Raw genomic sequence first — 57,671 nt, forward strand, 5'->3', positions numbered from 1 at the left:
CCCGGACGCGTGCAAGGGGTTCTCCCCGGGTTCTCCCCGCATCGGGGCGCGGGCCTGAGTATTGCTCGGGCCGCCCGAGGGGGCGGAGGCCGCGATACCGACGGTCGACCCCTCGCGCCGGGCGCTCTCACGCAAGCAATAGCCGGGCCAGCCAAGCGCCCCGCAGGGTATCGCGACCTTCGGCCAGCCGCCGGCCGCCGGAAGCCGGTCGGGTCTCCGTTTTTCGGCAGCCAGCCTCCTCCAACCGGTCGCCTCCAACGGAACGCCAGCGGCACGCCTGCGCTCAGAGCGGATCGCCTTGGAGGAAGACGAAGACCCGCGCGCGGACGCTCCGCTGGCTCTGCGTCGAGCTCGAGAGCGTCAGCTCGTTGCGCCCCGAGCGCAGCGTGGGAAGCGTGCCCTTTCGCGGGACGTTGTAGATTAGATCGCCCTTGAGGCCGTAAACGGGGCATGCGGAGGCCGACTCGAGCTCGAGGTAGGTGCTCGAGCCTATCTCCGTCAGAAAGGTCAAGGGCTCGCCGTTTACCGTGATCGACGGGTCAGTGATCTTCCCGGCTACCATCGCCAGCGCGCGGATCGGGCTCAGATACACGCGCACGGTCTTGCTCGGCGGTAGGTTGTTGAGCCAGAGGCTGAGCGTGGCGATCTGGTCGACGTGCACCGCCTCGCGGAAGACGTTGTAGGAGGCCCACCCCTCGGGCCATTGATAGTCGCTGTGGGCTGCCGATGCGGTCTCGATCAGCTCGACGTAGCGCCAGGCGACAAAGTCGCCGACCGCCTCGCCGAGGCGGGCCTCGGGACTCGGTCGGCACCGTCGGCGACTCCTACGACAACGCCCTCGCCGAGTCGGTCATCGGCCCGTACAAGACCGAGCTCCTCCGCAAGCACAGCCCTTGGCGTCACGCCGAGGCCGTCGAGCTTGCCACCCTCGCCTGGTTCCACTGGTTCAACAACCGGCGCCTGCTCGAGCCTCTTGGCTGGGTGCCGCCGGCAGAGTACGAGCAAGCGTTCTACGAGGCTCAGGCTGCCCAAGGCAGGGCAGCCTGACTCAAGCAACCAAGTCTCCGGCGAACCCGGGGCGGTTCAGGGGCTGCAGCACACGGTCAACCTCCCGTGTGCTGCTGTGCGCCTCGTGGACAGCAAGGCACGCCTGGCGAGGGGCAGCTCGGGCCAAGCCTGACCGTCCTACCTCCACCTCATTCAGGCCGCGCGCGGGGGGCGATCCGTGCTACCCAGGTAGCGCCGGTGCGGGCGGGTCGGCGGGCGAGCGCCTTGACGGGGGCTCTGGCCGATGACGCCGATGACGCCGATGACGCCGATGACGCCGATGACGCCGATGACGCCGATGACGCCGATGACTCTGGCGGCCCTGACGATCGCCGAGCGCTTCTGTGGTCCGCCGGGAAGCGCCAACGGCGGGTACGTCTGCGGGCTGCTCGCAGAAGCGCTCGCCGGGCCGCAGGCCGGCCCGGTGCAGGTGCGGCTGCGGCGGCCGACGCCGCTGGCCGTCGAGCTGCGGGTCGAGCGGGACGAGCAGGGCGCCCGGTTGCTGCTTGGGACGGAGCTGCTGGTCGAGGCGCGCGCCGCAGACGAGGCCGCGCTGGCGGCCGTGGCGCCAGCCGACCTCCCCGACGGCGCGGCCCTGGTCGTCGCGGCTCGGCGCGCCAGCGGCCGTTTCAGCGGGCTGGACGCGCATCCCTATCCGAGCTGTTTCGTCTGTGGACCGCGGCGCCGGGTCGGCGACGGCCTGCGCATCTTCGCCGGACCAGGTCCGACGGGCGCTTGGGTGGCCGCGCCCTTCACCCCCGGAGCCGAGCTCGCTCTCGCCGACGGGGCTCTGCCGGTCCCGCTCCTCTGGGCGGCGCTCGACTGCCCCGGCTACTTCGCCGTCGCCGGCGCGGGAGAGGCGGCGCTGCTGGCCACGATGACGGCGGAGGTGCGCGCTGGCGCGGTGCGCGCGCTGGACGAGTGCGTCGTGGTGGGCTGGGCGCTCGGTGTGGAGGGGCGCAAGCGCCACGCGGCGACGGTGCTCTACGGCGCGGACGGCGCCCTCTGCGGTCGCTCGCGCCAGCTCTGGATCACCGTTTAGCGCGCGCACGAGCGCGTGCCGTCAGCGCTCAGATGTCGTCGCCTCCGCCGACCTGCGGGCGGGCGCGCGGGCCGCGGCTCTGGCGCTGCGCGGGTGCGCTGGCCGCTGGCGCGGGCGCCGGCGCGGGGGGGGCTGCGCGCGGTGCTGCTGCTGCTGGTGGCGGTGCTGGTGCTGCTGCCGGTGCTGCTGCCGGTGCCGCCCGGGCGGGTTCTGTCGTGCCGGCGCTCGCGCCAACTTCGCCACCGGCTTCGGCGCCGCCCGCCGCACCCTCATCGGCAGCCTCGTCCTCGGCGGCCTGCAGGGCCGGATCGCTGACGGTCTGCTTGAGCTCCGGCCAGACCTCTTGCAGCAGGCCCTCGGAGACGTAGTAGAGCCCCTGGCGCTCGCCCGGCGTCGCAAAGAGCGTGACGTCGACGTTCTTGTTCAGCGCCCCATGCAGCGCACGGCAGTAGGCCTGCCACATGACGATGCTCTGACGCTTGCGGCCCCGGCCCGTGACCAAGGTCTGCTCCGGGCGTCCGAGCGCTTGCTCCATCCGGGCCTCGGGGCCAGGTGGCGCGAACGCGGCCTCGCCGAGGTGAAAGCCGACCCAATCGAGCTGATCCTGGTTGACGGCGTAGACCACCTTCGAAACCGCCGCCTGCTCGGCAGCCGTGGCCGCGTGGTACTCGAGGCTCTGGTCGCGCGCCCGAATCATCCGCGGCTTCGGCTCCGCGGGCAGCGCGCGAATGCTGTCGAGGGTCGCGTCGAGTCGTCGGCAGGTGGCGTCGTCGAGCGGTCGCAGCTTGACCACCCCCTCACCCTCGAGCCGGGTCAGGGTCGCGCTGGAATCGGTCGTCGCACCTTGCAGCCGGTGAAAGCTGCCGGCCAGCGCGCCCCGCGCCTTGAAGCGCTCCCCGCCGGTGCGGATCAGGCGCGCGACCTGTGCTACCGCTTCGGGACCCCTGAGGACCGCCAACCGCTCGTCATCGAGGAGCTTCCATTTGCCGGAGAGCAAGGGATCGGTCGCGCCAGTGCAGCTGACGTTGAGATAGGCGCGGAAGGTGTGGTCGGGCAGAAACTCGTGGCAGTGGACCGGCTTGCCGTCGTCGTCGACGAAGGCCCAGCGCCCGATCATCCACTCGGGCTTGCGGCAGCCGATAGCCGCCAGCAGCAGCGTGGCGACCAGCGCCCATCCGCATGCTCGAGCGCCTCGCGGCGCGCAACCCGTGCTTTGCTGCGTCATGGCCCCCTCCCGATCCTCGTCAATCCCGGCAGCATACGCGAGGGCCCTGGGGCGCGTCGATTCTCTGGAGCTTGCCGTGGCCTCGGCGGTCGTGTCCTCGGCGTTGACAGCGGCGAGTTGAGCAAATGTAGGATAATTAACTACCAAGACGTACTCATCCTACAATTACCGCCACAACCGAGGTGGAGGTGAGCCATGCTGGATCCCAGAGTCGACCGGCGCCGGCACGTGACCTACGTGACGCAGCATACCGAGTACCATTGCCGCGGCCGCGAATGCGTCGGCGTGCGCAACCGACGCACGGGCGAGTGGGTTCGCGACCATGGGGCGCTGCGTGGGCGGCTGGCCGGAGCGACCGACGGTGGGAGCCCCGCGCTCGACGGCCCGCCCCTCGGCCTGCGCTTGCTCTTCGTCGGCCGCGAAGGCGTCCTGACCTCAAGGGTCGAGGCGATGCTGCGCCCGCCCAAGGAGGTGCTGGCGCGCTACGCCAGCCGCGCCGCCGCGGGTTCCATTCGCGGACCGAGCACAGCGGCCGGCGCCTAGCGGCCCGCCTTCGCCCCCGGGCGCTTCGGGGCTGAGCCACGAAGACGCGGCTCCGATCTTCTGCGCGAACTACACCGTCCATAGTGGCTTGCGCAACGCCGAGCCGCGGCCGGGTGAGCGCGTCGAGGCGGGCAGGCTGCGCGCTAGGGCCGTGCTGCAGCACGCGCCCTAGCGCCCCCGCAGCGACGGGGTCCTCAGCTCGCGCCCCCATCCCGCGCCCCCATCCCGCGACCGGCGGGAGCCGCCGCGCGCACGCACTGGCGCTGAGACGCGCCGATCGTCGGCGCATGCCCGTGGCTGGCGGACGTCGACTCAGCCTTGCCGTCCTCCAAGGCCCTGTTCTCAAATGCTGTTTTCAGAATGCACTCGACGAAGAACCTTTTTGCTTGAGTGAAACATGATTTCCCGCGTACAAATAGTGCACGGCCTATAACGCAGGAGGTGCCTCATGTCAGCGCGTCACTTCGGCTCGGTAGGGAAAGGGCGTGGCCGGTTCGGGGTGGGGCGGCTGGGGGCATTTGGAGCGCTGGGGGTGCTGGGGGCGTTGGTGGCGTTGGTGGGGCTGGCGGGGCTGGCGGGGTGCGAGACGCTGGCGGATGACAGCAGCCTGACGCCGCCGCCGGCGGTGCGGTCGCAGGCGGCGAGCAGCAACGCGATGAACGCGATGAACGCGATGAACGCGATGAACGCGATGAACGCGATGAACGCGATGAACGCGATGAACGCGATGAACGCGATGAACGCGATGAACGCGATGAACGCGATGAACGCGATGAACGCGATGAACGCGATGAACGCGATGAACGCGATGAACGCGATGAACGCGATGAACGCGATGAACGCGATGAACGCGATGAACGCGATGAACGTCGGCGACCTGCGCATCCCCTCGACGACGCTGACGGACCTCTCGAAGTACACCTTCAACCAGGCCGAGGTGCTCTGCCCGGCGACGCGGCTGGGGCCGCTGACGGTGGCGGGGCAGAGCGCCAACGTGGTGCTGCCGCGCTGGTTGGTGCTCAAGAGCCAGTTCGAGCGCGTGCGCGAGGCCTGCTGCGCGAGCCCGCCCTGCGGCACGAGCTGCGCGCCGCTGACGGTGGCGATCGACGAGGACCTGGACGCCAACGGCAGCTTCAACCCGGCGGGGGGCGTGGACCAGACGGTGACCTACGAGGTCTTCAGCGCCATCGCGCTGGCGTGCGCGGACAAGGCCTACCGGCCCTTCCTGCTCCATCCGATCAGCGGCCCCGAGGTGCAGGCGCTGGACGCGGCGGGCAAGATCCCGACCTTCACGACCTACTTCCGCTATATGTGCATCCAGAGCTGGGATGAGACGCAGCACAAGGCCGTCTACCGCTGCGGCAAGGGCCGGGTGGCCGATGGCATCAGCGGCTACGCGGTGAAGGCGGGCACCAACTCCCCGCGACCGGTCTACCTGTCGAGCCTGACCTGGGGCGGCAACGTCTGGGATAAGCACTTCCAGTTCCTCAACGCGCACCTGGCCTCGATCGTCGAGAGCAAGCAGGGCACGGTGCCGGTTTCGGGCTACGCGCTCGACTACGCCTGGAACCTCAACCCGCGCGATGTCCACGCGGGCACCTCGACCAAGAAGGAGGCCGACTACCTGGCCGCCGTGGCGCTGAAGACGGCGACGAGCCGCAGCGGCGTGGCCGTCAGCCCCTACAACCGCGCCAACCTGACGGGCGGCCAGAGCTTCAGCGCCAATGAGCTGAACCAGGGCGAGACGGGCTACCGGACCTATCCCGACCTGGCCTCGAAGGGCACCCTCAACGGCATCGCCATCGACCTCAAGGTCTCCCCTGGTACACGCAGAACTGCAAATGGGCCTCGGACTGGGGCCTGCCCGAGCTGACGCCGCAGTCGGTCGCCGGCGCCTCGGTCTTCCCGATCGGCAGTGCCAGCAACCAGGCCCTGCTCGGCCTCAACATCGGCGACACCACCCCGCGCCGCTGCCCCAGCTTCGCCACCTGCGAGCCCGGCCAGAGCTGCTGCATCGGCAAGTTCTCGCTGGGCCATTATCATTCCTGCGCGATCCGCACCGACTCTACCGTCTGGTGCTGGGGCGCGGATGGCTTCATGATTTTCCTCTCGAAGGCTAACGGCATGCTCGGTCAGGGCGAGGTGGTGCCCACGACCCCGGTCGCTCTGCCGGTCCTCGAGGGCGCGAACCAGGCGCGCTTCAGCGGGGCGATCGACGTCGCCCTGGGCAGCGAGCACACCTGCGTGCGGCGCAAGGACGGCAGCGTCTGGTGCTGGGGCTACAACGTTTCGGGTCAGCTCGGCGATGGCTCGACGATGACGCGGCTGAGCCCGGTGCGCGTCACGGGCCTCGACGGCTCCGCCGTCGAGCAGCTCGTCGCGGGCTATGGTCATACCTGCGCGCGGCGCACCGACGGCAGCGTCTGGTGTTGGGGCAGCAACAGCTCGGGTGAGCTTGGCCAAGGCGATACGAACAATAGGACGGTTGCGACTCGCGTGGGGGCGCTGGGCACCGCCGTTGTAGAGGTGGCGGCCGGATCCAGTCGAACCTGTGCGCGCCTCAGCGACGGTACCCTCTGGTGCTGGGGCGAGAACCGCTACCGCCAGGTGGGCGATGGGACGAGCACCAATCGGCTGGACCCGACGCAGGTGGTAGCCCTCGGCACGACGGTGCAGGCTGTCGCGATCGGCAACTACGGCAGCTTCGCGCTGCGCGCGGATGGGAGCCTCTGGGGCTGGGGCGCGACGTACCTTGGCACGCCTGACGGCGCGGGCATCGACGGGATTCCCGCGGCGCTGAGCACGCTTGGCACGAACGTCGTGGAGGTCGGCGCTGGGATGATGCATGGCTGCGCGCGGCTGCGAGACAACACGGTTTGGTGTTGGGGCCTGAACAATCGCGGCCAGGTTGGCGATCGCACGATGAGTACACGCACCGTGCCGGTGCGCGTGACGACGCTCGGAACGGCGGCGGCGGAGCTCCAGGTGGGGGGTAACCACGCGTGCGCGCGACGGCTGGACGGCCAGCTCTGGTGCTGGGGAATGAACGAACAAGCGCAGCTCGGGGACGGCGTCTACATGAACGCCAACACGCCGCATGCGGTGCTCGGCCTGCAGTGTGAGTGCGGCGACGGCGTCTGCAGCCGTAGCGAGACCCGTGAGAGCTGCCCCGTCGACTGCCGCCAGGCAAGCTGCGGGGACGGGCAGTGCACGGGGACAGAGACCCACGCGACCTGCTCGCGTGACTGCCCGGCGCCCCCTCCAACGACGGCGCTCTCGCTGGGCGCTCAGTTCGGGTGCTCGCACCGCACGGATGGAAGCCTCTGGTGTTGGGGCAACGGGGCGATCGGCGCGGCGCGAAAGGAGCGCCTCAGCCCGGTGGCCATCACGACCTTGGGTAGCGGGGTGGTCGCGCTGGCGGAGGATGGCGTGGGGACCGGCTGCGCGATTCGCGCCGATCGTAGCTTGTGGTGCTGGGGAACCGGCCCGCGGCTCGGCGATGGCTCGTCGGGCACGCGCACGACCCCGGCCCGCGTGACGGCGCTGGGTACCCAGGTCCTGCAGGTGGCGATTAGCGACTACCATGCCTGCGCGCGTCGCAGCGATGGCACCATGTGGTGCTGGGGATCCGGCATGTATGGTGCCCTTGGCGACGGCTCGACGACCTCGAGCAGCGCGTCGCCGCTAGAGGTCACCGCCCTGGGCACGAGCGTGGCGGAAATCGGCGTCGGCATCTTTCAGAGCTGCGCGCGCCGCACGGACGGCAGCCTCTGGTGCTGGGGAACCTCAATTGGTGGCAATCTCGGTGACGGCACGACCCTCTCGCATGCGGCGCCCGCGAAGGTCACAGGACTGGGTACTGCCGTCATCGGTATCTCCTCCGGCGGCAGTCCAGCCTGTGCGCGCACGGCGGACGGTAGCCTGTGGTGTTGGGGCCCCAACCGCAACGGGAACGTCGGCGATGGCACGACGACGGAACGGTTCGTGCCGGTGCGCGTGACGACCCTCGGGACCTCCGTCGCGCAGATCGCCGAGGGCCCAGGGAGCCATAAGTGTGCGCGCCGCACGGATGGCACCCTCTGGTGCTGGGGCTGGAACGGCTATGGGCAGCTTGGCAATGGTGCGACCGACTTCTTGTGGGGTAACGGCTACCAGCAGCTCCGGCCCGTGCAGGTGACCAACCTCGGCACCTCGGTGGTCGATGTCGCGGTGGGGAACACGCACACCTGCGCGCGCCGCAGCGACGGAAGCGTGTGGTGCTGGGGCCTGAACAATGGCAGCCAGCTCGGAACCGATGCCACGACGGAGCCCGTCTCGTCTATCCCACAGCGCGTGGCGCCCTGCGGCGACGGCATCTGCTCACTGCCCGAGCGGCAGAGCGGGGGCTGCGCCGCGGACTGCATGGCGACCTGCGGCGATTGTGTGTGTGATGGCGTGCTCGAGGACGCCGATAGCTGCCCGGCCGACTGCGTGGCGGGCAATACCTGCACGCCCGGCAGCTGCGGCGATGGTAAATGCGACGCGACCGAGAATTGCCAGCTCTGCGCCACCGACTGCGGCAGCTGCTACCCCATCTAGGCCATCTAGGCCATCTAGGCCATCTAGGCCATCTAGGCCATCTAGGCCATCTAGGCCAGCAGCCCCGCGCTCCTCTCCCCCTGGCCTCAGCAGCGGAAGCGCTGGCGTAGGTCGCGCACCGTGTCGGCCAGCGTCTCGGCCGGGTCGCGGCTGACGAAGCCGAGCTCGCGGCGGGCCTTGCTATCGTCGAGATACCAGAAGTGCTGGGCCATCTCGACGCTGGCGGCCTCGATCGGCGCCGCCTGATCGAGCTGGCGGTAGCAGGCCTCGAGCGCGCGCGCGCCCCACAGCGCCAGCCCCGCAGGCAGCCTGAGGCGCGGCGCGGCGACCTTGCTCAGCCGTTCGAGGCGACCGAAGAACTCCGCGAAGCTCCAATTGGGCCCCCCCAGCAAGTAGTGCTCGACGCCCCGCGCGTCGTCGCCGCGATGGTCCATCGCCGCGAGGAAGGCCGCGGCCGCATCGCGGACATCGACGAAGTTGAGGCCTCCGCTCGGCACCAGCGGCAGGTCGCGCTGCAGGAAGCGCAGCACATCGCCGGTCGAACTCAGGCGCGCGTCGCCCGGGCCGAGCAGCAGACTGGGATGCAAGATGCAAAGTGCGGGGCCACCCTCGGCGCAGAGGGCCTCCGCGGCGCGCTCCTGGTAGAGCTTGCTCGCGTAGTAGGGCCAGCGCGCGATCAATGCGAGCGGTGGCGTCGTCTGTTCGCTGGGCCGGCTGCCGGCGTCCGTGCTCACCGCGAGGGTCCCGCTGGTCGACGCCAGGACGAGCTTCTCGACGCCGGCGTCGCGCGCCGCGCTGCAGAGCAGGCGGGTGCCCTCGACGTGCACGGCGTGCATCGCCGCGGCGTCCTCCGCGCGGCGCGAGACGCGCCCCGCCAGATGGTAGATCCGCCGGACACCCGCCACCGCGGCGCGCGCGGTCGCCGGCTCGGTCAGCGAGCCATGGACCCAGCTCACACGGCTCCAGCCCGCGTGGGCCTCCGCCTCGCCGCCTCCGGAGGGCGGCGAGGGTGCGGCCGGCGCTGAGGTCAGCAGGCGCAGCGTCGCCGGGTCTTCGCGGCCGAAGAGCTGCTCGACCAGGTGGCGGCCCAAGAAGCCCGTCGCCCCGGTCACGAGCACCGTAGGTTGCGCAGGGCGTGCTCTGCTCATCGCTTCCACCGCCTGCTCATGGGGCCGAGCGCTTGCGGCGCGGCCGGGGTGTTGCTTTCGGCGCCGCCAGCCCGGCCTGGCCCTCAGCGGCATGGTCGGCGGCGGCAGCAAGGGCCGCTGCCGCGGCGCTCGGGCCCGTGACGGGTGCGGGTGGTAGGCCGATGGCCGCGCGCAGGGCCTCGACGTCGTGCCAGCAGGGCCGTCCGTCCCGCATCGCCTCGATCTGGCGCTGCACGGCGAGGGCGATCGCCCGATAGGACTCGCTGCGGGGCAGGCCGGCAGTCAGGCGCTCGATCGTCGCGAACTCGAGCAGCGGCCCGACGCGGGCGCCGACCTCGCGCTGCTTGGGCCAGAGCCCCCCCTTGGGCAGGGCCTCGTAGGAGCCCCAGATGTAGACCGGCAGCACGCCGACGCGCGCGTGCGCGGCCAGATAGCCGAGGCTCGGCTTGAACTCCTGAAGCTCGCCCGTGGGCGAGCGGGTGCCCTCCGGGAAGATCAACAGGTCATGGCCCTGCGCCAGCAGGTCCAGCGCCTGGCGCAGCGATCGCCGCAGCGAGCCGCTGCGATCCATCGGCACCAGCTTGGTGAAGTTCTCGAAGTAGGCGCGCTTCAGCGGCGTGTCGAAGAAATAGTCCGCGGCGGCGAGACCGTGAAGGTTGGTGCCGCGATCATGCAGCGCCAGCTTGGCCAGGCCGCTGTCGAGGTGCGAGCAATGGTTGGCCGCCAAGATGAAATGCGTGTGATAGGGGATGTTGGCGCGGCCCTCGAAGCGACAGTCGAAGAGGTGCCGGTAGATCCAGCTTTGACCCTGGTCGAGCGCGCGGCTGCCGACGGTCGCCAGCGCGGAGGGGATGCGCAGCGTGCGCGCCTCGGAGGCATCGCCTGGCGCGGCCGCGGCCTCGTCGCCTTGGCCGGCGACGGTCACCGCCGTCACGCTGCTGCGCAGCTCGCTCGTCCAACTGGCGCTCGCCGCGCCCGCGCCGCCCGCGACGCGGCGGGCGACGGCCGCCAGCTCCCGCATGCTGCCGAGGGCCGTGATGTCCTCGAGGCCGCCCAGCGTGCCGCCCGCGTGCTCGATCGCCGCCGCCAGCTCGCTGTACATCAGGCTGTCGAAGCCGAGCTCTTCGAGGCGCGTGTCGAGCGTCAGCTGCGCGCGCGCTCGTCCGCTGACCTGCGCCACCAGCTCGATCAGCCAGTCGTGGCCCGAGCCGCTCGGCGCGCCGCTGGCGTCGAGGGCGCGACCGCCCCCCTGCGTCGTGCGCCGCAGCCGTCGCTCCAGCAGGAAGAGCACCTCGTTGCGACGCACCTTGCGCGTCGCCGTGCGGGGAAGCTCGTCGTTCGTCAGCTCGAGCAGCTTGATCCGCTTGTGGAAGGGAAGCGTGGCGGAGACGGCGCGGAAGTGGTCGCGGATGCGCGCCTCGCGCTCCTCGCTGCCGAGGGTCGGCTCCTGCATCGGGTCGGGCACGACCAAGGCGGCGACCCGCTCGTGGTGACCATCGGGGAGGCCGACGACGCTCAGCTCCTTGACCAGGGGGCAGCCGCCGTAGAGCTCCTCGAGCTCATCGGGATAGACGTTGCGCCCGTCGGCGTCGACGATCAGATCCTTGCTGCGCCCGACGAGGAAGAGATTGCGCGCATCGTCGAGGTAGCCGAGGTCGCCGGTGTAGAGCCAGCCGTCGCGTAGCGCAGCGGTGGTGGCGGCCTCGTTGCCGTAGTAGCCCGCCATCACCGTCGGGCCGCGGGCGATGATCTCGCCGACCCCGCGCCCATCCGGGTCGACCACCTGCAGCTCGATGCGTGGCAGGGGCTGCCCGACGCTGCCCCAGACCGGGCGCTCATGCGGGCGCGTCACGGTCAAGACCGGCGAGGCCTCGGTCAGGCCGTAGCCCTCGAGCAGCGGCAGCCCGAGCCCATAGAAGAAGCGGTTGACCTCCTCCGCCAGCGGCGACCCGCCGCTGATCAGGTAGCGCAGCCGCCCACCGAGGCGCGCGTGGAGCGGCCAGAGCAGCGCCAGGCCCGGATTGACGGGGGTATGCTCGCGCAGCCAGCCGCCGCCGCGAATGGCGCCGTCGAGGAGGGTCGTGAGCCAGGCCCCATGCTCGCCGACGCCGCTGCGCAGGCGCCGGCGCAGCAGCTCCCAGAGCGCAGGCACGCCGACGATGGCCGTGACCTTGCCGCTGCGCAGCGCGCCGCTGAGCGCGTCGCCGTTCATCTCGCGCAGGTAGGTGATCTGGGCGCCATGCGCCAGCGGCAAGAGCAGCCCCGCCGAGAACTCGAGCGTATGATGCAGCGGCAAGACGCTGAGCAGGCCATCGGTCGGCCGCAGATCGAAGACGCTGGTCAGCTCGGCCGTCATCGCCGTCAGGTTGCGCTGGGTCAGCATCACGCCCTTGGGCTGACCGGTGGTGCCCGAGGTGAAGATCAGCGAGGCGACGGCGTCGCTCTGCAGCCGAGGCCTCGGCGCCGGCTCGTCCGCGGGCTGCTCGGGCACGGCTGGCGCCAGCGCCTGGGCCAGCGTCCAGAGGGCTACGCCCTCGTGTTCGGCCGCGTCGAGCGCCAGCCGCAAGGCGCTCGCGCCAGCGCTGGCGCCCTCACCGAGCAGGACGCCGGCGACGCCACCGGCGCGCACGAGGTTGACGATCTCGACCACCGAGGACTGCTTATCGACGGGTACGCAGGTGCAGCCGCGGTCGATCACGCCGAAGTAGCACATCGCCCACTCCGGCCGATTCTCGCAGAGCAGCATCACCCGCGCGCCAGGTTGCACGCCCTGCCGCTGGAGGAAGCCCGCGACGCGGGCGGCGAGCTCGCGCAGATCGGCGTAGGTGTAGCGGTCGTCGTGCCCGTCGCGCTCCATCCGCAACGCCACCCGGGTGGGGTGCAGGCGGGCCGCCGTCTCGAGCAGCTCGATCAAGCTGTTGTAGGTGAAGATGGTCTTCGGCGGCTTGGCGGCGAAGTCGCGCTCGAGCTCGGGGAAGACCCACTTCTCCAGCCCCGGGAAGTGGATCGACATCCAGTAGTGGTGCCAATCGAGCGCGGCCACGCCCCAGGGCAGCAGCGGGCGCTCGGCCGCGACGAAGCGCGCCTGCAGTGCGCGCAGGTGATCGGTGCGGAAGACATAGTGGTTGTCGACGGTGAAGGGCCGATACATCGCGAAGGCCTCTTCGACGCCCTCCATCACCTGCTCGACGCGCTGCACCTGGCCCTTGAGGCGCTCGACGGTCTCGGCGACGCGCCGCGCGCCCCAGCGCGGCTGGACCTCGTCGAGCAGGCGCCCGACCTGGCGCGCGGTGCGCCGGAAGAGCGGGGCCGAGCTGCGGGCGAAGGTAGCGGCGCTCGCCGGACGCGCCTCCATGCGCGCCAGCAGCGCGTTGATCCAGCGCGGGCCCTCGTCGCGCCGCTGGAAGTGCTTGCGCTTGTAGAGCCCGAGCAACGCGACCACCTGCTGCATCCGCACGGGATTCGTGTCGCCCGAGGCCAGCTGATAGACCAGCTCGGGTTCACCGACGCAGCATTGCGCGGCGACGCTGAGCAGGCCGGCCGCGATGTGGTCGACTGGCGTCAGGTCGAGGATCAGCTTCTCGCTCGCCAAGAAGAGGTTCTGGCCCTTCAGCGCCAGGAAGGTCAGCGGCGCCGTGGTGGTGAAGCCCTCGTTCCAGCCGGGGAAGGGAAAGGCGACGGCGCTCTCGACGATCGACGGGCGGACGATCGCGCGCACGAGGCCCTCTTCGCGCGCCACGAGCTGCTCGGCGAGGGCCTTGCTGTAGCAATAGATATTGGGCCAACCCCAGCGCGCCGCGCGCTCGATGCCCAAGGCCGTCAGGCGATCGCGAATCCAGTTCTTGCGCTCACGGGCCTGCGCCAGCTTGAGGTAGCGCTCGTTCTCGGGGTCGCGCCCCTCCTCGCGCAGACGCTCGCGCGCGGCGCGGAAGAAGTAGGCGGTCTGCACGGCGTCGTCTGCCTCGGCGCGCACGCGCGCCGCGAGCTGGGCGCAGTCGGCGATCTCCTGCTCGACGTCGAAGCGCGCGCCCTCCAGCTCCTCGTGGCGCGGGAAGTAGCCGACGACCGGCTCATTCTCCCAAATGTCGCCGCTGCGGTTGCCGGCGACGAAGCAGGTGCTGACGTGGACGAGCGCGGGACGGCGCAGGCGCTTGGCGAAGGCGATGATGTTGCGCGTGCCGTTGACGTTGGTGCGCAAGGACTGGTCGAGCGCGGGGTTGAAGGTGACCTTGCCCGAGCTGTTGAGGATCACGTCGACGTTGGCGGCCACCTCGGCTGCCGCGGCGCCGAGCCCGAGATCGTCACGCGTGATGTCGCCGTCGACGACGCGGACCTTGTCGCGCAGCAGGCCCTCGAGCGCCGCGCCGTAGCGCTCACGGAGGGGATCGAAGACGGGGGAGCCGACGACGTCGCTCCAGAAGCGATCCTCGCTGCTGGTGCCGCTGCCGGCGCGCACCATCACGTAGACGCGGCCGACCGCGGGGAAGTTATGCAGCAGCATCGCCAGCGTGACCTTGCCGAGGAAGCCCGTCCCGCCCAGCAGGAAGAGCTGTCGGCCGGCGAAGGCCTCGCTCGGCGATAGGTCGCTGGCGCTGCCGCCTTCCAGGGAATCACGGCGCGTCAAGCGATCACTCCACGTCGGTGATGACGATTGGCGGCACGTGCAACATCGTGATCTCGGGCGCCGGGCCGGCGTAGCCCTTGGCCAGCGCCAGGGCCTCGCTGACCGAGTCGGCGCGCTCCCAGCCGAGCAGCGCCGGTACATGCGCGTTCTGCGCGCCGGCGACGATCACCTTGCCGATGTGCTGGCGGCCGTTCTCGCCCCAATACCACATGAAGAAGGGATGCGCGCCGTGATAGGCGTGGCCGCGACGGTACATCTCGATGTAGCTCGGGTTCTCGGCGAACTCGCGCTCGTATTTCTCGCGCAGCACGAAGGGGTCGCGCGTCTCCGGCAGCAGGCGGTTGAAGAACTCGATGTAGCTCGGGTGATGCGCGTGGTCCCACTCGTCGTGGCAGGGGTGGGCCAGCACGAGCACGCCACCCTTCTTCAAGAGCGGCTTGCCGCGGTAGAAGTTGAAGAGGTAGCCGAGCGCCATCACCTGCACCAGCAGGGGATTGAGGATCGAGTTGACGTTATAGGGCGAGATGAAGGGGATGCCGACCACCAGGATGTCGCACTGGCCGCGCACCTTGACCGCGTACTGCTCGAAGTTGCGCTCGAGGATCTTCTCGTGGACCGGATCGGTCTTGCCGGCGTAGCAGGCGACCAGCTCATAGGCGGCGGGGACCGCCTGCATCAGCTTGCGCTTGGCCGCGCGCGGCAGCTTGCTCAGCGCCCACTTCAGCCCCTCGAGCTTGAGCCGATCGAACTCGGTGTAGTTGTCCTCGTTCTTGCTGATGAAGGACATCTGACCGTCGTACATGCGGTTGTTCAGCGCGGTCTCGATATGGAAGACGTTGAGCTTCTCGTCGACGATACGGCCGATGCGGTTGCACTTATGCGCCAGCGCAGAGCGCGCGGGGTCCATGTAGCTGTCGCTGTCGCGAATCGTCTGCGGCTCGTGATGGGCGCGCAGCGTGGCGTAGTCGCAGAGCCCGACGCCGACCGACTTGTGCCCGCCGTCCATCGGCACGAGGTTGATGTTGAGGTAGATCACCAGATCGGACTCGACGGCGCGGCGATTGAGGTTGACGACCTCGCCGTGCTTGGTGTGGCCGATGTTGACGACGCCGTCGGGATCCTCGGCGTCGTGGTTATAGAGCCGGTCGGGCGCGAAGGCGTTGTAGATCTTGCTGCCGACCATGCGCCGGATCTCGGCGGCGGTCATCCGGCGGTGCAACGAATTGGCGACGATCAGATGCACGTCGTCGACGCCGTGCGCGGCCAGCAGCTCGAGCACGATCTCGAGCAGCTGCTGACGCACGTCGGGGGTGCGCATCGGCGGCAGCGGCAGGCTGATGTCGTCCATCGCGATCGTCACGCGCATGCCCGGCCTGAGCTGCGCGAAGAGCGGATCGCACTGCTCGGGGTGGTTCAGCGCATAACGGATCGCCGCCTCGGGGTTGGCCAGGCCCTGCAGCGGGGGCTTGGGGTAGATCACCCGGGTGCCGACGGGGAGGTCCTCGAGCAGCAGGTCCTCACCATAGAAGAGCAGGCGCGGTGCCGAGCTGCGGTCGATGTAGACGACGGTATCGTCCTGCTTGAAACGCGGTTCGGCTCGCATCGACCTACCTCAAGTTGAGAATCGGCCAGTCGTGCCGCTCGGCGGTGGCACGCAGGCGCATGTCGGGGTTGACGGCGGCCGGGTGGCCGACCATCGCCAGCATGGGCAGGTCGCTCATGCTGTCGCTGTAGGCGTAGCAGTCGCTGAGGTTGATGCCCTCGCGCTCGGCGAAGCAGCGGATCCAGGAGGCCTTGCTGGCGCTGGCCATCACCGGCGGCAGCAGCCGGCCGGTGGCCACCCGCCCGACGAACTCGAGCCGGTTGGCGACGCAATCGTCGAAGCCGAGGTGCGCGGAGAGGGCCTCGACGGTGAAGTCGAGCGCGCCGGTCACGAGGACCTGGCGCAGCCCGAGGCGCCGCGCCTTGTCCAGCAGCTCATAGGCGCCAGGAAAGACCGCGGGACGCAACACCTCCTCGAAGAGCTCCTGGGCCAGGTAGCGCAGCCGATCCTCGGATTGGCCGGCGTAATGGCGGAAGTAGAGGCTGTTGAAGACCTTGCGGCTGTAGAGATCGGCGGCAACGAAGAGCGGCACCGCGAGGGCGGTGCGCGCTGTCTTGCCGAGCGAGCGCAGCAGTCCGGGCTGATTGCGCGCGAAGAAGCCCAGCGTATGCACCAGATTGGTGCGAATCAGCGTCCCCTCGAGGTCATAAAATGCTGTTGGTCGGCTCATGGCGCGGCTCGAAGCGGGCGCGTGGGCGGGGCACACTCCCCCCTCCGCTGCCTTCGACGCAAGGCCGGCTGTGTAACAGCAGCCTTCGGCCAGCGTCAAGGCGCGCCGGCGGCGGTCGACCTCTCCGGCGCTCGCTCTCGGTGCTGGCCCTCGGCGAGGTTGCCCTCGGCGAGGTTGCCTGAGGCGGCGCTGGCGGGCTAGACCACCGAGATTCGTTTCAGTCGAAGAACGACCTGCGCAGGGAAGGCGGGCACGCGGCATGTCGCCGATGATCGAGCTTTGGCGCGTCAGCAAGCGCTTCGAGGGCCGTGCGGCGCTCGATGAGCTGACCCTGAGCGTGGCGCAGGGTCAAACGCTGGCGCTCCTGGGTCCCTCGGGATCGGGGAAGACGACGACGCTGAGGCTGATCAATCGCCTCGTCGAGCCGGACGGGGGCGCGGTGCTCTTTCAGGGGCAGAACGTGCGTGAGGTCGATCCGGTCACCCTGCGGCGCCGGATCGGCTACGTGATCCAGGACGCGGCGCTCTTTCCCCACCTGACCGCTGGCGAGAATGTGGCCCTCGTGCCGCGCCTCTTGGGCTGGGCGCCGGCGCGGCTGCGCGCGCGCGTCGAGGAGCTCTTCGCCTGGGTCGACCTGCCGGCCGAGGCCTTCGCGGGCCGCTATCCCGCGCAGCTCTCGGGGGGGCAGGGCCAGCGGGTGGCGCTGGCGCGGGCCTTGGCCGCGGATCCCGAGGTCGTCCTGATGGACGAGCCCTTCTCAGCGCTCGATACGATCAGCCGGCGCCGCCTGGAGCAGCAGTTCCTGGCGATCAAGCGCGAGCTGCGCAAGACGATCGTCCTGGTGACGCATAACATCGGCGAGGCCTTTCGGCTGGCCGATCAGGTCGCCGTGCTCGCGGAGGGGCGCTTGCAGGCGCTGGGCACGCCGGCCGAGCTGCGCGCGGAACCCGGCAACGAGCTGGTCAGCGACCTGCTGCGCTCCCTGCCCGGCTTGGAGGCCTGAGATGAGACGCTGCCGGCGCTCCTCCGCGAGGCGGCGGTCGTTTGGGGCACGGCGCGCCTGCGTCGTCGCGGCGGCCCTTGCGCTTGCCCTCCACCTGGGTGGCGTTGGGAGCGTTGGCGGCGCTGGTGGCGCGAGCGCGCTCGCCGCCACGCCGAGTCCTCCGCGGCTGGTGGTCGGCGCCAAGCGCTTCACCGAGAGCGCGATCCTCGCCGAGGTGCTGGCGCAGCTCGTCGAGCGCCACCTCGGGCTCGAGGTCGACCGCCGCTTCAATCTGGCCGGGACCGACATTTGCTTCGGTGCGCTGACCCATGGCGCGATCGATCTCTATGTCGAGTACAGCGGGACGGCGCTGCGCAGCATCCTCGGCGATCGGCGTGCGCTGGCCGCGGCGCCGGCGCTGGTGACCGTGCGCGCCGCGCTCGAACGACGCTTCGGCGTCGCCGTCCTGGCGCCGCTCGGCTTCGACAACACCTATGCCTTGGCGATGCGTCGCGATCGCGCCTTCGAGCTCGGGATCACGCGCATGAGCGACCTCGCCCGGCGGCCGCTGCGCTTCGGTTTCTCGCCTGAGTTCGTTGGGCGCGCCGACGGCTTGCCGGGGCTGCGGCAGCAGTACGTGCTGCAGGTGGGGCAGCTCGTCGAGCTCGATCATGATCTCGCTTATCGCGCGCTGGAGGAGGGCGCGATCGACGTCCTCGACGCCTACGCCACGGACGCCAAGCTGAGCGGTGAGCGGCTGCTCGTGCTCGTCGATGACCAGCACTTCTTTCCGCCCTACGACGCCGTGCCGCTGGTGCGGCGCGACGCGCTGCGACGCTTCCCGGGGCTCGAGTCGACGCTGTCCTTGATCGCCGGGCGGATCGACGCCGACACGATGTGCCAGCTCAATGCCGAGGTCGAGGGCCTGGGCCGTACGCCGAACAGCGTCGCCGCGCGGCTCCTGTCGCGCCTCGGCCTCGGGACGGTCGCGGTCCATCACGACGCGCGGCCGCGTAGCTTCGGCGGCCTGATGCGGGCGCGGGCGCGCAAGACGCTGAGCCTCGCCGGCCAGCACCTGCTCCTGACCGGCGTGGCGACGCTGCTGGCCTGTCTGATCGGCGTGCCCTTGGGAATGCTCGCCGCCCGTCGCGCACGGCTCGCGAGCCTGGTGCTTGGCCTCGCCGGGGCGCTGCAGACGGTGCCCTCGCTCGCGCTCCTGGCCTTCATGTTGCCCATCTTCGGCATCGGCACGCGACCGGCGATCGTGGCCTTGTTGATCTATGGGCTGCTGCCGATCGTCCGCAACACGATCACCGGACTGCGCGCCGTTCGCCCGCGCCTGCTCGAGGTCGGGCTGGGGCTGGGGATGACCCGGGGCCAGCTCCTGCGGCGGGTCGAGCTGCCCTTGGCCGTTCCCGTGATCCTGGCGGGTGTTCGCACCGCCACCGTGATCACCGTCGGCACGGCCACGCTCGCCGCCTTCATCGGCGCGGGCGGGCTCGGTGAGCCGATCGTCAGCGGCTTGAGCATGAACGACTTTCGCCTGGTGCTCAGCGGCGCGCTGCCGGCGGCCCTGCTGGCGCTGGCCCTCGATGCAGCGCTCTTTGCGCTCGAGCGCCTCGCCACGCCGCGCGGCCTGCGCCTCCCGCCGGCCGCGCCGCGACGGTGACCTGACGGTGACCTCGCGGCGCTAGCCTGCGGGGATGAAGATCCTGCTGGTCTATTCGGCCTTTCCCGTCAGTTACTGGGGCTTCCAGCACAGCATGCCCCTGATCGGTCGAAAGGCCTCACTGGCGCCGCTGGGGCTGATCACGCTGGCGGCCTTGCTGCCCCGCTCGTGGCAGCCGCGGCTGATCGATCTCAACGTGCGGCCGCTCGACGATCAGGACCTGCTCTGGGCGGAGGTCGTGTTCGTCGGCGGGATGCGCATCCAGGCGCCCTCGATGCACGAGGTCGTGCGGCGAGCCCGCGCCTTCGGGCGCCGCACCGTCGTCGGTGGGCCGGCGCCGACCACGACGCCCGAGGAGTTCGCCGACGCCGACGTCGTGTTCTGCGGCGAGGCAGAGGGGCGGATCGACGAGCTGGTAGCAGCGTTGACCCTGCCGCGTGGCGAGAGGCGTGTGCTCGTCGCCGAGGAGCGTCCCCCGCTCGCGAGCAGTCCGATTCCGCGCTTCGAGCTACTGGACCTCGAGGCCTACGCCTCGATCAGCGTGCAGTACTCGCGCGGCTGTCCCTTTCAGTGCGAGTTCTGCGACATCATCGAGATCTTTGGCCGCGTGCCGCGGGTCAAGGCGCCCGCGCAGGTGCTCGCCGAGCTCGACGCGCTCTATGCCTGTGGCTATCGCGGGTCGGTCTTCTTCGTCGACGACAATTTCATTGGCAACAAGGCGTCGGTGCGCGCGCTGCTCGCCGCGCTCGAGCCCTGGCAACGGGCGCGGGACTTCCCCTTTGAGCTCTACACTGAGGCCAGCGTCAACCTCGCGGCGGATAGCGAGCTGGTCAGCGCCCTGGTGCGGGCGGGGTTCACGGCGGTCTTCCTCGGCATCGAGACGCCCTCGGCCACCGCGCTCGCCGCCGCCGGCAAGCGTCAGAACCTCGCGCTCGACCTCCACGAGGCCGTCGAGCGCCTGACGGCGGCCGGCCTCGAGGTGATGGGAGGCTTCATCGTCGGCTTCGACAGCGATGGCGTGGAGGCCTTCGCGGCCCAGCGCGCCTTCCTCGACGGCGCACCCTTGCCGCTGGCGATGATCGGCCTGCTCATCGCGCTGCCGGGCACCGCGTTATGGCGGCGCCTCGCCCGCGAAGGGCGCCTGCGCAGCAGCACCAGCGGTGATCATTTCGCCCGCCCGAACTTCGAGCCGGCGATGGATGAGGCGCTGCTGCTCAGCGGCTACGCCGCGCTGCTCGCCGCGCTCTATTCGCCCGCGGCCTACTACGCGCGCTGCGCGGCCTTCGTCGGCGCGGCGCCGCGTCTGCCCGGCGGCGGCAAGCGGCTGCGCGCCTGGCACCTGATGACGATGGCGCGCTGCGTCTGGCAGGTTGGCATCCGCGCTCCCTACCGGCTTGAGTTCTGGCGCCTGCTGGCGCGAGCCCTCCGGCAGGCGCCCCATCAGCTCACCTGGGTCGTCGGTCACGTCGTGATGGGCGAGCACATGATCCGCTACACGCGCGAGCAGGTGCTGCCGCGCCTGGCCCAGGCGCGGGCCGAGCTGGCGCTGGAGCGTGCGGCAGCGGCCGACGCGCCGGGCGTGCCGGCGCCGGCTCGGCGCCAGGGCGGGGCGCCGCGGTCGGGCCAAGCGGCGGCGGTCGCGGCGCTCCACGCTGAGGGCTAGCCGCGCGCTCGCTGCTGCGCAAGAATAGCCCCGCGCGGTCGCGGCGGTCGCTCCCGCGCAGGGCGCCCGACAGCATCATGGCACGCAGGCTCAAGCACCATAGTTTGCTGCGCACGGGCGCCCTGCTCTGGCTGCTCTTGGCGGCGGTGATCGTGCCTGCGCTGCTCTCGTTGGCGGTGGGCATCATCGCCCTGGTGCTCTGGCGCGCGCCCTTCGACATTGTCTTCGGCGTGCTGGTGCTCTGCTTCGCCGCGATGGTGCTGACCGGCGGTGTGCTCTCGATGCTCTATCTGCGCCGGACGGCACGCCTCGCCGAGATGCAGACGGACTTCATCGCCAACGTCTCGCACGAGCTACGCACGCCGCTGGCGGGTATACGCCTGCTCGTCGAGACGTTGACGCTCGGTCGTGCACCTGCCCCCGAGCAGCGCAACGCGGTGCTGAATCGGCTGGCCGCCGAGGTCCATCGACTCGAGGACCTGGTCGCCCGGATCCTCAGCTGGCGGCGTCTCGAGAGCGGAGCCGCGGTGCTGCAGCGTGAGCCCCTGCAGCTCGCCCCGCTGGTCGAGGAGGCAGTCGCGGCGGTCTTGGCGCAGACGACCGCTGGGCCCGCCCCACGGCTCGAGGTCGACCTCGCCGCGGAACTTCCGCCGATCGATGGCGATCGCGAGGCGCTGCTGGCCGCGCTGCGCAACCTCTTGCACAACGCGATCAAGTTCGGCGCGGATCGCGGGCCGGTGCGGATCGAGGCGCGTGGCGTGGCGGGCGAGGTGGTGGTGGCCGTGCGGGATCAGGGACCTGGGATACCGCCGAGCGAGCGAAAGCGGATCTTTGAGCGCTTCTACCGCGTCCCGGCGCACGACCCCGCGCGCCAGGGCACTGGCCTGGGCCTGGCGATCGTGCGGCGCGTCGTGCAGGGGCATCGCGGCAGGCTGCGCGTGGAGAGCGAGCAGGACGCCGGTACGACCTTCACGATGCACCTTCCGGTCGGGAGGGCCGCGCGCCGTGGTGGTCCGCGATGACCAGCGCCCTCGCGACGATTCTCGTGGTCGAGGATGACCCTTCGCTGGCGCTCGGGTTGCAGCTCAACCTGGAGGCGGAGGGCTACCGGGTGCTGTTGGCGCGGGACGGCGCCGACGGTCTGCGGCAGGCGCTGGCGAGCGCGCCCGACCTGATCGTCCTCGACCGCATGCTGCCGCGGATGGAGGGGCTCGACCTGCTGGCGGAGGTGCGCGAGCGTGGCCACGAGATGCCGGTGATCATCGTGTCGGCGCGCGGCGAGGTGCACGACAAGCTCGACGGGCTCGGGCTCGGCGCCGATGACTACATGACGAAGCCCTTCAGCGTGGCCGAGCTGGCGGCCCGGATCCAGGTGGCCCTGCGGCGCAGTCGGCGCAGCGGGCGCGCGGCGGCCGTGCTGCGCTGTGGGGAAGTGGAGCTCGATCTCGATGGTCATCAGGTGCGGCGCGCGGGGCAGGAGGTGCTGCTCACCGCCAAGGAGTTCGACCTGCTGGCCTACCTGGCGCGCCACCCGCGGCGGGTTCATTCGCGGGACCAGCTCCTGGTCGCGGTTTGGGGCGACGACTACGAGGGCACAGCGCGCACAGTCGATAACTTCGTCCGCAGTCTGCGCGTCAAGCTCGAGCGCGATCCGGCGCACCCCGACTATTTGGTCACCGTGCGCGGTGCGGGGTACCGTTTCGACCTCCCCGTCTGAGCCGCGAAGCGATTGAGCCGGCCCAGGGGTTGAGGTACGAGGGGCCCAATGCGACGGCGTTCACCACCACGTTCACGACCAGCGCTTGCCGGCGGGCGACGCGCGGTCCGCGGCCGCTGGGTGGTGCTGCTGGCGCCCTGGCTGCTGCCGCTGGCGGTGCTGTCCTCTGCGAGCGCCGCGCCGGTGGACGGAGGTGCCGGTCGGCCTCGCGATCCCGACGCGCTGGCTGTGCGGATGGTGCTCGAGGACACGCCCCGCGGTCGCGAGGCGCTAACGCGGGTCCAGACTTATTTCGCGGCGGTGCCGCGCCGACTGGGGATCGCGCTGCAGCTCGAGCTGGGGCTCGATAGCGAACCAAGCCAGCGCGGCGCGCTGGAGGGCTGGCGCGAGATGGTCGCAGCCGAGCGGGCGCGCAATCCGGCGCTGCCGCTGGTGATCGCCGCGGAGGAGCGCAACGCGGGCTTCATCGGCCCGCTGCTGCGGGTCGGTCTGGGCGCGCTGCTGGCGAGCCTCGACGACGCCGTGTTGATGGAGGCCGACAAGCTGCAACGCTCGTACGCGGGTTCGTCGCCCGCGGCGGCGCCGCCAGGCGCGGCCCCAGCGGGGTCGGCGTCGCTTGATTCGTCATTCCCTGCTGCGGGCGCGCGCCTGCCTCCGCGCGACGTCCCGGCGATCGGCCTGTCCTACGCACTGGCGCTGCTGGGGGGGGGCTTGCTCGCGGCCTTGGTCTGGTGGTGTGGGGGCCCGCGATGCACGGTCGCTGGCGCTTCGGCGAGCGTGCCGTCAGCGACGGCTGGCGCGCCGCGTCGTCGTCGGCGGCGGCGATGACGACCCTCGCCGAGCAGCAGGGACCCACGCCGGCGCGCTGGAGGCGCGTCCTCGGCAGCCGCCCGCTATGGTTGGTCCTGCTGAGCCTGGGCGCGACCTGCTGGGCGTTGCAGGCGCCCTTTTACCTCGACGCCGTCTCGCGCATCGGGCTGAATCCGGACCTGCGGCAGCTCGGTCACCTCTGGGATCGGCTGATCTACCCGCCCTCCGAGTACTTCAACTTCGACCGCAACGATCCGTCGCGGCCGGTGGTCTTCGCGCTCTACACGCTGATCTGGTGGCTCGCGCCCAATCAGCCCTTTGGCTTCACGCTCTTCAACCTGCTGCTGCACGCGTTGAACGCGGTGCTGGTCTTTGTCTGCGCGCGCTGGCTGCTGGGCCGGCTCTGGCCGGAGCGTGCCGCGGAGACGCCCGCCTTCGTGGTGGCGGCGCTCTTCGCGCTCTCGCCGCTGAACGTCGGCACGGCGATCTACAGCTATGCGCTGACGGACGTGTTGGCGTTGACTTTCAGCCTGCTGGCGTTGATGGCTTTCGTGCGCGGCAGCGAGCGCGGGCGCTCGAGCGCGATGCCGTGGCGCTGGCGCCTGGCGGCGTGGAGCAGCCTGCTCGCGGGTCTCTTTGCCAAGCAGTCGCTGGCTGTGCTGCCGCTGGCGATCGTGGCGGCTGACTACTTCGTGCTGGCGGCAGGGCGTTGGTCGGCCCTGCGTCGGCAGGCGCTGACGCACCTCGGCCTCTTCGCCATCGTCGGGGCGTATCTCGCTTGGCGACAGAGCTACTTCGGCCTGATCGGGGACGTCGAGGGCGTGCGTTACCTTTGGAACCGCTGGGACTACCTGGCCGCGCAGCCGGAGGTGGTGCTGCGCTACATCGGTGGGCTCTTGGTGCCGATCGACCTGAGCCTCGACCACGCCTTCGGCAGCCACGTGGCCGGGAGCTGGTTGCCGCGCGTGGGCCTGCCTTGGGTGGTCTTGCTCGCTCTGCTCCTGGCGACGCTGCGGCTGGCGCTCAAGGGCGGGGCCTTCGCAGCCTCAGCGGCCTGCGCGCTGCTGTGGTTCTTTCTGCAGCTGGCGCCGACCTCGAGCCTGATGCCGACGGTCGACGCGATGGTCGAGCGCCGGGTGTACCTGCCCAGCGTCGGGCTCTATCTATTTCTGGTGCTGGTGGTAGAGCAACTGCGGCAGGCGACCCGCTCGAACGCGGGCGGAGGCCGAGCGCACCGGCGCGAGCGGCTCTGGCACTACGGGCCGGCGCTGCTGGCGGGCCTGGTCCTCTGCGCCTTCGGCCTGGTCTCGGCGCGGCGCAGCTACCAGTTTCGGGATCCGGTGGCGACGTGGCAGAGCGTGGTCGCGCTCTACCCCGATAGTCCGCGCGCGTTGAGCAACCTCGCCGCGGCCCAGCTCGACCGGCGCCATTACCGAGCGGCGCACGCGCTCTTTCAGCGCGCGACCAAGCTGCAGAGCGCGGCCTTCAGCGATTGGTACAACCTCGGTGACATCTATGAGCGGCGGGACAGTGGCTTCTACGATCCCGCGCGCGCGACGCTGATGTATCGCCGAGCGCTGGCGGTCAACCCGGGCTACGCGCTGGTCTTCTTCCGCCTGGCGCGGCTGCTGCAACTGCGCGGCGAGTTCGACGAGGCGCGGGAACTCTATCGGCGCAGCATCGGCGCCGGCGTGGAGCTGGTCGATAGCTACAACAACCTCGGGCTGATCGAGCTCGAGCAAGGGCGGCTCGGCGCCGCGCGTCAGGCCTTCCAGCAGGCCCTGACCCTCGCGCCTGGCTACGCACGAGCGCGGCTCAACCTCGAGCGGCTGGAGCAAGTCCAGGGCGCTCGCTAGGCGGTGCTCGCCCGGCGCGCACGGGCAGCGGAAACCCAGCGTCCGTCAGAACGCGTCGTCGGTCGTGGCGTGCGCCACGCCCAGGCCCGCGGCGCGCGCGAGGCGCAGCAGGCGGGGGTCGAGCAGCGAGGCGGGCTGCACGTTGGCCAGCGCCTTGCGCATGCGCTGCTTCAGGTCGGGGTCGTCGTGCTCGAGCGTGGCCAGCAGGTGCTTGATCACCTGGCGGCGGCGGTCGCTCGCGCCGCAGTGCGGGCTGGCGCAGGGAATCACCGCGAGCTGTCGTGCTGCCGCGTAGGCCGCGATGTCGCGCTCGAGCGCGTAGCAGAGCGGCCGGATCACGGTCGGCGGGCCATCCTTCGGCGCCAACGCCGGGGCCATCGCGCGCAGCGTCCCAGCGTAGAAGAGATTGATCAGCAGCGTCTCCAGCAGATCGTCGAGGTGGTGGCCGAGCGCCAACTTGGTGAAGCCCTCGCGCCGCGCCAGCGTGTAGAAGGCGCCGCGTCGGATGCGTGAGCAGAGCGGACAGGCGGCCTGTCCCGGGGCCAACTTCTCGGCGACGAGCTGCTCGACCGGCGCGCGCAGTAGGTGGATGCGCACGCCGCGCTCCTCGGCGAAGCGACGGACGACCTCGGGTTGGTAGTCGGCGTAGCCAGGGTCGAGGTTGACAGCCTCGAGGGTGAAGGCGATGGGTGCCCGGCGCTGCAGCCGCAGCAGCAGCTCGAGCAAGGTCGCCGAGTCCTTGCCTCCCGAGAGCGCGACCAGCACGCGGTCGCCGGCGGTGATCATCCCGAAGTCGGCGACGGCCTGGCCGAGCGCGCGGGCGAGCTTGCGCTCCAGGCGCGGCAGCTCGTCTTGCGTCGGCTCGAACTGCGTCGGGATCGCGCGGTCGGTGCTGGTGGAGGGCGCCATCATCGTCTCCTGATAGTCGATCCGCCGCGCCCCGGCAATCGCCCCCGGCAATCGCCCCCGGCAATCGCCCCCGGCGCGCGCTAGCGGCGCGCGTAGATCTCGTCGAAGGTCCCGCCCTCGGCGAAATGCTCGGCCTGGGCGCGGGCCCAGCCGCCGAAGGCCTCCTCGACGGTGAAGAGCGCGACCGGCGGGAAGCGCTCGGCGAAGCGTGCCAGCAGCGGCGCGGCGCGCGGCCGATAGCCCTGGCGCGCGGCGAGCTCCTGGGCCGCATCGGTGTAGAGAAAGCGCAGGTAGGCCTCCGCCAGGGCGCGGCTCCGATGGCGGTCGACGTTGCGGTCGACGAGCGCCACCGGCGGCTCGGCGAGGATGCTGAGGGAGGGGCGCACGAGCGCGAAGCGCCGGGCGCCGAGGGTTTGCAGCACCAGCAGCGCCTCGCTCTCCCAGGCGATCAGTACGTCGCCGATGCCGCGCTGCGCGAAGGTCGTGGTCGCTCCGCGGGCGCCGGCGTCGAGCACCGGGACATTGCGATAGAGCGCCCTGACGAAGGTTCGCGCCCCTTCGGGCGTGCCGCCGGGGCGGCGCAGCGCATAACCCCAGGCGGCGAGGTAGTTCCAGCGCGCCCCGCCGGAGGACTTCGGGTTGGGCGTGATCACCGCGACCCCGGGTCGCACGAGATCGTCCCAGTCGCGCAGCTGCTTCGGGTTGCCGCGGCGCACGAGGAAGACGATCGTCGAGGTGAAGGGCACGCCCTGCTCGGGCAGGCGCCGCCGCCAGTCCGCGGCGAGCAGCCCCGCACGCGCAATGGCGTCGATGTCGTAGGCCAGGCCCAGCGTCACGACGTCCGCCTCGAGCCCGTCGATCACCGCGCGCGCCTGCTTGCCGGAGCCGCCATGCGATTGATGGATCGTCACCGATCGACCGGTCCGTCGCCGCCAAGCCCGGGCGAAGGCCGCGTTGAGCGCGCTGAAGAGCGCGTGCGTCGGATCATAGGAGACATTGAGCAGCGTAGCGTCGCCCCTTCCCGAACCCCGCTCACCGTGGCAGGCCGTCAAGAGGACGAGGCTGGCGACCGCGAGTCGCGGCCTGGCGCGCGGGCGCTCGCGGCCGCTGATGCGCATGTGCATGGGCGTCCTTTCAACGTCGAAGCGACGACGCGGCGATCCTGCAGCCAACTGAGGCGCTCGAGCTCAGCACCCTGACCGCCGGGCAGGTGCTTGCTCGTCATCCGGCTACGACCGGAGGTGCGCTGAACGTGATAGCCGACGACGCAGGTGGAGGCCAAGCGAAGGGTGGCGAGCGCCGCTCTCCGCGCCCAGCCCGTCGGCGCGACCGCTGGGCCGCCACACCGAGGCAACGCGCGCTGCGCGGCGCCGTGCCTTCCCCGCGCCCTGGTTGACGAGCGGCGGCGCTAATGGCGGATTGCCAAAAACCGGCCGAGTTGCGACCATGCCCGCCCGTGGGTCGGCAGCGCGCGTCGCACCGGCGGCGGGTGCGCCCAACGCCCGCCCGCCGCGAGCTGCGCCGACGACGGTTGCCCCAAGAATGACGGGCTATCCCAAGGACGAAGTGGTGACGACAAAGAGCGGGCCCGAGGCCCAAGCCCTGCCGCAGGAGAGCTTCAGCTACGACGACGGGATCGTGCGCCGTTTCGTCTTGGCGACGGTCGTCTGGGGTATCGTGGGGATGACCGTCGGCTTGCTGCTGGCCTTGCAGCTCGGACTGCATCAGCTCAATTTCGGGCTGCCCTGGACGAGCTTCGGCCGCTTGCGACCGCTGCACACCAACGCGGTGATCTTCGCCTTCGCCGCCAACGGCATCTTCGCCGCCGTCTATTACTCATGCCAGCGCCTGCTCAAGGCGCGGATGTTCTCGGGCTTGCTCAGCGCGATCCACTTCTGGGGCTGGCAGGCGATCATCGTCGCGGCCGCGATCACGCTGCCGCTCGGCTATACGCAGGGCAAGGAGTACGCCGAGCTCGAGTGGCCGATCGACCTCGCGATTGCCGTCGTCTGGGTCGTGTTCGCGATCAATGTCTTCGGCACGATCGCCCGCCGCCGCGAGCGCCACCTCTACGTCGCGATCTGGTTCTACATCGCCAGCATCGTCACGGTCGCGCTGCTCCACATCTTCAACGGCCTGGCGATTCCCGCCGGTGCGCTGAAGAGCTATTCGATCTACGCGGGCGTCCAGGACGCCTTCATGCAGTGGTGGTACGGCCACAACGCCGTCGCCTTCGTCCTGACCACGCCCTTCCTCGGCATGATGTACTACTTCTTGCCCAAGGCGGCCGAGCGCCCGGTCTTCTCCTACCGGCTCTCGATCCTGCACTTCTGGACGCTGGTCTTCCTCTACATCTGGGCCGGGCCGCACCACCTGCACTACACGGCCCTGCCGAGCTGGGCCTCGACGCTGGGGATGGTCTTCTCGCTGATGCTGTGGATGCCCTCCTGGGGCGGGATGATCAACGGCCTGCTGACCCTGCGCGGCGCCTGGAACAAGGTGGCCGAGGAGCCGGTGCTGAAGTTCTACGTCGTCGCCATCACCTTCTACGGCATGTCGACCTTCGAAGGCCCGATGATGTCGATCAAGAGCGTCAACGCGCTCTCGCACTACACCGACTGGACGATCGCACACGTGCACGCGGGAGCGCTCGGTTGGGTCGGGTTCATGATCTTCGGCATGCTCTACTGGCTCGCTCCCCGCATCTTCCAGACTGAGCTCTACAGCAAGGCGCTGGCCACGACGCACTTCTGGATCGCGACGATCGGCATCGTGCTCTACGTCGTCTCGATTTGGACCGCGGGGATCACGCAGGGCCTGATGTGGCGCGCCTTCGACGAGAGCGGTCGCCTGGCCTACCCGGAGTTTGTCGAGACGGTGGTCAAGCTGCTGCCGATGTATTGGGTGCGGGCCCTTGGCGGCCTGCTCTATCTCAGCGGCGCGCTGCTGATGGGCTACAACCTGCTGCGGACCTGGCAGCGTCGCCCGGCCCAATACGCTGAGCCCAGCTACACGGCGCCCGCGCTGGCCCCCGACTTCGTCGAGCCGCCGCCGCCGCTCTCCCCGCTCGAGGCGTCGCACGCGCCCGTGGCGCAGATCGGGATCCGCCTGGAGAAGCTCTTGCTCGGCTACTGGCATCGCCGCTGGGAGGGGTTGCCGCTGCTGCTGACGGTGCTGACGGTGCTCGCGGTGGTCGTCGCCTCACTCTTCGAGATCCTGCCGACCTTCCTGATCCGATCGAACGTGCCGACGATCGCCAGCGTGCGCCCCTACACGCCGCTCGAGCTGGTAGGCCGCGACATCTACCTGCGCGAGGGCTGTTACAATTGCCACTCGCAGATGGTGCGCCCCTTTCGCGCGGAGACCGAGCGCTATGGCGAGTACAGCAAGGCCGGCGAGTTCGTCTACGACCACCCCTTTCAATGGGGCAGCCGCCGCATTGGCCCGGATCTGCACCGGGTCGGCGGCAAGTATCCGCATCTCTGGCACGTCGGGCATATGGACAATCCGCGCTCGATTCAGTCCGGCTCGATCATGCCCAGCTACGGCTGGCTGCTGCAGCACGACCTTGATTTCGGCGTGATTCAGCGGCGCGTCGACGCGATGGCGATGATCGGGGTGCCCTACGATCGGGCAGCGCTGACGCGAGCCGAGGCGCTGGCCAGGGCGCAGGCTCGTGAGCTCGCCGCCGTGGTCGTGAAGGAGGGCGGCGCGGCAGGATTGGAGGGCAAGGAGATCATCGCGCTGACGGCCTATCTGCAGCGGCTCGGCACCGACCTCAAGGCGCCGCCGCTGGCGGCCGGCGCTGCCGCTGGCGCCGGAGCGAGCCCTTGAGCCTCTCGGAGTCGGTCGCGCGCGCGGGGCTGGCGTTCTATGCCGAGGTGGCGCTGGTTATCTTCTTTGCGGTCTTCGCTGGCATCTTGCTGTATACGCTGGCGCGTCGTCATAGTGGCCGCTACGAGCGGATGCGCCGCCTGCCCCTCGAGGACGGGAACCCGCACGACCCGACGCTGCCGCTAGGAGAAGAGCCGTGAGCGCGAGCGAGTCGCAGACGCCTGCCCCGATCGATGAGAACCGGCTGCTCGGGCACGCCTACGATGGGATCGAGGAGTACGACAACCCGCTGCCCGGCTGGTGGGTCTGGCTCTTCATCGCCAGCATCGTCTTCGCGCTCGGCTACTGGGTCTTCTATCACGGTGGGGGCCCTGGGCAGTCCGAGACGGCGGGTTATGCCGAGGACATGGCGGCCTTCAACGAGCAGCAGGCGAAGTTGGCGGCGCGGGCCGGCAAGGTCGACGAGGCGCTGCTGGCGCGGCTCGCCCGCGACCCCGCGGCGATCGCTGAGAGCAAAGTGCTCTTCCTCGCGAAGTGCATGCCCTGTCATGGCACCCACGGCGAGGGGAAGATCGGCCCCAACCTCACCGACCTGCATCAGCTGCACGGCAGCGGGCGCGTCGACCTCTACCAGACGATCCGCGACGGCGTGGTGGCCAAGGGCATGATCGCCTGGGGCAAGCTGCTGCAGCCGGCCGAGCTGTTGAAGCTCACGGCCTACGTCGCGACGCTGCGCGGGACCTTCGCCGCAGACGGCAAGGCGCCGCAGGGCGACGCGGTGACGGCCTTCAGTAATCAGTGACTGAAAGGAGAGCGATGCTCGACGGGGCATCGAAGCCCCCCGGCCCATGACCAGCAAGGAACACCCCAACGCCCCCGTCCTCTCGACGCTGAACCGGGATGGCTCGCGTCGCCAGGTGCGACCGAAGCTCTCTCGGGGCCGCTTCCAGCGGCGCCGCGCGTTCGTCGGCTACGCGTTGATCGCGCTCTTCACCGCGAGCCCCTACCTGCGCCTGCACGGCCGGCCGCTGGTGCTATTGGATCTGCCGCGCCGCGAATTCACGCTCTTCGGCACGACCTTCCTGCCAACCGATTCGATGCTGCTGATGCTGCTCTTGGTCAGCATCGTCGTCAGCATCTTCCTGCTGACGGCGCTCCTCGGCCGCGTCTGGTGCGGCTGGGCCTGCCCGCAGACCGTCTACTTGGAGCTGATCTACCGCCCGATCGAGCGCTTCTTCGAGGGTAGCCCGCGGCAGCAGCGCGCGCTCGACCGTGGCCTGCCCAGTCGCCGGCGCTTGCTGAAGAACGTCGTCTTCCTCCTGCTTTCGGCCTTTCTCGCCCACACCTTCCTGGCGTACTTCGTCGGTGTCGAGCGCCTCCTGCTGTGGGTGCGGCGCTCGCCCTTCGAGCATCCGGCGGCCTTCTTGGTGATGGCGGTGACCACCGCGCTCATGTTTCTCGACTTCGCCTGGTTTCGCGAGCAGACCTGCATCGTCGCCTGTCCCTACGGGCGGCTGCAGTCGGTCCTGCTCGATCGGCAGTCGATGATCGTGGGCTATGATCTTCGCCGCGGCGAACCGCGCGGCAAGTTGAGGCGCGCAGCGGCCGCGCCGATCGTCGGGACCCCAGGCGACGCCGGGGCCGGAGACTGCATCGATTGCCGCGCCTGCGTGCAAACCTGCCCGACCGGCATCGACATCCGTGAGGGGCTGCAGCTGGAGTGCGTCGGCTGCACGCAGTGCATCGACGCCTGCGACGCGATCATGACCCGCGTGGGCAAGCCGCGCGGCCTGATTCGTTACACCTCGCAGGACGAGCTCGCGGGCCGCACGCGCCGGCTCCTGCGGCCGCGCGTCGTGATCTACCCAACGGTCCTCGCGCTGGTGGTGGGCTTGCTGGCGTTGGCGCTCGCGCGACGCCAACCGGCGGATCTCACGCTGCTACGTGCGGGTGGTCGGCCCTTCGCGTTGCTCGATGGCCCCGACGGGCGTCCTGGCGCCAGCGTCTCGAATCAGCTCCTCTTGAAGATCGTCAATCGCACGGAGCGGCCGCGGCGCTACACGATCACGCTGCTCGATGCGGCGACCGCCGAGCTGGTGGCGCCGGAGAACCCACTGGCGGTGGACGCGGGCAAGACGGGCACGATGATGGCCTTTGTCCTGGCGCCGCGCGCGCTCTTCGCCGCCGGTCCGCACGCCTTGCGGCTGCGGGTCAGCGACGGCGCAGGCTTCGTGCGAGAGCTACCCTACGCACTGCTCGGGCCGCGGGCTGCGGGCGGCGCGGCTGCGGCTGGAGCGCCACGATGAAGCGCGGTTGGCAGTGGCCGTGGATCGTCGTCGGGCTGCTGACGGCGAACGCATTGGCCGTGCTGCTCTTGATCGTCGCTGCAAGCGGTGACCCGTCGCATGCCGTCGAGCCGGACTACTACGGCAAGAGCCTGGCCTGGGATACGGAGCAGGCGAAGGCGCGCGCGGCGGAGCGCTTCGGCTGGCGGCTCGCGCTCGCGGTCGTGCCCGCCCGCCAAGCGGGCCACCGCCGCGTCGAGGTCCGGCTGGCCGATCGCCGGGGCCGCGCGCTCGCAGGTGCACGGCTGCGGCTCGAGGCGCGCCACCTCGCGCGGGCCAACGAGGTGTTGCGGAGCGCGCTGACGGCCCGTGACGGGGTTTCCTACGTCGCGACGCTGCCGCTGCGGCGCCGTGGGCTCTGGGAGCTGCGCTTGCTCGTCGAGCAGGGCGATCGGCGGCTGACGCGCCGCTTCCTGCGCGAGCTGGACACGCTGGAGCCGTCCGGGGCAGCCGCGGGCGCGGGACTCCCGCGGACAGGAGGAGAGGGATGATTGCGCTCGTGACGACGCTGGCGACGGTGGTCGGAGCCAGTCTCGTCGGTAGCCTGCACTGCGTGGGTATGTGCGGCGGCTTCGTGGCCTTCTACGCGGGCAGCGCCGCCGCAGGCACGACGCCCTGGTTGGCACACGCCGCCTACAACGGCGGCCGGCTCATGACCTATCTCCTGCTCGGGGCCGCCGGCGGCGCGCTTGGCGCGGCCGTCGACTTGGCAGGGGCAGGCTTCGATCTGCCCAGGCTCGCCGGCGCCGTGGCTGGCGTGGTGATGCTGCTTTGGGGCCTCGCGATGCTCGGCACGCTGCTCGGCGCGCGCTGGCCCGCGCTCGGATTGGCTCGGCGTCTCACCGCGCGCTTGCAGCCGCTGGTGCGCCAGCTTGGGCAGCGCTCGCCGGTGGTGCGCGCGCTGCTCCTCGGGACCCTGACGACGCTGTTGCCCTGCGGCTGGCTCTACGCCTTCGTCGTCGCCGCCGCGGGGACCGGAAGCGCCTGGCGTGGGGCGGCGCTGATGGCGGCCTTCTGGTTGGGTACCGTGCCGGCGCTGCTCGGCCTCGGGCTCGGCGTACGTCCGCTCGCCCGGCGGCTCGGCCGTGTGCTGCCCGTGCTCACCGCGCTGGCAGTGCTTGCGCTGGGCGCGCTCGCGTTGGCTGGCCGGCTGCATGCGCCCCATGCCCGTGGCGCCAAGATGCAGCGCGAGGCCTCCTGCCCCTGTCAAAGGCGCTGAGCGGAGTCCGCGGCGCAGGGTCCGCGCCGCGCTAGCCACCGCGCGACTGCGTCCACCGCACAGCGCTCCTTCGTCCACTCGACAGCGCTCGATCGTTGACCCCTCGGCCCCGGATCGACCGGCCGCGCCGACGAGGACACGACGATGAATCACGGCCGTGCGTTGCGCCGCAGTGCATGGGCTGCGGCCCTGTACTTCTTGCTGGGCTACGCGACTCCGGCCCAGGGTCGCCGGCCGGAGGCCGAGCTGGCTGCCGCCACCCGACGCCTCAACAACATCGCCGCCGGGCGACCGCATGTGCTGCTCTCGGCGATGGAGTGCGGGCGCCTCGAGCACCTGCGCGACACCCGCGGACGGCCGCTCAACGTCCAGGCCGGTGGCCAGGCGCTGGTGGTCAACGACTTCCTGACCGAGCTGCCCGCCTTCGTCGCACCGGCGGTCGCGACGCAGGTGGCGCGCGGGGAGGAGGCCGCCCACGAGGGACCACGCGTCTCCGCTGCCTTCTTGCGCTACGAGGGCCTGGCGACGCGCGGCCTCAAGCGCTTGGCGCCGCTGCAAACGATCCTGGCAGGTCAACGGGAGATGGTCGGTGTCTGGCACAGTCGCCACCCGCGCGGCGCGGCGCTGTACTTCTTTGAGCACCCGCTCTTCGCGCGGCGCACGCTGCTGGAGAACACGCCCGAGGCGAGCATCTACGCCAGTCGCGGCGGCGACCGCCAGCCGCTGGGCCAGCCGGGCGTGCCGCCCTATGCGCTGCCGTGGGAGGATGCGGCCGTCTACTCGCTCTACAATCAGGCCATCGCCGCGCTGGCGCGGCGCATCGAGCCCGACGTCTACCACGCCCACGACTATCACGCGGCCCTCGCGCCGATCTACATGGAGCGGCCGCCGGCCAGCGTGCTGACGCTGCATAATGGCGGCTATCAGGGGCTCTTCAAGACGCCCGGCTTCGGCGACCGGCGGAGCGCGTCGACCGCCGAACACCCGAGGGGCCTACCGCTTGGTGACCGCCAGCGCAACCAACGCCTGCTCGAGCTGCTGCGGCTGCCCGAGGCGACCTATCTGCGTTACTTCGAGCAGGATGGGCTGCTCAACCTGCTCAAGGGCTCGCTCGGTTGGTTGCAGGAGCACTTTGGCCTCGCGGGGATCGCGGTCAGCCCGGGCTATGCCGCCGAGCTGCGTCAGAGCCGCGACGAGATCCTCGAGCAGCTCTTTCGCGAGCAGCCCGGCGCGGCGGTCGATCCCGAGCGGGTCTTCGTGCCGAGCCACGGCCTCGAGTTCGGCAATGTCATCGGCATCACCAACGGCCTGGCCCGCACGGCGCATGCCTCCACGCATCGCGAGCTGGAGCGGGCTGGCGGCTCGGACAGGCTCGGCGATCTCCAGCACCCTGAGGTGCGTCGGGCCTTCCTCGAGCGCGACCTGCGCTTTGGCTCGGATCTCAAGAGCGCCGCGGGGCGTGAGCGCACACTCGCCTCGCTGGGCGAGCTGAAGCGCCTGCTTCAGCTCGAGGTCTTTGGTGTCGCGGCTCCGGAGCGCCCCGTGCTCGTCGTCGTCGGTCGCCTGGTCGAACAGAAGGGCCTCGGGGTGCTGCTCGACAACGTGCCCTACCTCGTCGAGCAGCACGGCGCGCAGCTCCTCGTGCTTGGCTCGGCCGGGGACGCCGCCGGCGCCGCCGATCTGCAGCAGCTCGAGGCGTTGGCGGCGCGCTATCCCGACGCCGTGAGGGTCTATCCTCGCTTCGTGACGGGGCCCTTGAACGTCCTCTCGCGGGCGGGCGCCGACTTCACGGTCTTGCCGAGTCGCTTTGAACCCTGTGGGATGACGGATATCGAGGCGGCCTGGCTCGGCGCGGTACCGGTCGCCCGGCGCACGGGCGGGCTCGGCAAGGTCCAGAGCGGCATCTATTACAGCTACACGAATGTCGCTGAGCGCGCGGGCCATGTGCGCGCGCTGCGCGCGGCGTTGGACGACGCGCTGGGCGAGTACCGCCAGCGACCGCAGGCCTTTCACGAGCGCCAGCTCGAGGGCCTGGCCCAGTCATTCTCCTGGCAGGATGCCTTCGGCGCCTACTTCACCGCCTATCGCGCGGCGGCCCAGCATCAGCTCAATGCCTTGATCGGCGGCGCGCTCGGGCAGCAGCGCCTGAACATCGCTGAGGCCGAGCGGCTTGCGCTGCCCGATCTGGCCTCGCTCTTGGTCGCCGCGCAGGGCGGCGGCCGCGCCGAGGCGCCCCGCACGCGGCGGGCAGCGCGCCTGCAGTAAGAGCAAGCTCGCTCCGCGTCAACGCTCGCGCCGCGTCAACGCCCGCTGCGGGCGCTGCGCCCGCTGCGCCCGCGCGCCCGCTGCGAGGCGTCCACCGCGATCGACGTGAGTGACGTTATACTCGCGCTCATGGCTGCACCGCCGACGACCGCGCTCGAGCGCCTCGAGCCGCGCTTGCGCGAGCTGCTGGAGCGGCTGCCGCGCGAACCCGGCGTCTACTTGCTGAAGAACCGGCAGGGGCGCGTGATCTATGTCGGCAAGGCCAAGAGCCTGCACGCCCGCGTGCATTCCTACTTCACACGCTCGGGCGACCCACGCGCCTTTGTCGGATCGCTCGCGCGCCTGCTCGGCGACGTCGAGACGCTGGTCACGCGCAACGAGAAGGAAGCCCTGCTGCTCGAGAACACCCTGATCAAGGAGCATCAGCCGCGCTTCAATGTCTTGCTGCGCGATGACAAGAGCTTCCTCGTGCTGCGCCTCGACGCACGCCTGGACTTCCCGCGGCTCGAGGTCCGGCGGCGCATCGTCGCCGACGGTGCGCGTTACTTCGGTCCCTACCATTCGGCCTCCTCCTGCCGACAGACGCTGCGCGTCGTCAATCGCTACTTTCAGCTCCGCACCTGCACCGACGAGACGATGGCCACGCGCGTGCGCGCCTGCTTGCAGCACCAGATCGGCCGTTGCCCCGCACCCTGCGTCCTCGAGGTCGATCGCGCGCAGTATCGGCAGCAGGTGGAGGAGGTGACGCTCTTTCTGCGCGGGCGCGAGCAGGAGCTCGTGGCGGGCTTGGAGCGGCGTATGCGCGCGGCCGCCGAGCGGCTCGACTTCGAGCACGCAGCGCGCGTGCGCGACCAGCTCGGCGCGGTGCGGGCCACCTTGCAGCGGCAGGAGGTGGTAGCCCAGGACCTGCTCGATCGGGACGTCTTTGGCTGCTATCGCGAGGGTGACGCGGTCGACGTCGTGGTGCTCAACGTGCGGGCGGGGCGCCTCGTCGGCCGGCGGCCGCTCTCTTTCTCCGGGCATGAGCTCCCCGACGAGGAGCTGCTCAGTGCGCTGATTGGGCGCTACTACGACGCGGGGCAGGCCCTTCCGCACGAAGTGCTGGTGCCGGTTGAGCCCGACGATCGCGAGGTCAAGCAGCAATGGCTGGCGGAGCTGGCGGGGCGCAAGGTCGAGCTGCGCGTCCCGCGGCGCGGCTTTCGCCGCGCGCTGCTCGAGTTGGCGCAGCGAAACGCGCAGAGCCACTTCGCCACGCGCCGGGCGCGCGAGGCCGATGTGGCGCAGGCGCTCGGTAAGCTGCAGCAACGCCTGCGCCTGGAGCGCCTGCCGCGCCAGATCGAATGCTACGACGTGTCGAACCTGATGGGGCAGCACGTCGTAGCGTCGATGGTGGTCATGCGCGACGGGCAGCTGGCCCCGGCGTCCTACCGTCATTTCCGCGTCGCGGCCCGCGGCGGGGATGATTATGCTGGAATCTATGAGGTGCTCGCCCGGCGGCTGCGGCGCGCACGCGACGCGGCGAGCGGCTGGGAGCTTCCCGATCTGATCGTGATCGACGGAGGCAGGGGGCAGCTCGCCGTTGCCCTGGCGGCGCTGCGCGACGCCGCGCTGCCCGCCGAGCTGGGCCCACCCGCGCTGGTTGGGCTGGCCAAGGCGCGCGTTGGTGAGGACGCTCAGGGCGCGGACCGTCCGGATCGCGTGGTGCTGCCGGCCGTCAAGGACCCGATCCGTTTGCGCCCCAACACCGCGGAGCTCTACCTGCTGTCGCGGCTACGCGATGAGGCGCACCGCGTGGCCATCGGCCACCATCGGCGCCTGCGGCAGCGCCAGGCGTTGCGTTCGGGGCTCGACGACATCCCGGAGATCGGCCCCCGGCGGCGGCGCGAGCTGCTGCGGGCGCTGGGCAGCCTCGAGCGGATTCGGCTGGCGTCGGTGAGCGAGTTGGCCGCGGTGCATGGTATGACGCAGCGTGCGGCCGAGAGCGTTGCGCGGTATCTTGCGCGCCAGGAACCCGATGTGGGCGAGCTGGGGCCACCGCCCCGGTCGATCGACCCGCACGACACCACTAAGCGTGAGTCATGAGGCAGGCGATAGCAGCAGCGGCCGAGGCGATCGCGCGCGCTGATGCGCTTTGGATCGGCGCTGGCGCGGGGATGGGTGTGGACTCGGGACTGCCGAGCTTTCGCGGCCGGGAGGGCTTCTGGCGCGAGTATCCACCCTTTGCGCGCCGCGGGTTGTCGTTTGCGCAGGTGGCCAATCCGCGCTGGTTCGAGGCCGATCCCGAGCTGGCCTGGGGTTTCTATGGCCATCGGCTGGGGCTCTATCGCGCGGGCGTGCCCCACGCGGGCTTCGGGCTGCTGCAGCAATGGGCCGCCCGGATGCGCCACGGGGCCTTCGTCTTCACCTCGAACATCGATGGTCACTTCCAGCGCGCGGGCTTCGCCGAGGAACGCGTCTTCGAGTGCCATGGCTCGCTCGGTCACCTGCAGTGCACGCAACCCTGCAGCGCGCGCTTGTGGCCCGTCAGTGACCTGCGACTCGACGTCGATAGCCAGAGCTTTCGGGCGCGTCCCCCGCTTCCGGCCTGCCCGGACTGCGGCGCGATGGCTCGCCCCAACGTCTTGATGTTCACGGACGACTACTGGGTCAGCGAGCGGTCGGACGCGCAAGAAGCGGCGCAGCTCGCGTGGCTGGCGGGACTCGACGGCGCGCGGCTGGTGCTGATCGAATGTGGCGCGGGCACGGCCGTGCCGACGGTGCGCTGGACCTCGGAGGGCGTGGCGCGCCGCTGGGGCGGTCGGTTGATTCGCATCAATCCGCGTGACGCGGCCGGCCCTGCCGACGCGATCGCGATCGAGGCTGGCGCACTCGAGGCGCTGTGCGCCCTGGCCGAGGCGCTGGGCCCAGACGCGCCCCGCCGCGGCGTCGACGAGCTCGAGCGCGACGCGCGCCCCCGCTGAGCGGCGGCGGCGGACGGGTTGGGGGCGGCGAGCCCTTAGGTCTCGGCGCGCTCCCGGTGCAGCGCCTGGCGCAGGGCCAGCGCCGCTAGCTCGGCAAAGAGCGTGAGAAAGGCCGGGCGCTCGGGGTTGACCACCGCGGGCGGTGCGACGATGCAGGCGGCGCCGAGCGGCTCGCGGGGCGTCCATAGCGGCACGAGCGCGCGCTGGTCCGCTTGCCCGTCGGCGCGCTGCCCGAGCGTCGCATCGCGGAGCGAGTCCTCGACGAGGATAAGCTGGCGCGCTTGTAGCCCGCGTTGCAACAGGCGCCGGAGCAGGTCCGGATCCCAAGGCTCACCGCCGCGCGAGAGGACCAACTTCCAGTCGCGCGTCGGCAGCTGATAGCCGATGAAGGCCTGGGTGTACCCGGTGCTCTGCTCGAGCGCGCGGATCAGCAACGCATCCAGCTCCGCCAGGGAGGTCTGCAGCAGGCAGCCGCGCGCGATCTGGTAGAGCAGTCCGAGCTGGCGCCGGTCGCGTTCGATCGTCGAGAGCCCAAGCGCCAAGGGATCGATCGGCTGCGCGGGATCGGTGGCCAGCGCCGCCAGCAGCGAACCCGCCTCGGCGAGCGTCAGTGGGCGCGTTGCGCGACGGCGCTCGGTTGGCGGCTGGGGTGCGCTCGGCAGCGACCCGACGCTGCGCAGGTCGACGGCCGCCCGGGCCAGGGGCAGGGCGGTGGCCGGCTTCGTGAGGGGTTTGACAGGGTCGGCATGCTCCGCCGTGGGGACGCGTCGCGCCGCGGGATCGATCGGGGACGCGAGCGAGGCGCGGTGCTCGAGTGAGGGAGGCGCGGGCTGGGCGGGCTGGGCGGGCTGGGCGGGCTGGGCGGGCTGGCTCACCGCGGCGGCCTGGGCCGCGGCCTGCGCTTCGACCGCCGCAGCGGGAAAGCGCAGCGTCTCGGGCTGCAGCTCGACCAGCACCCGCAGCGTGAACTTGTCGGAAAACGCGACGAGGTCGCCGGCGACGAGTTGCCGTTCCTGCACGCGCTCGCCGTTGACATAGGTGCCGTTGGCGCTGCCGAGGTCGCGCAGGCTGACGCCCTCCGGTCCCACCTCGAGCTCGGCGTGCCAGCGTGAAACCTGCGGGCTGACGAGCACGATATGGTTGCCCGCGCGCTGGCGCCCGACGCGATTGACCCCGTCTTGGAGCTCGATGCTCAGGTCGGTGCCCGGCGTCGTCGAGACGAGCCGCACGAGGCGCCGCTTGCGCTCGACGCCGCCGCCCGGCGGGGCGGAGCCGCCAACGCCCTCCAGCAGCGCATCGCCTTGGCCGACGGCCGCGCTCTCCTCGACCAGCTGGGTGTTCGGGTCGCTGCCGACGGGGGTCAGCTGGTCCGCCTCGTAGCCGGGGCCCAGCCGCTCAAGGGTCTGGCTCATGTTTTATCCCAGTTGCTGTGGGCGGCGACCTTAGCACGCGGGCGCGCGCCGGGGGCTAGGGCGCTGGCGCGCGCCTCCCGCCTTCAGGGCTGGCCGTCGCCGCTCGCATCCTGCTCGGCTTGGGCCAGGCGCAGCGCGAGCTGGTAGGCCTCGCGCTTGGGCTGGCCCTGGGCGGCCAAGGTGCGCGCGATCTGGCGCGGGGAGCAGCCGCGTTGGCGCTCGGCGGCGACCCGCTCCGCCAGCGTTGGCGCGGGGGCCCTCGGGGACGCGCCCGGTTCGGCCGGAGGCTCATCGTCTCGGGCGAGCGGCGCGCCCTCGTTGCCAGCGATCACGAGCGTGACCTCCCCGCGCTCGGACACGCCCGCCAGTGCCTCCAGCAGCTCGAGCGCGCTGCCCCGCAGCACCTGCTGGTGACGCTTCGTCATCTCGCGCAGCACGGCGACCGTGCGGTGGCCGAGCAGCGGGGCGAGCTCGCTCAGCGTGGCTGCCGTGCGCCGGCGGGCCTCGAAGACCACGGTGGTGTCGGAGCTCGCCGCAATGCGCTGCAGCGCCTCTCGTCGTCCGGGTCCCTTGCGCGGCAGGAAGCCGACGAAGCGAAAGTGCGCCGGCGGCAGGCCGGAGAGCAGCAGCGCCGTCGTGACGGCCGAGGCTCCTGGAATCACGTCGCAGGGGATGCCTTGCTCGAGGCAGGCTCGGCGCAGCAGCCAACCGGGGTCGGAGATGCCTGGCATCCCGGCCTCGGAAATCACGGCCACGCTCGCGCCGCCGCGCAAGCGCTCCAGCAGCCCGGGAATCCGCGCGCTCTCGTTGCCCTCGAAGAGGCTCAGGGTGGGGCGCCCGCTCAGACCGAGGTGGGCCAGCAGCGCCTGCGCCTTCCGCGTGTCCTCGGCGGCGATCAGCTCGACCTCGCGCAGCACGCGCACCGCCCGCAGCGTGATGTCCTCGAGGTTGCCGATCGGTGTCGCCACGAGATAGAGCCAGCCCGGCTGCACCCTGAAGCCGCGCCCGGTCGCCGCTGCCCCAGGGTCGGCCTCCCCCTCCGCGCTCATCGGGGACCGTCGTCGCGGCCCAGCGCCACGTCGACGGCGTCGCCCAGCTCGGCGCGCAGGTGATCCCGCAGGCGGTCCATCACGCGGCGCTCGATCTGGCGCGCCCGCTCGCGGGTAATGCTGTAGCGATCGCCGATCTGCTGCAGCGTCAGCGGTTCCTCGGCGATGGTCCGCAGCTCGAAGATCTCGCGCTCCCGCCCGCGCAGGGTCTCACCGAAGGCCATGACCTTGTCGCGCAGCAGGCTGCTCAGCTCGCGCTGCTCGACCTGCTGTTCAGGGCCGACGGTCGTCGCCGCCACGAAGTCGAGCCGCGTGGTGCCCGGGTCGTCGCCCGTCAAGGGTGCGTCGAGCGAGACGTCACCGCCGGCGAGGCGCTTCTGCATCATCTGCACCTCTTGCTCGGTGACGCTGAGGCGCTCGGCCAATAGCTTGGGCGTGGGGTCGTCGATGCCCAGGCGCTGCAGCGCCTCGACCTCGCGGCGCAGGTTGTAGAAGAGCGTGCGCTGACCCTGCGTCGTGCCGATCTTGACCAGCCGCCAGTTCGCGAGCACGAACTTGAGGATATAGGCGCGAATCCACCAGGCGGCGTAGGAGGAGAGCTTGACGCCGCGATAGGGGTCGAACTTCTTGACCGCGTGCATCAGCCCGACGTTGCCCTCTTGCACCAGGTCGAGCAGGTTGCGATAGGCCTTGCGATAGGAGTGGGCGATCTTCACGACCAGCCGCAGGTTGGCCGTGACCAGTTGGCGCGCGGCCTCGGCGTCGCCGTGCTCGAAGTAGCGCAGCGCGAGGGCGTGCTCCTCCTCGGCGCTGAGCAGCGGGTAGCGCCGGGTCTCATTGATATACGCCTGCAACGGGTCGCGCACGGCCAGGCTGCGCGCGCTCGGCGCGAGGGTTGCGACGACCGCGTGGTCGGGTTGCTCGTCCTCCGCGCTGTCCGAAGCGTCGTTGACGGTGAGCATCCCGGGGTGGCCGGCGCCCTCGTGGTCGGCCCCGTGGTCGCCCCCGTGGTCGCCCCCGCGGTCCGATTGGACCAGGTCGTCGGGGAGGGCGGCGAGCTCGTCGGGCGTCGGCTCGACCTGATCGAGCTCGCCCTCGTCCTCGTCACCGCCCTCGTCGGTCACCTCGCCATGCGGTCCGTTGGCCGCCGTCTGCGGCGCCTCGAGCGCCCTACCGGCGTGGACCGAACCGGGGGCGCGGCGCGCTCGCCGCTCGCGCGCGGGTCGCCCTGCCTTGTCTGCTGGACGCTCGGCCATGCGATCGTTTGTCATGCCCCACGCCAGCTCGTCAACCGAGAGCCGTCGGGGGCCGCCGCTCGGCCTTCGCGAGGCCCTCCCGCGGGATCCCCTTTGGACGCGCCGACCAAGCGCGCCTATACTTCCAGCCGTTGCCAATTGACGGCGGCGCTCGTGCGCCGCGCTGGTTGAAGTCCGATGGACGCCCTCTTCGGCGCCGCCGCCGCGCCGTTTCGCCCGGAGCTATTGATGACGCGTCACCTCAAGCCGATCGCGGTCGGCCTGGCCCTTGCTTCCGCCCTCGTGCTGACGGTGACGCGCCCCCAGGGCCCCGGCGGCCTCGGCCTGGAACCACCGCACACGGCCTCGGCCGGAGCGAGTCGTGCCGGCGCTACCGATCTGGGCGCGCTCAAGGTCTTCGAGCGGGTCCTGTTGCGCGTGACGGATAACTACGTCGAGCCCGAGCGCATTCGACCGCGCGAGATGCTGCTGGCCGCCCTGCATGGGGTCGAGCGCGATGTGGCCGAGGTGCTGGTGCGGGAGTCGAGCGATAAGTCGAAGCTCGCCGTGCGGGTGCAGGACGTCGAGCGGAGCTTCGACATCGGCCTGGTCGACAGCCCCTGGAATCTGAGCGCGGCGATGCGAACGATCTTGCGCTTCATCCAGCCGCATCTGCAGCCGAGCACCGAGCTTGGCGACGTGGAGTACGCGGCGATCAACGGCATGCTGAGCACCCTCGATCCACATAGCGTCCTGCTCGAGCCCGATATCTACAACGAGATGCGCCTCTCGACCCGCGGGGAGTTCGGCGGCCTGGGAATCGTCATCAGCATGATTCAGGGCGCGTTGACCGTGATCAAGCCGATGCCCGGCACGCCGGCCGAAGCCGTCGGGCTCAAGCCCTGCGACCAGATCCTCAAGATCGGTCAGGAGTCGACGGTCAACATGACGCTGACGCAGGCGGTCCAGCGCCTGCGCGGTGCGCCCGGCACCTCCGTGGTGATCACGATTCAGCGGCAGGGCCTGCCTCGGCCGGCGAAGAAGACGCTGCGTCGCGACGTGATCAAGGTCGACAGCGTGACCTCGCGCATGCTCGCCGGCAGCGTCGGTCATGTGGTGCTCAGCAGCTTCCAGGGCAACTCCGAGGACGACCTGCGACAGCACCTGCGCCGACTCAAGCAGCAGGGGATGAAGGCGCTGGTCCTCGACCTGCGTGACAATCCCGGCGGTCTGCTCGACCAGGCGGTGAAGATCGCCGACCTCTTCATCGAGTCCGGGACCTTGGTGACGACGGTCAGCAACGCGGGGCGGCGCCGCGAGGAAAAGCGCGCGCAGCGCGAGGATACGGAGCAGCGCTACCCGATCGCCGTGCTGGTCAACAACGGCAGCGCGTCGGCCTCCGAGATTGTCGCCGGAGCGTTGAAGCACCTCGACCGGGCGGTCGTGATTGGCCGGCGCACCTTTGGCAAGGGTTCAGTGCAGGTGCTCTACGACAACGACGACGGCTCCGCGCTCAAGCTGACGATCGCGCAGTACCTGACCCCCGGCGACATCTCGATCCAATCGGTCGGCATCACGCCGGACGTGGTGACGATGCCAGTGGTCGTACGCGAGGATTTGATCCGCCTGCGCCGCCGTGACGCGTCGCCGCGCGAGGATGGCCTCTCCCAGCACCTGACGCACTCCACGGCGCGGCGCGAGGAGGCCGCCTTCAGCGTGCGTTTCTTGCGTGAGACGCCAGAGGACGGGCACAGCGCGAACGGCGCCGGCGCGCCCGCGGCAGCGGACGGCGCGGGCAAGAGCGTTTGTCTCTTTCCGCAGCGCGAGTGTCGCCCGGAGGGCGAGAACAAGTTCGTCGAGGACTTCCAGATCAAGCTGGCGCGCCAGCTCCTTTCGCAGGCGAACGGCTGGCACCGATCCCAGCTGCTCGCGGGCGCGCCGGCGCTCTTCGCCAAGGTGCAGGCCGACGAGGATCAGCGGATCGGTCAGGCGCTGGCCCGTTACGGCGTTGATTGGAGCCTGCCGAGCGCGGCGGATGGCGGCGCGGCGGCTGGACCGGCGGGGAGCGCCCGCCTCGCCGTGCAGGTGCAGACGACGCCGGCCGGCGACGCGCTCGAGGCCTGCACGCGCGCCAAGATCAAGGTCACGGTGCGCAATGAGGGCAGCGCGCCGGCCTACCGCCTGGCGGCTCATACCGAGTCGTCCGACTTCGCCTTCCGCGAGCGCGAGCTGGTCTTCGGCCGCGTCGATCCCGGCAAGACCCGGACCTGGGTCCTGCCGATCGAGGTTCCGGATTTGCCGACGCGACTCGACGATGTGACGCTGCGCTTCGTTGACGCCGCCAAGACGACGTATCCGCCGCATCGCTTCCAGCTCGCTTTGCGGGGCGCGAGGCGTCCTGTCTTCGCCTACGCCTATCAGCTCATCGACGATCTCGAGGGTGGCAACCGTGACGGCCGCGCCCAGCGAGGCGAGCGCCTTCGGCTCTTCGTCAAGGTGCGCAACACGGGGGCCGGCGCCGCGCTGCGCGCCGTGACGACGCTGCAGAACCTCTCTGGCGTGGGGATCTTCATCCGCAAGGGCCGCTTCCTGCTCAACCGTATGGAGCCGGGCCAGATCGCCACGGCGTCGTTCACGCTCGACGTCGAGCCCGGCTTTCGGGACGACAGCTTCAAGCTCGACCTGGCGGTCTTCGACGAAGGCTTGCAGGAGGCCGTTTCGGAGAAGCTGCAGTTCGCGATCGCTCCTGCGGCTGCGCCCGAGCAGGTCGCGTCGGGCGCCGTGCGCGTGGGAGCCTCGGGGGCCGCTGTGCGTGCGTGGGGCGCGAGCGACGCGCCCTTGGTGGGCCAGGCGGCCGCGGGCACGGTGTTCCGGCTGCTGGGCCGCGACCCGCGCGGCGCCTGGGCGCGCGTCGAGGTCGGACCGGAGCGCAGTGCTTTCATCGCGAGCAAGGACGCCGCGGCCGATCCGGGTCCCGCGCGCGGTCAGTTCGACGGGCGTTGGCAGGTCACGCCGCCTCGCCTAGTGCTCAACGTGCCGGCGCTGGCGACGGAGAAGCCCTCGATGCGCATCACGGGCGAGGCTACCGACGAGACGCGCGTGACAGATATCTACGTCTTCGTGCGCAATCGCGACGCCAAGATCGAGGCGCGCAAGGTTTACTACCAGTCGAATGCGCACGCGACGGCCCCGCAGGTGCTGCGCTTCGCGGCGGAGGTGCCGCTTTGGCCGGGCGCGAACTACGTCACGGTCTTCGCCCGCGAGAACAATGAGGTCCAGACGCAACAGGTGGCTGTGATCATGCGGCGCGAAGCGGTCAGGCCGGTGGCGAAGCGGGTCGAAGGCCGCGAAGGGAAGGCCGCGCCACGATGAGCGCCGGGCGCGGCGCAGCGCGGCCGCCAGCGCGCGGCGGCGAGGGTTCTGGCCTGGACTTCGGTGGCACGCGCGCGTGGCTGGCCCTGGGCGGATCAAGGCCCGTCCTCGTCGTCTCGCAGGCGCAGCACCTCCGCGCCGCGTTCGAGCCGGTCGCGCGCCGTCACGGTTATGGCCGACCGATCGATACGGACCGCGGGCGCATCGCCTACAGGCTCGGGCTGGAGGCGCGACCGGGCGCGATCCTCTGCGATACGCGCCTGGTCGACGGTGGCGACGCGCAGGTTCGGGCGGCGGTGCGGAGCGACTTCCTGCTGCGGGAGACGCCGCTGATCGTGGCGCCCCTGGCCGAGCGCGCCCAAGGGGAGGCGGCCGCTTCCCGCTTGGCCGAAGCGCTCTTCGAGGCCCTCGACGCGGTCCTCTCCCCACGCGGAGCCTTGCTCGATGACCTGGCCTCCGGCGCTGCGCAGGCCGCGGGTTGGGTCGAGCCGATCGGCGTGGCGAACCTGCTGCGGGCGCTCGCTGCGGCGGGCTGCGCGGGCACGCTGATGCTCGAGCCCGAGCAGGGTCCGGCCGTGGCCGTCGGGTTGGCTGCAGGCCTGGTCGTGCGGGTCGAGGACAGCGGCGTGCCGGTGGAGGATCTCGGGTTGGCGCTGGTCGATCTGGTCGGACGGCGCTGGCGCTCGTTCTCCTTCACGCGCGACGGTGGCGCGCAGGCTGCCCGGCCGCTGCGCCGTGCCGAGGCCGTCGAGACGGCGATCGATCTCGCGTTGCAGCAGAACAACGCGCTCGTGCATTCGATCTTCGAGCGCGGTCTCGGCCAGGACGGGTTGGCGGTGGACGATCGGGCGCTGCTGGGCTGGGTCGCGCGGCAGCCCCCCGAGGGGCGGGTGCTCGCGGAGCAGGTGGCCGACGGGCTCGTGCCCAGCGCGCTCGACTACGGCAAGCACCCGGCGCTCCTTCGCACCTTGCTCCATGAGTTGCGGCGCGAGGCTGTGCTGCGGGTGCGCTCTGCCGCATTGGTCGGCCCCGGGGCGGGTCGCGCTGCGCCGACGGGGAGCCAGGGGCCGCTGCTCGGCGTGCGCCCGTCGTCGCGTGCGACGGGGCGGCGCTCGCGCGTCGGCCGTGCGTTGATCGTGGCCGCAGCCTGTGGGGGCACCTTGCTGGTGGCGGCGGGCGGGTACTTCCTGCTCGGGCGCTGACAGCGCGGAGCCGAGCAGCAGGGCGGGTGGGCGCTCCGGCCTGCTGCGCCCGCCCCCGCGGCGTCTGGGCCAGCCGGGCCGCCGCCGCGCGCTGCTTAGCGCGGGTCGCCGCGTCTCAGCGGGGCACGCCTCAGGTCGGTGCGCCTCAGGTCGTCCGGAAGGCCGCCGTCGGCCGTCGCCCGATCGGGGACGGCGCTGATTGAGCGCTGTAGGCGCGCTGCCCGGGCGCTCGAGCCGCGCCTCAGGTGCTGGCGCAGCTGGCTGACCTCGCGCTCCAGCTCGCTGATGCGGGCGTCCTTGATCTGATTGGCGGCGATCCAGAGGCTGCAGGTCGCCTCGAGCTCGCCGTACTGAGTGGCCCAATCCGTCTGAGTGGCCCAATCCTTCGCTTCCTGATTGATCTTCATCGCCCCACCTCCCCAAGTGTTGTCAGGCGCCCTCACGTCGTCCTCGCGGCTTCGCGAGGGGCCTGCGCAAACCGGCGCTATGTGACTCGATGCTACTAGATATGGTGTAATGGTCCAAATAATCGCCCAATATATAGTGCCATGGGCCGGAAAAGCCTCGTCGGCCGGCCGACTTCTGCCGGCCCCGCGCTGCGCCGGTCGCTGGGCGCGAATGCTGCCGGGCGGGCGGACGGTAGTAGACTGCGCGGATGCTTCGTTGCGAGCACTGCGAGGAGCTGCACGAGGACGGCCAGTCGATCTGTCCGGTGACCGGCAAGATCTTCCAGCCCGAGCGCTTGTTTCCGCCGGGTACGGTGCTCGAGGGCAAGTACCGTCTCGAGTGCGCCCTGGGCGCGGGGGGCATGGGAGCCGTCTTTCGGGCGGTCCACACGATGCTCAACAAGCCGGTGGCGATCAAGCTGACGCTGCCGGAGCTGGCGCAGCAGCGCGAGCTGATGACCCGCATGGTGCGCGAGGCGCGCGCCGCCAGCGCGACCGGTCATCCCAACATCGCCGCGGTCACCGACATGGGCTGGACCGAGACGGGCGGGCTCTTTCTCGTGATGGAGTACCTGGACGGGCCGACCCTTCGCGAGCTGATCGCGCGCGAGGGTCGCCTGCCGCTGCGGCGCGCGGCCGAGCTGGTCTGCCAGGTGCTTGCGGGGCTCGGTGCGGTGCATCAGCGCGGCATCGTGCACCGCGACCTGAAGCCCGAGAACGTGATGGTGGTGGCCGATCCGAACGGTGGCGGCGAGCTGGCCAAGGTGCTCGATTTTGGCATCTCGAAGGTGCGCGACGAGAGCAACGGGCTCGAGTTGACCCGCAGCGGGATGGTCATGGGCAGCCCGCGCTACATGGCGCCGGAGCAGGCGCAGGGCGCCGCCGATGTCGATCATCGCGCCGATATCTACGCGGCGGGAGGGCTGCTCTACACCGCGCTGGTCGGCGAGCCGCCGATCGGTGGCGACACCTTGCAGGCGCTCTTCGCGCAGTTGCTCCAGGGGGAGATCCGGCCGCCATCGGAGCGGGTGTCCGGCCTGCCGGCGTCCATCGATCGCGTGGTCTTGCGCGCGATGGAGCGGGCCCCGCAGGATCGCTTCGCCACGGCCGCCGCCTTTCGCGAGGCGCTGCTGCCCTTCGCCCAGGCCGCCTCGGGCGCGGGTGCGGCGCGGAGAGCCTTCGCCGCTGCCCCAACCTTCGGAATCGGCGGCGTCGCGTCACCCCAGCAGGTCCTCGCGGCCATCGATGGCGCCTCGGCGGACGCCCTGGTCGATCTCGATGAAGCCCAGGGGATGCGTGAGCCGGTGCAGCCGGAGTCGCCCCCGCTCGTCGCCCCCGCGCTCCCGCCGCCGACGGACAGGCCTGCGTCCTTGGGGGCCTCCAAGGGGGACCCTCCCGACGGCGCCCGCGCCTCCGCTCCACGTCCAGCGGCCCCACCCGTGGCCGCTGCTCTCGGTCGCGCGCGCGGCGCTGGGCGCACGTCGAGCGCGCTGGCGGAGGAGACCGGCTCGCTCGAGCTCGATCTCGAGGCTGCGCGCGGCGTCGGCAACGGCCGGCTGCCCTCGGCCCTCGAGCGCGCCGCTCCCAGCCGACCAGGCGCGGCGCGTCCACGCCGCGACGCCGAGGCGCGCAGGGCGGACGGGAGCGCGTCGCGGCTCCTGGGCACGGTCGGCCTCATCGCGCTCCTGCTCGGCCTCGGCTGGTGGTTGTGGGCGGGCGAGGACCCGGGCCGGACTGTGCCCCTCCCGCGGCCGCGCGTGATGGTGCTGATCGAAACCAGGCCGGAGAGTGCGGACGTCTATTTCGACGGCGTCCTGCAGGTCACCAAGCCCGTCGAGCTGCCGCAATCGAATCTGGTCTATACGGTGCGCGTCGAGGCGGGTGGCTTCGCGTCCCGCGAGGTCGAGGTGCGCGCCGATCGGACCCAGACGGTGCGCGTCAGCCTCAAGAAGCTCGTGACGAGGCCTTCCGGCGGCACGGCGCGTTGACATCGGCGCTCGGCGCATGCTACGGATTCACAGCTATGTTCCTGAAAAAACTGGTAATCGCTGAGGACGAGGAGGCCATCGCCCACCTCATCGCCGCGACCCTGGGCGATGCCGGGTTTCTCTGCCTGCGAGCGCGGGACGGCGAGGCCGCGCTCGAGCTCGTGCGCACCGAGTTGCCCGATCTGCTGGTGCTCGATTGGATGCTCCCCAAAATGGAGGGAATCGAGGTCTGCCGCCGGGTTAAGCGCGATCTCGTGCTCTCACGCGTGCCGATTCTGATGCTGACCTCGATGTCCGACGTCGAGAACCGCATCGAGGGGCTCGAGGCTGGAGCAGACGACTACCTCTCGAAGCCCTTCGATCTGCGTGAGCTCAACGTGCGCGTCAAGGCGTTGATTCGCCATAGCCGGCGGGAGCGTGGCCGCAATCCGACGACCGACCTGCCGGGCCGCGAGGCGATCGAAGACCAGGTGGTCGAGCTGATCGAGCGCCAGGAGGCCTTCGGGCTGCTCTATGTCGACGTCGCGCACTTCGAGGCCTACGCTGCCCACCTCGGCTACCGCAAGGCCGACGAGGTCGTGGCGCTGGTGGGGCGCTTGGTCCTCGAGCAGTGTCGATCGCTGCCCGGCGAACAGCCCTTCGTGGGGCATCTCGGTGGGGACGATTTCGTCCTCGGTAGCCGCGACCAGGGTGCCTTGCGGCAGCTCGGTGAGTCGCTTCGGCTGGCCTTCGAAGATGCGATCAGTGCGGGTGAGGGCGGCGTGGCTCAGGATGTGCCGCCGCTCGCTGCGCTGAACGCCTCCGCGCCGGCTGGCCCGCGCCCACCACGCTTGGCGTTGCATGTCGCGCTCGTGGAGGCGCCGACGGGCCGCTTTGGTTCGGTGGAGCAGCTGGCGCAGGAATTGGTGCGGGCCAAGGGCGCCGGAAAGGGCGCGTTGACCGCCCGCCCTGCCTAGCAAGCGCTGCCTCCGCGCTCGCGCGCCATCCAGCGGCGCTCCCGTCCAGTTGGTTGACCCGATCGCGCCGGTCTGGCTACGATCGCACGCTATGTCTTGGCCGAGCTTCTATCTGGGCCCGCTGGGCCCCCGCAGGCCGGTATCTTGATGCGGCAGCCCGTCGTTTTCGGCGAATACCTACTGCTAGAACGCATCAGCGTTGGTGGGATGGCCGAGGTCTTCAAGGCCAAGACCTTCGGTGTCGAGGGCTTCGAGAAGATCGTCGCGGTCAAGCGCATCCTGCCCTCGATGGCCGAGGATGCCGACTTCATCACGATGTTCATCGATGAGGCGCGAATCGCCGGCCAGCTCTCGCACGCGAACATCTGCCAGATCTACGAGCTCGGACGGATCGACGGCGCGCACTTCATTGCGATGGAGTACATCTCCGGCAGGGACGTGCTGCAGATCCAGAATCGCCTGCGGCGCGTCGGCGAGCGCATGTCCTTGCCGATGGCGGCGTTCATCGCCGCGCGCGTCTGCGACGGCCTCGACTACGCGCACGCCAAGCACGATGCGAATCGGCAACCGATGAACATCGTCCACCGCGATGTCAGCCCGCAGAACGTGTTGGTGTCCTATGCCGGTGAGGTCAAGGTCATTGACTTCGGCATCGCCAAGGCCGTGTCACGCTCGGCAAAGACGCGAGCTGGGGTACTGAAGGGCAAGTTCGGCTACATGTCGCCGGAGCAGCTGCGCGGCCAGTCCGTCGACCACCGCTCCGACCTCTTCGCCTTGGGCACCGTGCTCTGGGAGATGTGCGCCGGCGAGCGCTTGTTCACCGGCTCGAGCGACCTCGCGGTGCTCGACAAGGTGCGCAACGCGATCGTGCCGCGTCCGTCGCTGCGTAATCCGGAGGTGCCGGCCGAGCTCGAAGCGATCGTGATGCGAGCGCTGCGCCGCGAGCCGGCGGAGCGCTTCCCCGACGCGGGCGCGATGCAGGAGGCGCTGCGCGCCTATTTGGCGCAGCAGCCGACGGCCTGGACGGCAGAGACGCTGGCTGCCACGACCCAGCGGATGTTCAAGGACGAGATGGTGCGCGACCAAGCGGCCGCCGAGCGCTATCGGGAGCTTCGCCGCGAGGACTTGCCGCGGCTCGGGCTGGCGCCGCCGCCGGAGCTCCAGGCCGAAACCCTGCTGCGCATCGGCTCGCGCTCCGACTCCGGCCCCAAGCCACCCTCGAGGCCCGCATGGGCGCCCACCGCGCAGATGGACGGTTGGGGCGACGATGGGGCGACCATCGTCAGCGATGCGCCCGACTTCTTGCTTGGTGACGAGAACCTGACGCCTGCCACGCCGGCGCCGGTATCGGTGCTCTCGGTCGCTGCGGACGAGGAGAGCGAGGCGTCGGTCACGCGGATCTTCGGCGACAAGGTCGTGGGTCAAGATGCGCTGACGGGCGAGCCGACCTATGTCTTCAGCGCGGACGACGGGCGGCTCGAGCATGTCGGGCACGTCGCGAGGAACGCAGCAGCGGGCTCTCCCCCCGCCTCTCGGCGCGCCGAGGCCGGCGCGGTGGACGACGCGGCGGGCGACGCGGTGGGCGACGCGGTGGGCGACGCTGGCTGGGAGGCCGGACCGACTGTGATCTTCGACGAGGCGGCGCGTGCCGACGGAGGGCAGGAGCTGGTCGCCGCCCCGCCGCCGGTCGCGCCCAGCACCGTCTCGTCGTCGGCTCGCCGAGCGTCGCCGAGTGTTTGGGGCGACGTCGCCCGCGGGGTTGGGGCGGCCCTGGTGCTGATCGCGCTCTTCGCGGTCTTCTGGCGCCTCTTCCTGGCGCAGGATGGGCCGCGTCCGGCGACGCTGACGCTTTCGAGCGCCGCGGGAGGGGTCGCGCAGCTCTACGTTGATGGCACGTCGCGCGGTCCGTTGCCGCCGGGTCAGCGCACGACCCTGCGCGGGCTACGACCCGGTACCCATCGCCTGGCGCTGGTGTTGCCGGGTGAGGAGCCCGTGGTGCGGAGCGTCGCGCTGGCGCCCGGCGAGGTCAAGGTCCTCACCTTGGAGCCGCGTGCGCCACGCAGGCCGCCAGCCGAGCGGCTCGACGCCGCGGCCGACCCGCTTTCGGAGCTCGGCCAGCTCGATCTGAGCAGCGACCCGCCAGGAGCTGAGGTCGTGGTCGGCGGGGTGAGTCGCGGGCAGACTCCGCTGCTGCTTCGAGAACTCGCGCCAGGGCGGCACGAGGTCGCGCTGCGCAAGGCCGGCTACCGCGAGCACCACGACGTGGTGTGGATCGATGTCGGGGCGACGCTAAAGCTCAGGGTGCCGCTCGCCCGGGCGGCCGAGCGCAGCGCCAGCGACCCCGGCCCCCGCGGTAATCACGGCGCGTCGCGATCCGGCGCGGATGCCGGGCCGCCGCGCCTGCGCGCGCGCGTTCGCGGCGCAGAGGCGCAGCCCCCGGGTCGCCTCGCGACTCGCCCGGCCGACGCCGGCGTTCCGGCGACGAGCGACCGCACGCAGGGCTATCTGGTGGCCAACTCCTCGCCGTGGGCCAAGGTGCTGATCGACGGCAAGGACAGCGGGAGGACGACGCCAATCACGCCGCGCGCCAGCCTCTCGCTCAAACGCGGCCCGCACCGCGTGACCCTCGTGGTCGGCGACCAGCGCTTCGAGTTCGTCGTCGAGATCAGCGCCGGCAAGATCACCCGATTGATCAAGACGCTGCCGATCACGCGCTGAGTCGGCTCCTCGGGCAGGATCGCGCTCAGCGCCTGGCGCCTTCAGCGATGAAGCAGGCGTCGAGCTGGCGCGGGGTTGGACGGCGGCGGGCGGCGCGCGAGGCCCTGCGGGCTAGCGTCGGCGACGACCCAGGCGCAGCGTCGCGACGAACATTCCCACGGTCACAAGGGCCAGCGTGAGCGCACCGAGCGCGACGGGCAGCGGTAGGTTCATTTCACTTCCATGCTGGAGCGGAGACGCCCCCTCTGCGAAGTGCTCACATGCTGGGCGCCGCGGCAAGTTCCAAGTCGTGCCTTCCAACGCAGCGGGCAGCGCCTGGCCAAGCCGGAGGCCGGGGCGGGGCGAGCGGAGGCGCGTTTGTTGGGCGGCTCGCGCCGCGGGGCTATGCTCGCGGGCGTGGAGCGCGACGGCGAGGGCAGCGACACCGTGGTGCCGGCGGAACCGGCTGGGCGCGCGGATCTGTCGCAGCGCTTCTGGGCCGCGGCGGGCGCCTTTCCGGCTGGAGCGTCGCCACGCGAGGTGGTCCGCCGCGCCTGCGCGGCGCTCGCTGCCCTGCAGGCGGGTGGGCTAGGGGCGGGCGGCCGATCCGGGGCCGGTTTGGGCGGCGCCCCCGCGCTGCTGGCCGAGTTGGCGGAAGAGGGCCTCGGACCCTACGCCGCGCCCGAGCTCGTGCGTGGTGACGCCTTCGACGAGCGGGCGCTGGTCTTCGCGGTCGGCGTCCTGGTCTTTGAGCGCCTGACCGCCCACCACCCCTTCGGCAGCACCCAGGACGTGCGCGTTGCGCGGCTGCGGCGCGGCGAGCTCGGCTCTGGCGTCAATTATTTCCCGGCGGTGCCCGGCCAGCTCCGGACGATCCTCCTGCGCGCGATGGGTCCCTTCCCCGAGGTGCGCTACGAGCGGCTGGCGGCTCTGCAGGCGGACCTAACGCGCTTCGCCGAGAGCGGTGGCGAGCAGCCGAGCCCGAAGCCTGTGCGCAAGGCGCGGGCGACGGCCAGCGCGCCGGCAGCGCCGACCGGGACCGCGCCGGCGGCCGCGTCAGGTCAGCCCGCGCCCGCGCCTGCGCCTGCTCTGGGCGTCACGCGCCACGCGCCGCGTCAGGCGCCACGCACCGCCGGAGGCGCCGACGGGCGTGCGGTAGCCGCGGGGGCTGAACCGCCTCTTGGCCCGCAGGCCGTCCAGGCGCCGGCGGGCGCAGTCGGGCCGGCAGCGCCGAGGCGCCCGAGGAGCGGGCGACCCCTTCCGCGCTGGCTGGTCCCAGGCATTAGCTTTCTCGCGGGGAGCGCCGTTGCGACGGCGATTCTGGTGCTCGTGAGCCCAGCGCAGCCGCCCGTGGTAGTGCGGGCGCCGGCGCCGCGGGCGCCGGCGGTCGTCGCGCCGCGGGCGCCCGCTGTCGCGCCGCGGGCGCCACAACCGACGCCGAAGGCAGCCGCGCCCATCGCGCCGCCGAGCGCTCGTCACGCCAACGGCGCCGCAACCGATGAGCCTCCACCGCTGGCGGCTGCGCGCCGGGTCTTGGCGCTGGTCCGGCGCTGTGGCATCGGGCCGGCCGGCGTGCGCCTGCGGGTGGCCGTCTACGCCCAGTACTCGGGTCGCACGGTGCGCGGCTTCGTGCGTGGCGAGGGGGTTGGTCCGGCGCAGGTCGCCTGTCTTCGCGGGCGCCTGCGCGGGCTTGATCTCGGCGTGCGGCTGCCGGGCGATGACTTCATCGAATGGGCCCTGCGCCTGGGGGCAACCCCCGGTGGCGACGAGATTCGGGTGCTGCGCCCGCGGCGCTGGGTTCAGGCGCTACGGGCGGCGGCCCGGCGCTGAAGCGCCTCGGTCACTCCGTCGGGGCGGGAGCGGGGCCGCTGTCCTCGCCGTCGTCGAAACTCCAAGCGCAGGCTCGCTCGGCCGCCGCGATGCAGCCCGGGTCGTCGTGTTTGGGGTCATTCACGTAGGCCGTGACCGCCACGGCTTGCAGCAGCTCGTCGCTTGCCGGCACCAGCAGGGTCTTCAGGGCGTCCAGCGCCGGGCCGGCCGCGGGGGCGAGCCAGCGCGCGTACGCGCTCGGCGGCAGAATCACCGGCATCCGGTCGTGGATCGACTGAACGACCGCGTTCGCGCGTGTGGTGAGCAGGGTGCAGCTCTCGATCGCCTCGCTCTCCGGGTCCGCTGTCCAGCGCTCCCAGAGGCCCGCGAAGGCGATTGGGCCGCCCCTCGTCGCCCGGAGCCAGTAGGGCTGCTTTCCCCGCCGGCGACGTTGCCACTCGTAGAAGCCATCGGCGACCAGGAGGCAGCGCCGTCGGCGCCACGCTTGGCAAAAGAAGGGCTTGCCTTCGACCGTCTCGGCGCGCGCGTTGATCGGCCGCGCGCCGCGGCGCGGATCGCGCACCCACGGCGGCAAGAGGTTCCAGGCGACGCTGACCAGCTCGGGCCGGGCCGCGTCATCGAGGCGGACGATGGGCACGCTCTGGGAGGGCGCGATGTTGAAGCGCTGGCGCCACGGGACGCCCAGCGCGGGCAAGTCGAAATGCTCCGCGATGGTCGCCGCGTCGCTGGTGATCGTGTAGCGGCCGCACATCTGGGGTCAGCGGCGGCGGCGCAGGAGTCGTCGGGCGGAGCTCATCGCCCGCAGCAGAAGGAGCCCGCAGACGCCGGCCGTGATCCCCAACCCGAGCGCCCACGCGCGTAGGCCGCGATCGTGGAAGCGGAGGGCGCCAAAGCCGCTGGCAAGGCCCAAGGCCGTGTAGATCAGCTCGTGGACCAGCAGCAGATAGAGCGGTGCGGCGTCGTCACGACCCACGAGCTGGATCTGAAGCTCGCCTTGCAGCGCTCGGCTCATGAACTTCCGCAGCTCGGCCGGCAAGGCCACCGCGGCCAGCGCCGCGTCGCGCCCCGCGTCGAGGACGAAGCGCGACCAGTCGCCATCCTTGCCCAGCACGAAGCGCTCGAGGTGCGGCGAGATGACGGCCATCGGATTGAGCTCCGGGTCGAGCTCGGTGCAGAGGCCCGTCAGCAGCAGGACCGTGCGCTCGAGCACGATCCATTCCTTGGGCACGTGGAAGGTATCGGTGATGTCACCGAGCGAGATGTTCATTTGGCGCAGGTCGGCCAGGTTCTGCAGCCCGCGTTGGGGATCGAAGCGGAGGTCCTTGAGGTTGAAGCTGTCGAGCTGGATCTCGCGCTGAAAGCGCCCGTGCAGGTACTCGACCACGCGATCATAGATGCGCGGATCCGCGTCGTGCGCGATGAAGCCCATCTCATGCAGCGCGGCGATGATGGCTGGCGTGTCGCGGCGCACGGCGGCCTGCAGCGCCTGCACGATGCCGTGCCGCATCTTCTCTGAGAGCACGCCGACGGCGCCGAAGTCGACGAAGGTGATCACGGGTCCGGCGCTGACGAGGATGTTCCCGGGATGCGGATCGGCGTGGTAGATGCCGTAGTCGAAGATCTGGCGGCAGTAGGCCTCGATCAGCGGTCGCGCCAGGGTTCGCGGATCGACGCCGAGCTGCCGCAGTCCCGCCAGGTCGTTGACCTTCACGCCTTCGACGAAGTCCGTGGTCAGGACGCGGCGCGTCGTCAGCTCGCGCACCACGCGTGGGAAGCGCACCTCGCGATTGTCGGCGAAGATCGCCCCGATCTGCTCGGCGTGGCGGGCCTCGGCGGTGAAGTCGAGCTCTTGGAGCACGAGGGCCCGGATCTCGCTGTAGACGGAGTCGAGGCCCGGGTAGTGGATGAAGCCTTGCACGATCCGGAAGATTCGTCGCAAGGTCGCCAGGTCGGCGCGAACGACGTGCTCGATGTCGGGGTACTGTACCTTGACCGCGACGCGCTGACCGCCGCGCAGCCGCGCGGCGTGGACCTGGCCGATGCTGGCGCTGGCGATCGGCGCGCGCTCAAACGACTCGAAGAGCTCATCGGGGCCGCGCCCCTCGAACTCATCGCGGATGCGCTGCTCGATTGCCGCGAAGGAGCGCGCCGGCACCTTATCCTGCAGTGCTGCCAACTCCGAACGGAAGGCGCGCGGGAGCAGGTTCGTCATGATGCTGAAGAGCTGCCCGACCTTGATGTAGAGGCCCTGGAGCTCGACGACGGCGTGATAAATCCGCCGCGCGTTGCGAGCGTGGGCCGCCTCCGTGCGGCGGCGCATCACCGCCTCGGAGCGCCAGCGGCGGGAGAAGCGCAGCCAGAGATACGAGCCCAGCACGACGATCGTGACGAGGTGCGCCTTGATCACCCGCCAGGTGCTGATCACCGGCCAGCGGCGCGGCAAGGGCCGCGGTGAAGGCGCGCGCGTCGTGGCCTGATTCGTGGGCCGCGCGGAGGCGGCGGCGGTGGCGCTGGGCTGTTGCATCGGCTCGGCGGCGATGATAGCCCAGGCGCTCGTGGGCTTCACCGTCGATGTTGCGCGGGGTCGCCTGGTCGTGCCAGCCCGAGGCGCGACCGCGGCGCGGCGGGTCGTGCGTCTGCGGTCCGTTGCTCCGCCGCCCGGCGGGGCCTAAGCTCGGCTGCCGAGCCCTCTTCGGCGCGCAGTGCGCGCGCTGAGTGCGCGCGCTGAGTGCGCGCGCTGAGGGGCTGGATCGCGCGGTGTCGCCGCAGGGGCGC

The 57,671-nt window shown here is 70.9% G+C and carries 40 protein-coding genes and 1 pseudogene; 27 read left to right on the forward strand and 14 right to left on the reverse strand.

Annotated features, from left to right (window positions below; translation table 11 throughout):
• Nucleotides 1-283: 283 nt before the first annotated feature.
• Entirely contained in the window at nt 284-661 is a 378-nt protein-coding gene (locus IPL40_00215; protein ID MBK8479594.1) for a hypothetical protein, read from the reverse strand.
• Nucleotides 662-726: 65 nt separating this feature from the next.
• Here IPL40_00215 and IPL40_00220 point away from each other — a divergent pair, with 65 nt between their 5' ends.
• The gene (locus IPL40_00220) at nt 727-1,047 is read left to right on the forward strand and encodes a transposase (GenBank protein ID MBK8479595.1); all 321 of its coding nucleotides are present in this window, start codon (nt 727-729) and stop codon (nt 1,045-1,047) included.
• A gap of 298 nt (nt 1,048-1,345) precedes the next feature.
• Nucleotides 1,346-2,089: a hypothetical protein gene (locus tag IPL40_00225; GenBank protein MBK8479596.1), complete on the forward strand. Its 744-nt coding sequence runs from the start codon at nt 1,346-1,348 to the stop codon at nt 2,087-2,089.
• Between the two features lie 28 nt (nt 2,090-2,117).
• On the opposite strand, the gene IPL40_00230 is transcribed toward IPL40_00225, so the two are convergent.
• Nucleotides 2,118-3,314 (reverse strand): hypothetical protein, encoded by a 1,197-nt coding sequence (locus IPL40_00230; protein ID MBK8479597.1) that lies wholly within the window; start codon nt 3,312-3,314, stop codon nt 2,118-2,120.
• Between the two features lie 195 nt (nt 3,315-3,509).
• Here IPL40_00230 and IPL40_00235 point away from each other — a divergent pair, with 195 nt between their 5' ends.
• From IPL40_00235 to IPL40_00245, 3 genes are all read left to right on the forward strand, one after another.
• The gene (locus tag IPL40_00235) at nt 3,510-3,857 is read left to right on the forward strand and encodes a hypothetical protein (protein ID MBK8479598.1); all 348 of its coding nucleotides are present in this window, start codon (nt 3,510-3,512) and stop codon (nt 3,855-3,857) included.
• A 448-nt stretch (nt 3,858-4,305) separates the two neighbouring features.
• Nucleotides 4,306-5,730, forward strand: a complete 1,425-nt coding sequence (locus IPL40_00240) for a hypothetical protein (protein ID MBK8479599.1) — start codon at nt 4,306-4,308, stop codon at nt 5,728-5,730.
• A gap of 224 nt (nt 5,731-5,954) precedes the next feature.
• A complete protein-coding gene (locus tag IPL40_00245) occupies nt 5,955-8,435 on the forward strand; it encodes an RCC1 repeat-containing protein (GenBank protein MBK8479600.1) in 2,481 nt (826 codons plus the stop codon).
• Nucleotides 8,436-8,521: 86 nt separating this feature from the next.
• On the opposite strand, the gene IPL40_00250 is transcribed toward IPL40_00245, so the two are convergent.
• The 4 genes from IPL40_00250 to IPL40_00265 are packed head-to-tail and all read right to left on the reverse strand — an operon-like array spanning nt 8,522 to nt 16,480.
• Nucleotides 8,522-9,583, reverse strand: coding sequence for an NAD-dependent epimerase/dehydratase family protein (locus IPL40_00250; protein ID MBK8479601.1), 1,062 nt, complete (start codon nt 9,581-9,583; stop codon nt 8,522-8,524).
• A gap of 16 nt (nt 9,584-9,599) precedes the next feature.
• Entirely contained in the window at nt 9,600-14,207 is a 4,608-nt protein-coding gene (locus IPL40_00255; GenBank protein MBK8479602.1) for an AMP-binding protein, read from the reverse strand.
• A gap of 4 nt (nt 14,208-14,211) precedes the next feature.
• Nucleotides 14,212-15,810 (reverse strand): DUF2088 domain-containing protein, encoded by a 1,599-nt coding sequence (locus IPL40_00260; protein MBK8479603.1) that lies wholly within the window; start codon nt 15,808-15,810, stop codon nt 14,212-14,214.
• 4 nt (nt 15,811-15,814) lie between these two features.
• Nucleotides 15,815-16,480 (reverse strand): HAD family phosphatase, encoded by a 666-nt coding sequence (locus IPL40_00265; GenBank protein MBK8479604.1) that lies wholly within the window; start codon nt 16,478-16,480, stop codon nt 15,815-15,817.
• Between the two features lie 259 nt (nt 16,481-16,739).
• Here IPL40_00265 and IPL40_00270 point away from each other — a divergent pair, with 259 nt between their 5' ends.
• The 7 genes from IPL40_00270 to IPL40_00300 all read left to right on the forward strand — a co-directional run bounded on the left by IPL40_00270 (nt 16,740) and on the right by IPL40_00300 (nt 25,177).
• Nucleotides 16,740-17,483 carry an ABC transporter ATP-binding protein gene (locus IPL40_00270; protein MBK8479605.1) on the forward strand — a complete coding sequence of 248 codons (744 nt, stop codon included), beginning with the start codon at nt 16,740-16,742 and terminating at the stop codon, nt 17,481-17,483.
• 1 nt (nt 17,484) lies between these two features.
• Nucleotides 17,485-19,131 (forward strand): ABC transporter permease subunit, encoded by a 1,647-nt coding sequence (locus tag IPL40_00275; protein ID MBK8479606.1) that lies wholly within the window; start codon nt 17,485-17,487, stop codon nt 19,129-19,131.
• A gap of 34 nt (nt 19,132-19,165) precedes the next feature.
• A complete protein-coding gene (locus IPL40_00280) occupies nt 19,166-20,794 on the forward strand; it encodes a B12-binding domain-containing radical SAM protein (GenBank protein MBK8479607.1) in 1,629 nt (542 codons plus the stop codon).
• A 77-nt stretch (nt 20,795-20,871) separates the two neighbouring features.
• Nucleotides 20,872-21,816, forward strand: coding sequence for a sensor histidine kinase (locus IPL40_00285; GenBank protein MBK8479608.1), 945 nt, complete (start codon nt 20,872-20,874; stop codon nt 21,814-21,816).
• Nucleotides 21,813-22,511 carry a response regulator transcription factor gene (locus IPL40_00290; protein MBK8479609.1) on the forward strand — a complete coding sequence of 233 codons (699 nt, stop codon included), beginning with the start codon at nt 21,813-21,815 and terminating at the stop codon, nt 22,509-22,511. Before IPL40_00285 ends, IPL40_00290 begins: the two co-directional genes overlap by 4 nt.
• Nucleotides 22,512-22,559: 48 nt before the next feature.
• Nucleotides 22,560-23,339, forward strand: a complete 780-nt coding sequence (locus IPL40_00295; GenBank protein ID MBK8479610.1) for a hypothetical protein — start codon at nt 22,560-22,562, stop codon at nt 23,337-23,339.
• Entirely contained in the window at nt 23,261-25,177 is a 1,917-nt protein-coding gene (locus tag IPL40_00300) for a tetratricopeptide repeat protein (protein MBK8479611.1), read from the forward strand. Before IPL40_00295 ends, IPL40_00300 begins: the two co-directional genes overlap by 79 nt.
• A gap of 45 nt (nt 25,178-25,222) precedes the next feature.
• On the opposite strand, the gene ttcA is transcribed toward IPL40_00300, so the two are convergent.
• On the reverse strand, nt 25,223-26,086 hold the full coding sequence (gene ttcA / locus IPL40_00305; protein ID MBK8479612.1) for a tRNA 2-thiocytidine(32) synthetase TtcA: 864 nt from the start codon (nt 26,084-26,086) through the stop codon (nt 25,223-25,225).
• Nucleotides 26,087-26,166: 80 nt separating this feature from the next.
• Nucleotides 26,167-27,210 (reverse strand): sulfate ABC transporter substrate-binding protein, encoded by a 1,044-nt coding sequence (locus tag IPL40_00310; protein ID MBK8479613.1) that lies wholly within the window; start codon nt 27,208-27,210, stop codon nt 26,167-26,169.
• 418 nt (nt 27,211-27,628) lie between these two features.
• Between IPL40_00310 and ccoN the strand changes: the two genes are divergently transcribed.
• From ccoN to IPL40_00355, 9 genes are all read left to right on the forward strand, one after another.
• Entirely contained in the window at nt 27,629-29,920 is a 2,292-nt protein-coding gene (ccoN, locus tag IPL40_00315) for a cytochrome-c oxidase, cbb3-type subunit I (GenBank protein MBK8479614.1), read from the forward strand.
• Nucleotides 29,917-30,120 (forward strand): cbb3-type cytochrome c oxidase subunit 3, encoded by a 204-nt coding sequence (locus IPL40_00320; GenBank protein ID MBK8479615.1) that lies wholly within the window; start codon nt 29,917-29,919, stop codon nt 30,118-30,120. Before ccoN ends, IPL40_00320 begins: the two co-directional genes overlap by 4 nt.
• Nucleotides 30,117-30,722: a c-type cytochrome gene (locus IPL40_00325; GenBank protein ID MBK8479616.1), complete on the forward strand. Its 606-nt coding sequence runs from the start codon at nt 30,117-30,119 to the stop codon at nt 30,720-30,722. The genes IPL40_00320 and IPL40_00325 overlap by 4 nt, the downstream gene beginning before the upstream one ends.
• Nucleotides 30,723-30,768: 46 nt before the next feature.
• Nucleotides 30,769-32,226: a cytochrome c oxidase accessory protein CcoG gene (gene ccoG, locus IPL40_00330; GenBank protein ID MBK8479617.1), complete on the forward strand. Its 1,458-nt coding sequence runs from the start codon at nt 30,769-30,771 to the stop codon at nt 32,224-32,226.
• A complete protein-coding gene (locus IPL40_00335) occupies nt 32,223-32,756 on the forward strand; it encodes a FixH family protein (GenBank protein ID MBK8479618.1) in 534 nt (177 codons plus the stop codon). Before ccoG ends, IPL40_00335 begins: the two co-directional genes overlap by 4 nt.
• On the forward strand, nt 32,753-33,484 hold the full coding sequence (locus IPL40_00340) for a sulfite exporter TauE/SafE family protein (protein MBK8479619.1): 732 nt from the start codon (nt 32,753-32,755) through the stop codon (nt 33,482-33,484). Before IPL40_00335 ends, IPL40_00340 begins: the two co-directional genes overlap by 4 nt.
• 144 nt (nt 33,485-33,628) lie before the next feature.
• On the forward strand, nt 33,629-35,749 hold the full coding sequence (locus IPL40_00345) for a glycogen/starch synthase (protein ID MBK8479620.1): 2,121 nt from the start codon (nt 33,629-33,631) through the stop codon (nt 35,747-35,749).
• A 105-nt stretch (nt 35,750-35,854) separates the two neighbouring features.
• A complete protein-coding gene (gene uvrC, locus IPL40_00350) occupies nt 35,855-37,831 on the forward strand; it encodes an excinuclease ABC subunit UvrC (protein ID MBK8479621.1) in 1,977 nt (658 codons plus the stop codon).
• Nucleotides 37,828-38,709 carry an NAD-dependent deacetylase gene (locus IPL40_00355; GenBank protein ID MBK8479622.1) on the forward strand — a complete coding sequence of 294 codons (882 nt, stop codon included), beginning with the start codon at nt 37,828-37,830 and terminating at the stop codon, nt 38,707-38,709. The genes uvrC and IPL40_00355 overlap by 4 nt, the downstream gene beginning before the upstream one ends.
• 980 nt (nt 38,710-39,689) lie before the next feature.
• On the opposite strand, the pseudogene IPL40_00360 reads toward IPL40_00355, so the two are convergent.
• The 3 genes and pseudogenes from IPL40_00360 to IPL40_00370 form a co-directional block, all read right to left on the reverse strand.
• Nucleotides 39,690-40,001, reverse strand: a pseudogene (locus IPL40_00360) (FHA domain-containing protein).
• A gap of 203 nt (nt 40,002-40,204) precedes the next feature.
• Complete coding sequence (gene rsmI, locus IPL40_00365) at nt 40,205-41,170, reverse strand: 16S rRNA (cytidine(1402)-2'-O)-methyltransferase (GenBank protein MBK8479623.1); 966 nt, start codon at nt 41,168-41,170, stop codon at nt 40,205-40,207.
• Nucleotides 41,167-42,132 carry an RNA polymerase factor sigma-32 gene (locus tag IPL40_00370; GenBank protein MBK8479624.1) on the reverse strand — a complete coding sequence of 322 codons (966 nt, stop codon included), beginning with the start codon at nt 42,130-42,132 and terminating at the stop codon, nt 41,167-41,169. The genes rsmI and IPL40_00370 overlap by 4 nt, the downstream gene beginning before the upstream one ends.
• 471 nt (nt 42,133-42,603) lie before the next feature.
• Here IPL40_00370 and IPL40_00375 point away from each other — a divergent pair, with 471 nt between their 5' ends.
• Nucleotides 42,604-45,777, forward strand: coding sequence for a PDZ domain-containing protein (locus IPL40_00375; GenBank protein MBK8479625.1), 3,174 nt, complete (start codon nt 42,604-42,606; stop codon nt 45,775-45,777).
• The gene (locus IPL40_00380) at nt 45,774-46,979 is read left to right on the forward strand and encodes a hypothetical protein (protein MBK8479626.1); all 1,206 of its coding nucleotides are present in this window, start codon (nt 45,774-45,776) and stop codon (nt 46,977-46,979) included. The genes IPL40_00375 and IPL40_00380 overlap by 4 nt, the downstream gene beginning before the upstream one ends.
• A 95-nt stretch (nt 46,980-47,074) precedes the next feature.
• Here IPL40_00380 and IPL40_00385 read toward each other — a convergent pair whose 3' ends face one another.
• Entirely contained in the window at nt 47,075-47,386 is a 312-nt protein-coding gene (locus IPL40_00385) for a hypothetical protein (protein ID MBK8479627.1), read from the reverse strand.
• A gap of 248 nt (nt 47,387-47,634) precedes the next feature.
• Here IPL40_00385 and IPL40_00390 point away from each other — a divergent pair, with 248 nt between their 5' ends.
• The 4 genes from IPL40_00390 (at nt 47,635) to IPL40_00405 (ending at nt 54,896) form a co-directional block, all read left to right on the forward strand.
• Entirely contained in the window at nt 47,635-49,413 is a 1,779-nt protein-coding gene (locus IPL40_00390; protein ID MBK8479628.1) for a serine/threonine protein kinase, read from the forward strand.
• Between the two features lie 35 nt (nt 49,414-49,448).
• Nucleotides 49,449-50,369, forward strand: a complete 921-nt coding sequence (locus tag IPL40_00395; GenBank protein MBK8479629.1) for a response regulator — start codon at nt 49,449-49,451, stop codon at nt 50,367-50,369.
• Nucleotides 50,370-50,516: 147 nt separating this feature from the next.
• Nucleotides 50,517-53,087 carry a protein kinase gene (locus IPL40_00400; protein MBK8479630.1) on the forward strand — a complete coding sequence of 857 codons (2,571 nt, stop codon included), beginning with the start codon at nt 50,517-50,519 and terminating at the stop codon, nt 53,085-53,087.
• A 384-nt stretch (nt 53,088-53,471) separates the two neighbouring features.
• A complete protein-coding gene (locus tag IPL40_00405) occupies nt 53,472-54,896 on the forward strand; it encodes a hypothetical protein (GenBank protein ID MBK8479631.1) in 1,425 nt (474 codons plus the stop codon).
• Nucleotides 54,897-54,906: 10 nt separating this feature from the next.
• On the opposite strand, the gene IPL40_00410 is transcribed toward IPL40_00405, so the two are convergent.
• Together IPL40_00410 and IPL40_00415 are read right to left on the reverse strand one after the other, a co-directional pair.
• Nucleotides 54,907-55,647 carry an SOS response-associated peptidase gene (locus IPL40_00410; GenBank protein MBK8479632.1) on the reverse strand — a complete coding sequence of 247 codons (741 nt, stop codon included), beginning with the start codon at nt 55,645-55,647 and terminating at the stop codon, nt 54,907-54,909.
• Between the two features lie 6 nt (nt 55,648-55,653).
• The gene (locus tag IPL40_00415) at nt 55,654-57,462 is read right to left on the reverse strand and encodes an AarF/ABC1/UbiB kinase family protein (protein ID MBK8479633.1); all 1,809 of its coding nucleotides are present in this window, start codon (nt 57,460-57,462) and stop codon (nt 55,654-55,656) included.
• Between the last annotated feature and the right edge of the window lie 209 nt (nt 57,463-57,671).

The organism is Pseudomonadota bacterium (genome assembly GCA_016711215.1).
Taxonomy (GTDB): domain Bacteria; phylum Myxococcota_A; class Polyangia.

Excerpts from the sequence above, each read along its gene's own strand:
- IPL40_00340 (MBK8479619.1), top strand. The coding sequence starts at position 32,753 with ATGATTGCGCTCGTGACGACGCTGGCGACGGTGGTCGGAGCCAGTCTC.
- IPL40_00260 (MBK8479603.1), bottom strand. The coding sequence starts at position 15,810 with ATGCGAGCCGAACCGCGTTTCAAGCAGGACGATACCGTCGTCTACATC.
- IPL40_00225 (MBK8479596.1), top strand. The coding sequence starts at position 1,346 with ATGACGCCGATGACTCTGGCGGCCCTGACGATCGCCGAGCGCTTCTGT.
- IPL40_00265 (MBK8479604.1), bottom strand. The coding sequence starts at position 16,480 with ATGAGCCGACCAACAGCATTTTATGACCTCGAGGGGACGCTGATTCGC.
- IPL40_00405 (MBK8479631.1), top strand. The coding sequence starts at position 53,472 with ATGCTCGCGGGCGTGGAGCGCGACGGCGAGGGCAGCGACACCGTGGTG.
- ttcA (MBK8479612.1), bottom strand. The coding sequence starts at position 26,086 with ATGGCGCCCTCCACCAGCACCGACCGCGCGATCCCGACGCAGTTCGAG.
- IPL40_00285 (MBK8479608.1), top strand. The coding sequence starts at position 20,872 with ATGGCACGCAGGCTCAAGCACCATAGTTTGCTGCGCACGGGCGCCCTG.
- IPL40_00295 (MBK8479610.1), top strand. The coding sequence starts at position 22,560 with ATGCGACGGCGTTCACCACCACGTTCACGACCAGCGCTTGCCGGCGGG.
- IPL40_00310 (MBK8479613.1), bottom strand. The coding sequence starts at position 27,210 with ATGCACATGCGCATCAGCGGCCGCGAGCGCCCGCGCGCCAGGCCGCGA.
- IPL40_00280 (MBK8479607.1), top strand. The coding sequence starts at position 19,166 with ATGAAGATCCTGCTGGTCTATTCGGCCTTTCCCGTCAGTTACTGGGGC.
- IPL40_00380 (MBK8479626.1), top strand. The coding sequence starts at position 45,774 with ATGAGCGCCGGGCGCGGCGCAGCGCGGCCGCCAGCGCGCGGCGGCGAG.
- IPL40_00290 (MBK8479609.1), top strand. The coding sequence starts at position 21,813 with ATGACCAGCGCCCTCGCGACGATTCTCGTGGTCGAGGATGACCCTTCG.
- IPL40_00395 (MBK8479629.1), top strand. The coding sequence starts at position 49,449 with ATGTTCCTGAAAAAACTGGTAATCGCTGAGGACGAGGAGGCCATCGCC.
- IPL40_00370 (MBK8479624.1), bottom strand. The coding sequence starts at position 42,132 with ATGCTCACCGTCAACGACGCTTCGGACAGCGCGGAGGACGAGCAACCC.
- IPL40_00410 (MBK8479632.1), bottom strand. The coding sequence starts at position 55,647 with ATGTGCGGCCGCTACACGATCACCAGCGACGCGGCGACCATCGCGGAG.
- IPL40_00275 (MBK8479606.1), top strand. The coding sequence starts at position 17,485 with ATGAGACGCTGCCGGCGCTCCTCCGCGAGGCGGCGGTCGTTTGGGGCA.
- IPL40_00400 (MBK8479630.1), top strand. The coding sequence starts at position 50,517 with ATGCGGCAGCCCGTCGTTTTCGGCGAATACCTACTGCTAGAACGCATC.
- IPL40_00235 (MBK8479598.1), top strand. The coding sequence starts at position 3,510 with ATGCTGGATCCCAGAGTCGACCGGCGCCGGCACGTGACCTACGTGACG.
- ccoG (MBK8479617.1), top strand. The coding sequence starts at position 30,769 with ATGACCAGCAAGGAACACCCCAACGCCCCCGTCCTCTCGACGCTGAAC.
- IPL40_00335 (MBK8479618.1), top strand. The coding sequence starts at position 32,223 with ATGAAGCGCGGTTGGCAGTGGCCGTGGATCGTCGTCGGGCTGCTGACG.
- IPL40_00230 (MBK8479597.1), bottom strand. The coding sequence starts at position 3,314 with ATGACGCAGCAAAGCACGGGTTGCGCGCCGCGAGGCGCTCGAGCATGC.
- IPL40_00345 (MBK8479620.1), top strand. The coding sequence starts at position 33,629 with ATGAATCACGGCCGTGCGTTGCGCCGCAGTGCATGGGCTGCGGCCCTG.
- rsmI (MBK8479623.1), bottom strand. The coding sequence starts at position 41,170 with ATGAGCGCGGAGGGGGAGGCCGACCCTGGGGCAGCGGCGACCGGGCGC.
- IPL40_00220 (MBK8479595.1), top strand. The coding sequence starts at position 727 with ATGCGGTCTCGATCAGCTCGACGTAGCGCCAGGCGACAAAGTCGCCGA.
- IPL40_00375 (MBK8479625.1), top strand. The coding sequence starts at position 42,604 with ATGGACGCCCTCTTCGGCGCCGCCGCCGCGCCGTTTCGCCCGGAGCTA.
- IPL40_00270 (MBK8479605.1), top strand. The coding sequence starts at position 16,740 with ATGTCGCCGATGATCGAGCTTTGGCGCGTCAGCAAGCGCTTCGAGGGC.
- IPL40_00355 (MBK8479622.1), top strand. The coding sequence starts at position 37,828 with ATGAGGCAGGCGATAGCAGCAGCGGCCGAGGCGATCGCGCGCGCTGAT.
- IPL40_00240 (MBK8479599.1), top strand. The coding sequence starts at position 4,306 with ATGTCAGCGCGTCACTTCGGCTCGGTAGGGAAAGGGCGTGGCCGGTTC.
- IPL40_00300 (MBK8479611.1), top strand. The coding sequence starts at position 23,261 with ATGCACGGTCGCTGGCGCTTCGGCGAGCGTGCCGTCAGCGACGGCTGG.
- ccoN (MBK8479614.1), top strand. The coding sequence starts at position 27,629 with ATGACGGGCTATCCCAAGGACGAAGTGGTGACGACAAAGAGCGGGCCC.
- IPL40_00245 (MBK8479600.1), top strand. The coding sequence starts at position 5,955 with ATGATTTTCCTCTCGAAGGCTAACGGCATGCTCGGTCAGGGCGAGGTG.
- IPL40_00250 (MBK8479601.1), bottom strand. The coding sequence starts at position 9,583 with ATGAGCAGAGCACGCCCTGCGCAACCTACGGTGCTCGTGACCGGGGCG.
- IPL40_00385 (MBK8479627.1), bottom strand. The coding sequence starts at position 47,386 with ATGAAGATCAATCAGGAAGCGAAGGATTGGGCCACTCAGACGGATTGG.
- IPL40_00390 (MBK8479628.1), top strand. The coding sequence starts at position 47,635 with ATGCTTCGTTGCGAGCACTGCGAGGAGCTGCACGAGGACGGCCAGTCG.